This is a genomic window from Microbacterium sp. str. 'China', assembly GCF_002993305.1.
Classification (GTDB): Bacteria; Actinomycetota; Actinomycetes; order Actinomycetales; family Microbacteriaceae; genus Microbacterium; species Microbacterium paraoxydans.
In genome coordinates, this window is sequence record NZ_CP027434.1 from 1576777 (window position 1) to 1632915 (window position 56139).

52 protein-coding genes and 2 tRNA genes (2 of these 54 cut by a window edge) are annotated in these 56139 nt (G+C 70.1%); 37 read left to right on the top strand and 17 right to left on the bottom strand.

The genetic code is table 11. The features are described 5' to 3' along the window. The 4 genes from C6C15_RS07530 to C6C15_RS07545 all read left to right on the top strand — a co-directional run. A protein-coding gene (locus tag C6C15_RS07530; RefSeq protein WP_025103267.1) for an acetolactate synthase large subunit crosses the window boundary here: on the top strand, positions 1–1532 show its 3' portion. 268 nt of this gene lie to the left of the window's left edge; 1532 of the gene's 1800 nt are visible here — the last part of the coding sequence; the start codon falls outside the window, past its left edge; its stop codon occupies positions 1530–1532. A 3-nt stretch (positions 1533–1535) separates the two neighbouring features. Continuing rightward, entirely contained in the window at positions 1536–2045 is a 510-nt protein-coding gene (gene ilvN, locus C6C15_RS07535; RefSeq protein WP_105949722.1) for an acetolactate synthase small subunit, read from the top strand. 59 nt (positions 2046–2104) lie between these two features. Beyond that, a complete protein-coding gene (ilvC, locus tag C6C15_RS07540) occupies positions 2105–3133 on the top strand; it encodes a ketol-acid reductoisomerase (protein ID WP_060920979.1) in 1029 nt (342 codons plus the stop codon). A 102-nt stretch (positions 3134–3235) separates the two neighbouring features. After that, positions 3236–4501, top strand: coding sequence for an alpha-L-fucosidase (locus tag C6C15_RS07545; RefSeq protein ID WP_105949723.1), 1266 nt, complete (start codon positions 3236–3238; stop codon positions 4499–4501). Positions 4502–4520: 19 nt separating this feature from the next. Here the strand turns inward: C6C15_RS07545 and C6C15_RS07550 are convergent, their stop codons facing one another. Then, a complete protein-coding gene (locus C6C15_RS07550; protein WP_105949724.1) occupies positions 4521–5672 on the bottom strand; it encodes an ROK family transcriptional regulator in 1152 nt (383 codons plus the stop codon). Between the two features lie 199 nt (positions 5673–5871). Between C6C15_RS07550 and C6C15_RS07555 the strand changes: the two genes are divergently transcribed. From C6C15_RS07555 to C6C15_RS07580, 6 genes are all read left to right on the top strand, one after another. Next, positions 5872–7131: an ABC transporter substrate-binding protein gene (locus C6C15_RS07555; RefSeq protein ID WP_060920976.1), complete on the top strand. Its 1260-nt coding sequence runs from the start codon at positions 5872–5874 to the stop codon at positions 7129–7131. 43 nt (positions 7132–7174) lie between these two features. After that, complete coding sequence (locus C6C15_RS07560) at positions 7175–8080, top strand: carbohydrate ABC transporter permease (RefSeq protein ID WP_060920975.1); 906 nt, start codon at positions 7175–7177, stop codon at positions 8078–8080. Then, entirely contained in the window at positions 8070–8984 is a 915-nt protein-coding gene (locus C6C15_RS07565) for a carbohydrate ABC transporter permease (RefSeq protein ID WP_060920974.1), read from the top strand. The genes C6C15_RS07560 and C6C15_RS07565 overlap by 11 nt, the downstream gene beginning before the upstream one ends. After that, on the top strand, positions 8981–9955 hold the full coding sequence (locus tag C6C15_RS07570) for an ROK family protein (protein ID WP_105949725.1): 975 nt from the start codon (positions 8981–8983) through the stop codon (positions 9953–9955). The genes C6C15_RS07565 and C6C15_RS07570 overlap by 4 nt, the downstream gene beginning before the upstream one ends. Positions 9956–10020: 65 nt before the next feature. Further along, positions 10021–11568: a M81 family metallopeptidase gene (locus C6C15_RS07575; protein WP_324970203.1), complete on the top strand. Its 1548-nt coding sequence runs from the start codon at positions 10021–10023 to the stop codon at positions 11566–11568. Beyond that, positions 11565–12914 (top strand): alpha-L-fucosidase, encoded by a 1350-nt coding sequence (locus tag C6C15_RS07580; protein WP_105949727.1) that lies wholly within the window; start codon positions 11565–11567, stop codon positions 12912–12914. The genes C6C15_RS07575 and C6C15_RS07580 overlap by 4 nt, the downstream gene beginning before the upstream one ends. A 31-nt stretch (positions 12915–12945) precedes the next feature. Here C6C15_RS07580 and C6C15_RS07585 read toward each other — a convergent pair whose 3' ends face one another. Beyond that, positions 12946–13509, bottom strand: a complete 564-nt coding sequence (locus tag C6C15_RS07585) for a TetR/AcrR family transcriptional regulator (protein WP_105949728.1) — start codon at positions 13507–13509, stop codon at positions 12946–12948. Positions 13510–13626: 117 nt separating this feature from the next. Here C6C15_RS07585 and C6C15_RS07590 point away from each other — a divergent pair, with 117 nt between their 5' ends. Beyond that, a complete protein-coding gene (locus C6C15_RS07590) occupies positions 13627–14460 on the top strand; it encodes an oxidoreductase (protein WP_105949729.1) in 834 nt (277 codons plus the stop codon). Positions 14461–14517: 57 nt separating this feature from the next. Here C6C15_RS07590 and C6C15_RS07595 read toward each other — a convergent pair whose 3' ends face one another. Further along, positions 14518–17382, bottom strand: a complete 2865-nt coding sequence (locus C6C15_RS07595) for an FAD-binding and (Fe-S)-binding domain-containing protein (protein WP_105949730.1) — start codon at positions 17380–17382, stop codon at positions 14518–14520. Between the two features lie 74 nt (positions 17383–17456). Between C6C15_RS07595 and C6C15_RS07600 the strand changes: the two genes are divergently transcribed. Further along, a complete protein-coding gene (locus C6C15_RS07600; RefSeq protein WP_105949731.1) occupies positions 17457–18119 on the top strand; it encodes a GntR family transcriptional regulator in 663 nt (220 codons plus the stop codon). 2 nt (positions 18120–18121) lie between these two features. Here C6C15_RS07600 and C6C15_RS07605 read toward each other — a convergent pair whose 3' ends face one another. Continuing rightward, a complete protein-coding gene (locus C6C15_RS07605) occupies positions 18122–19072 on the bottom strand; it encodes a hypothetical protein (protein ID WP_105949732.1) in 951 nt (316 codons plus the stop codon). Between the two features lie 83 nt (positions 19073–19155). Here C6C15_RS07605 and C6C15_RS07610 point away from each other — a divergent pair, with 83 nt between their 5' ends. From C6C15_RS07610 to serA, 3 genes are all read left to right on the top strand, one after another. Next, positions 19156–19626, top strand: coding sequence for a hypothetical protein (locus C6C15_RS07610; RefSeq protein WP_105949733.1), 471 nt, complete (start codon positions 19156–19158; stop codon positions 19624–19626). Beyond that, entirely contained in the window at positions 19623–19958 is a 336-nt protein-coding gene (locus C6C15_RS07615) for a hypothetical protein (protein ID WP_105949734.1), read from the top strand. The genes C6C15_RS07610 and C6C15_RS07615 overlap by 4 nt, the downstream gene beginning before the upstream one ends. A 131-nt stretch (positions 19959–20089) precedes the next feature. Beyond that, entirely contained in the window at positions 20090–21694 is a 1605-nt protein-coding gene (gene serA, locus C6C15_RS07620) for a phosphoglycerate dehydrogenase (RefSeq protein ID WP_105949735.1), read from the top strand. A 73-nt stretch (positions 21695–21767) separates the two neighbouring features. Here the strand turns inward: serA and C6C15_RS07625 are convergent, their stop codons facing one another. Beyond that, on the bottom strand, positions 21768–22310 hold the full coding sequence (locus C6C15_RS07625) for a TetR/AcrR family transcriptional regulator (protein WP_060922663.1): 543 nt from the start codon (positions 22308–22310) through the stop codon (positions 21768–21770). 96 nt (positions 22311–22406) lie between these two features. On the opposite strand from C6C15_RS07625, the gene C6C15_RS07630 reads away from it, so the two are divergent. The 9 genes from C6C15_RS07630 to C6C15_RS07670 all read left to right on the top strand — a co-directional run bounded on the left by C6C15_RS07630 (position 22407) and on the right by C6C15_RS07670 (position 32021). Beyond that, positions 22407–23942: an MFS transporter gene (locus C6C15_RS07630; RefSeq protein ID WP_105949736.1), complete on the top strand. Its 1536-nt coding sequence runs from the start codon at positions 22407–22409 to the stop codon at positions 23940–23942. A gap of 82 nt (positions 23943–24024) precedes the next feature. Next, complete coding sequence (locus tag C6C15_RS07635; RefSeq protein ID WP_105949737.1) at positions 24025–25068, top strand: 3-isopropylmalate dehydrogenase; 1044 nt, start codon at positions 24025–24027, stop codon at positions 25066–25068. 62 nt (positions 25069–25130) lie between these two features. After that, a complete protein-coding gene (locus C6C15_RS07640) occupies positions 25131–26231 on the top strand; it encodes a branched-chain amino acid aminotransferase (protein ID WP_062634807.1) in 1101 nt (366 codons plus the stop codon). A gap of 190 nt (positions 26232–26421) precedes the next feature. After that, positions 26422–27402, top strand: coding sequence for a hypothetical protein (locus C6C15_RS07645; protein WP_060922667.1), 981 nt, complete (start codon positions 26422–26424; stop codon positions 27400–27402). A gap of 115 nt (positions 27403–27517) precedes the next feature. Then, the gene (locus C6C15_RS07650) at positions 27518–28297 is read left to right on the top strand and encodes a fumarylacetoacetate hydrolase family protein (protein WP_105949738.1); all 780 of its coding nucleotides are present in this window, start codon (positions 27518–27520) and stop codon (positions 28295–28297) included. Beyond that, positions 28294–29553, top strand: a complete 1260-nt coding sequence (locus C6C15_RS07655) for an MFS transporter (RefSeq protein WP_105949739.1) — start codon at positions 28294–28296, stop codon at positions 29551–29553. Before C6C15_RS07650 ends, C6C15_RS07655 begins: the two co-directional genes overlap by 4 nt. Beyond that, complete coding sequence (locus C6C15_RS07660; RefSeq protein WP_105949740.1) at positions 29550–30314, top strand: class I SAM-dependent methyltransferase; 765 nt, start codon at positions 29550–29552, stop codon at positions 30312–30314. Before C6C15_RS07655 ends, C6C15_RS07660 begins: the two co-directional genes overlap by 4 nt. Positions 30315–30343: 29 nt before the next feature. Then, positions 30344–31849, top strand: a complete 1506-nt coding sequence (gene gltX, locus C6C15_RS07665) for a glutamate--tRNA ligase (RefSeq protein ID WP_060923184.1) — start codon at positions 30344–30346, stop codon at positions 31847–31849. 100 nt (positions 31850–31949) lie between these two features. Then, positions 31950–32021 (top strand) — tRNA-Gln (locus C6C15_RS07670). A gap of 61 nt (positions 32022–32082) precedes the next feature. Here C6C15_RS07670 and C6C15_RS07675 read toward each other — a convergent pair. Both C6C15_RS07675 and C6C15_RS07680 read right to left on the bottom strand, forming a co-directional pair. Continuing rightward, positions 32083–32931 carry a class II glutamine amidotransferase gene (locus C6C15_RS07675; protein ID WP_105949741.1) on the bottom strand — a complete coding sequence of 283 codons (849 nt, stop codon included), beginning with the start codon at positions 32929–32931 and terminating at the stop codon, positions 32083–32085. 89 nt (positions 32932–33020) lie between these two features. Beyond that, entirely contained in the window at positions 33021–33815 is a 795-nt protein-coding gene (locus tag C6C15_RS07680; RefSeq protein WP_105949742.1) for a hypothetical protein, read from the bottom strand. On the opposite strand from C6C15_RS07680, the gene C6C15_RS07685 reads away from it, so the two are divergent. The 4 genes from C6C15_RS07685 to pepN all read left to right on the top strand — a co-directional run bounded on the left by C6C15_RS07685 (position 33774) and on the right by pepN (position 39310). Then, positions 33774–35177, top strand: a complete 1404-nt coding sequence (locus C6C15_RS07685) for an MFS transporter (RefSeq protein WP_324970202.1) — start codon at positions 33774–33776, stop codon at positions 35175–35177. The two genes, C6C15_RS07680 and C6C15_RS07685, sit on opposite strands and share 42 nt — an antisense overlap. A 9-nt stretch (positions 35178–35186) precedes the next feature. Next, complete coding sequence (locus C6C15_RS07690; RefSeq protein WP_060923369.1) at positions 35187–35693, top strand: hypothetical protein; 507 nt, start codon at positions 35187–35189, stop codon at positions 35691–35693. Positions 35694–35766: 73 nt separating this feature from the next. After that, the gene (locus tag C6C15_RS07695; protein WP_062634787.1) at positions 35767–36777 is read left to right on the top strand and encodes a DNA topoisomerase IB; all 1011 of its coding nucleotides are present in this window, start codon (positions 35767–35769) and stop codon (positions 36775–36777) included. A 49-nt stretch (positions 36778–36826) separates the two neighbouring features. Next, positions 36827–39310: an aminopeptidase N gene (pepN, locus tag C6C15_RS07700; RefSeq protein WP_105949744.1), complete on the top strand. Its 2484-nt coding sequence runs from the start codon at positions 36827–36829 to the stop codon at positions 39308–39310. Here the strand turns inward: pepN and C6C15_RS07705 are convergent. Next, on the bottom strand, positions 39307–39837 hold the full coding sequence (locus C6C15_RS07705; RefSeq protein ID WP_267893833.1) for a GNAT family N-acetyltransferase: 531 nt from the start codon (positions 39835–39837) through the stop codon (positions 39307–39309). The genes pepN and C6C15_RS07705 overlap by 4 nt on opposite strands. Next, complete coding sequence (locus C6C15_RS07710) at positions 39834–40472, bottom strand: MBL fold metallo-hydrolase (RefSeq protein WP_105949745.1); 639 nt, start codon at positions 40470–40472, stop codon at positions 39834–39836. The genes C6C15_RS07705 and C6C15_RS07710 overlap by 4 nt, the downstream gene beginning before the upstream one ends. A 151-nt stretch (positions 40473–40623) precedes the next feature. Between C6C15_RS07710 and C6C15_RS07715 the strand changes: the two genes are divergently transcribed. Continuing rightward, positions 40624–40696, top strand: a tRNA-Glu gene (locus C6C15_RS07715). 60 nt (positions 40697–40756) lie between these two features. On the opposite strand, the gene C6C15_RS17065 is transcribed toward C6C15_RS07715, so the two are convergent. Beyond that, on the bottom strand, positions 40757–40894 hold the full coding sequence (locus C6C15_RS17065; RefSeq protein WP_158698531.1) for a hypothetical protein: 138 nt from the start codon (positions 40892–40894) through the stop codon (positions 40757–40759). Continuing rightward, positions 40878–41402 carry a hypothetical protein gene (locus C6C15_RS07720; protein WP_105949746.1) on the bottom strand — a complete coding sequence of 175 codons (525 nt, stop codon included), beginning with the start codon at positions 41400–41402 and terminating at the stop codon, positions 40878–40880. The genes C6C15_RS17065 and C6C15_RS07720 overlap by 17 nt, the downstream gene beginning before the upstream one ends. A gap of 213 nt (positions 41403–41615) precedes the next feature. Between C6C15_RS07720 and C6C15_RS07725 the strand changes: the two genes are divergently transcribed. Next, positions 41616–41798, top strand: coding sequence for a hypothetical protein (locus tag C6C15_RS07725; protein WP_060923671.1), 183 nt, complete (start codon positions 41616–41618; stop codon positions 41796–41798). A 411-nt stretch (positions 41799–42209) separates the two neighbouring features. Here the strand turns inward: C6C15_RS07725 and C6C15_RS07730 are convergent, their stop codons facing one another. From C6C15_RS07730 to C6C15_RS07745, 4 genes are all read right to left on the bottom strand, one after another. Next, the gene (locus C6C15_RS07730) at positions 42210–43451 is read right to left on the bottom strand and encodes an MFS transporter (protein WP_105949747.1); all 1242 of its coding nucleotides are present in this window, start codon (positions 43449–43451) and stop codon (positions 42210–42212) included. Next, the gene (locus C6C15_RS07735) at positions 43451–43999 is read right to left on the bottom strand and encodes a helix-turn-helix domain-containing protein (protein ID WP_060922890.1); all 549 of its coding nucleotides are present in this window, start codon (positions 43997–43999) and stop codon (positions 43451–43453) included. Before C6C15_RS07735 ends, C6C15_RS07730 begins: the two co-directional genes overlap by 1 nt. A gap of 64 nt (positions 44000–44063) precedes the next feature. After that, entirely contained in the window at positions 44064–45152 is a 1089-nt protein-coding gene (locus C6C15_RS07740) for a DUF4349 domain-containing protein (protein WP_105949748.1), read from the bottom strand. Continuing rightward, positions 45149–45706 carry an RNA polymerase sigma factor gene (locus tag C6C15_RS07745; protein WP_105949749.1) on the bottom strand — a complete coding sequence of 186 codons (558 nt, stop codon included), beginning with the start codon at positions 45704–45706 and terminating at the stop codon, positions 45149–45151. Before C6C15_RS07745 ends, C6C15_RS07740 begins: the two co-directional genes overlap by 4 nt. Positions 45707–45971: 265 nt before the next feature. Between C6C15_RS07745 and C6C15_RS07750 the strand changes: the two genes are divergently transcribed. Beyond that, the gene (locus C6C15_RS07750; RefSeq protein WP_105949750.1) at positions 45972–46979 is read left to right on the top strand and encodes a TerC/Alx family metal homeostasis membrane protein; all 1008 of its coding nucleotides are present in this window, start codon (positions 45972–45974) and stop codon (positions 46977–46979) included. A 16-nt stretch (positions 46980–46995) separates the two neighbouring features. Here the strand turns inward: C6C15_RS07750 and C6C15_RS07755 are convergent, their stop codons facing one another. Beyond that, positions 46996–48309, bottom strand: a complete 1314-nt coding sequence (locus C6C15_RS07755; protein ID WP_105949751.1) for an LLM class flavin-dependent oxidoreductase — start codon at positions 48307–48309, stop codon at positions 46996–46998. Then, entirely contained in the window at positions 48306–49601 is a 1296-nt protein-coding gene (locus C6C15_RS07760; RefSeq protein ID WP_105949752.1) for an O-acetylhomoserine aminocarboxypropyltransferase/cysteine synthase family protein, read from the bottom strand. The genes C6C15_RS07755 and C6C15_RS07760 overlap by 4 nt, the downstream gene beginning before the upstream one ends. Positions 49602–49788: 187 nt before the next feature. Between C6C15_RS07760 and leuC the strand changes: the two genes are divergently transcribed. From leuC to C6C15_RS07790, 6 genes are all read left to right on the top strand, one after another. After that, positions 49789–51225 (top strand): 3-isopropylmalate dehydratase large subunit, encoded by a 1437-nt coding sequence (leuC, locus tag C6C15_RS07765; RefSeq protein ID WP_105949753.1) that lies wholly within the window; start codon positions 49789–49791, stop codon positions 51223–51225. A gap of 2 nt (positions 51226–51227) precedes the next feature. Next, positions 51228–51848 (top strand): 3-isopropylmalate dehydratase small subunit, encoded by a 621-nt coding sequence (gene leuD / locus C6C15_RS07770; RefSeq protein WP_105949754.1) that lies wholly within the window; start codon positions 51228–51230, stop codon positions 51846–51848. Between the two features lie 61 nt (positions 51849–51909). Beyond that, positions 51910–53277, top strand: coding sequence for a UDP-N-acetylglucosamine 1-carboxyvinyltransferase (murA, locus tag C6C15_RS07775; RefSeq protein WP_060922898.1), 1368 nt, complete (start codon positions 51910–51912; stop codon positions 53275–53277). Positions 53278–53282: 5 nt separating this feature from the next. Further along, the gene (locus tag C6C15_RS07780) at positions 53283–54038 is read left to right on the top strand and encodes a lysophospholipid acyltransferase family protein (protein WP_029989231.1); all 756 of its coding nucleotides are present in this window, start codon (positions 53283–53285) and stop codon (positions 54036–54038) included. Then, a complete protein-coding gene (locus C6C15_RS07785) occupies positions 54028–55167 on the top strand; it encodes an NAD(P)H-dependent glycerol-3-phosphate dehydrogenase (RefSeq protein ID WP_105949755.1) in 1140 nt (379 codons plus the stop codon). The genes C6C15_RS07780 and C6C15_RS07785 overlap by 11 nt, the downstream gene beginning before the upstream one ends. Beyond that, positions 55067–56139, top strand: the 5' portion of a protein-coding gene (locus C6C15_RS07790) for a D-alanine--D-alanine ligase family protein (RefSeq protein WP_060922900.1). 10 nt of this gene lie beyond the right edge of the window; 1073 of the gene's 1083 nt are visible here — the first part of the coding sequence; the start codon lies at positions 55067–55069; its stop codon lies off the right edge, out of view. Before C6C15_RS07785 ends, C6C15_RS07790 begins: the two co-directional genes overlap by 101 nt.

Below are 56139 nucleotides of genomic sequence, written 5' to 3' on the forward strand. Positions count from 1 at the left end.
CCACCTCCGGTCCCGGAGCGACCAACCTCGTCACGGCGATCGCCGACGCCTACATGGACTCGGTGCCGCTGCTCGCGATCACAGGCCAGGTGTTCTCGACGCTGATGGGGACGGACGCGTTCCAGGAGGCCGACATCGTGGGGATCACGATGCCGATCACCAAGCACTCGTTCCTGGTGAAGGACGCCGCCGACATCCCCGGTGCCATCGCCGCGGCCTACGAGATCGCCGGCACCGGTCGTCCCGGTCCCGTGCTCGTGGACATCACCAAGGATGCGCAGCAGGCGACGGCCCCGTTCGTGTGGCCGCCGAAGATCGACCTCCCCGGGTACCGACCGGTGACCAAGGCGCACGGCAAGCAGATCCAGGCGGCAGCCGCCCTCCTCGCCGAGGCGAAGAAGCCGGTGCTGTACGTGGGTGGAGGCGTCGTCCGCGGCCGTGCCGCGGCCGAGCTGCTCGAGCTCGCCGAGTCGACCGGCGCGCCCGTCGTCACCACGCTGATGGCGCGCGGCGCGTTCCCCGACTCGCACCCGCAGCACCTGGGCATGCCGGGCATGCACGGCACGGTTCCCGCCGTGCTCGCGCTGCAGGAGGCCGATCTCCTCGTCTCGCTCGGCGCCCGGTTCGACGATCGCGTCACGGGCAAGGCCGCGCTGTTCGCGCCGCACGCGAAGGTCGTGCACGTCGACATCGATCCGGCGGAGATCTCCAAGATCCGCACGGCCGACGTGCCGATCGTGGGCGATGTGCGCGACGTGCTCACCGATCTCGATGCCGCCTTCCGCGGAGCGACGGCCGACGCGAAGCCCGACATCGAGGAGTGGTGGTCGTACCTCGACGGACTCCGCAACGAGTTCCCCCTCGGGTACGCGCCGACGACCGACGGCCTGCTCGCCCCGCAGTACGTGATCCAGCGCATCGGAGAGCTCACCGGTCCGGAGGGCATCTTCGCCTCCGGTGTGGGGCAGCACCAGATGTGGGCTGCGCAGTTCATCAAGTACGAGCGCCCGAACGCCTGGCTGAACTCCGGCGGCGCGGGCACGATGGGCTACTCGGTGCCGGCGGCCATGGGCGCCAAGGTCGCGGAGCCGGAACGCCAGGTCTGGGCGATCGACGGCGACGGCTGCTTCCAGATGACCAATCAGGAGCTCGCCACCTGCGCGATCAACAACATCCCGATCAAGGTCGCGATCATCAACAACTCGTCTCTGGGCATGGTCCGGCAGTGGCAGACGCTCTTCTACGACGGCCGTCATTCCAACACCGACCTGAACACCGGGCACGGCACGATCCGCATCCCCGACTTCGTGAAGCTCGCGGAGGCGTACGGCTGCCTCGCGATCCGCGTGGAGAAGGAGGAGGAGGTCGACGCCGCCATCCAGCTCGCGCTGGAGACGAACGACCGCCCCGTGGTGATCGACTTCGTCGTGAGCGCCGACTCCATGGTGTGGCCGATGGTGCCGCAGGGGGTCAGCAACAGCTATGTCCAGTACGCGCGCGACCACGCGCCCGCGTTCGACGAGGAGGACTGAGCCATGTCGACCCACGTCCTGAGCCTGCTGGTGGAGAACACCCCCGGCCTTCTGACCCGCGTCGCCGGCCTGTTCGCGCGCCGGGGCTTCAACATCGACTCCCTCGCCGTCGGCGTGACCGAGGTGCCGGGGATCTCCCGCATCACGGTCGTCGTCGACGTGGAGGAGCTGCCGCTCGAGCAGGTGACCAAGCAGCTCAACAAGCTGATCAACGTCATCAAGATCGTCGAGCTCGACCCGGCGGCGTCCGTGCAGCGCGAGCACATGCTCGTGAAGGTGCGCACCGACAACGCCAGCCGTTCGAACGTGATCGAGGTCGTCAACCTCTTCCGCGCCTCGGTCGTCGACTACGCCGCCGACGCCCTCGTCATCGAGGTCACCGGAGACAAGGGCAAGGTCGAGGCGCTGCTGCGCGCTCTGGAGCCCTTCGGCATCAAGGAGATCGCCCAGTCCGGCCTCCTCGCGATCGGCCGCGGCGGCAAGAGCATCACCGAGCGCGTCCTGCGCGGCTGACCCTTCGACAGACTCAGGGACCGCGCGTCCCGCACAACCACAACCAAGGAGAGAAACCAGTGAGCACCGAGATCTTCTACGACGACGACGCCGACCTGTCCCTGATCCAGGGCAAGAAGGTCGCCATCGTCGGCTACGGCTCGCAGGGCCACGCCCACGCCCAGAACCTGCGCGACTCGGGTGTCGAGGTCGCGATCGCCCTCAAGGAGGGCTCGAAGTCCGCCGCGAAGGCCGAGGAGGCCGGCTTCCCCGTGAAGACCGTCGCCGAGGCGACCGAGTGGGCCGACGTCATCATGATCCTCGCGCCGGACCAGCACCAGCGCACGATCTACAGCGAGTCCATCGCCCCGAACCTGACGGCGGGCAAGACCCTGGCCTTCGCGCACGGCTTCAACATCCGCTTCGGCTACATCGACGCTCCCGAGGGTGTCGACGTGATCCTCGTCGCGCCGAAGGCTCCCGGTCACACCGTGCGTCGCGAGTTCGTCGCCGGCCGCGGCATTCCGGACATCATCGCCGTCGAGCGCGACGCGTCCGGTCACGCCTGGGACCTCGCGCTCTCGTACGCGAAGGCGATCGGCGGCACCCGCGCCGGCGTCATCAAGACGACCTTCACCGAGGAGACCGAGACCGACCTGTTCGGCGAGCAGGCCGTGCTCTGCGGTGGCATGAGCCACCTGGTGCAGGCGGGCTTCGAGACCCTCGTCGAGGCAGGCTACCAGCCGCAGATCGCCTACTTCGAGGTCCTGCACGAGCTCAAGCTCATCGTCGACCTCATGTGGGAGGGCGGCATCGCCAAGCAGCGCTGGTCGATCTCCGACACCGCCGAGTTCGGCGACTACGTTTCCGGTCCGCGCGTGATCGACGAGCGCGTCAAGGAGAGCATGAAGGGCGTCCTGTCCGACATCCAGTCCGGCGCGTTCGCGAAGCGCTTCATCGAGGACCAGGACAACGGGGCCGAGGAGTTCCTCGCCCTCCGCGCCAAGGAGGAGCAGCACCCGATCGAGGCGACCGGCAAGGAGCTGCGTTCGCTCTTCGCCTGGAAGCAGCAGGACGAGGACTACGTCGACGGCAGCGCCGCGCGCTGATTCGACTCGCGAACGAACGGGCGTCCCCTCGGGGGCGCCCGTTCGGCGTTCCGCACAGCATTCACGGGCGCAGACATCGGATGTCTGTGCCAGGATGGACGCATGCGACAGGAATGGTTTGATGACGCCCGCTTCGGCATGTTCGTCCACTTCGGCCTCTACAGCGGAGCCGCGCGGCACGAGTGGGTGCAGAACTACGAACGCCTCACCGACGAGGAGTACCGCCCCTATTTCGACAACTTCGATCCCGACCTCTTCGATGCCGCGGCCCTGGCGAAGACCGCCAAGGAGACGGGGATGGGCTACGTCGTGCTCACGACCAAGCACCATGACGGCTTCTGCCTCTGGGACTCGAAGCTGACCGACTTCACCTCCGTCACGGCGGTCGGACGGGACCTCGTCCGCGAGTACGTCGACGCCCTCCGTGCCGAAGGGATCCGCGTCGGCCTCTACCACTCGGTCATCGACTGGCATCACCCCGACTTCACGGTGGACTGGAACCACCCCCGACGCGACGACGAGAACGCGCACGCCCTGAACGAGGGGCGCGACATGGCCCGCTACCGGGAGTACCTGCACGGTCAGGTCCGCGAGCTGCTCACCGGGTACGGCGACATCGACTACCTGTTCTTCGACTTCACCTACCCGGAGTCCAAGGACGGCTGGGAGGGGAAGGGGCCGCAGGACTGGGACGCCGAGGCGCTGCTCGCGCTGTGCCGTGAGCTGCAGCCGGAGATGCTCGTCAACGACCGGCTCGGCATCCCCGCGGACTTCGTGACGCCAGAGCAGTACCAGCCGACGGCTCCGATCGTCCGCGACGGCGTGCCCCTCGTGTGGGAGGCGTGCCAGACGCTCAACGGCTCCTGGGGCTATCACCGGGACAACACCGACCAGAAGTCGCCGGTGCTGCTCGTGCAGATGCTCGTCGACTCGGTGTCGATGGGCGGCAACATGCTGCTCAACATCGGTCCGGACGGCCGGGGGGCGATCGCCCCCCGGGACGCGGCGACCCTCGCCGAGATCGGCGAGTGGATGCGGCTCCACGACCGCGCCGTGATCGGGGCCGGTCATGCGCCGTTCACGCCGCCCCGAGAGGGCGTGTACACGCTCCGCGGCGACCGGCTCTACCTGAGCCTGTTCAGTTGGCCGCTGGGCTTCGTGCATCTGCCGGGACTCGCGAGCAGGGTCTCGTATGCGCGCCTGCTGAACGATGGGTCCTGGCTGCGCACGAGCATCAGCGATCCGGACCAGCAGGCCGACCTGATGACGCCGGCAGGCGAGGCCGAGGGGACGCTCACGGTGCATCTCCCGGTACGGCGTCCCGACGTGCTGATGCCGGTCATCGAGCTGCGCCTGACAGGGGAGTGAGGCCGTCGGTGGCGGCGGCTCAGGCCGTCGCCACCGGGATCTCCATGCCCTCCAGCGCGAGCCGTGCGGCGCCGTGCAGGATCGCGTCCGCGCCGGTGGCCGCGGCCTCGATCCGCAGGCGCTGGGTCGCGAGCGGGTGGCAGGCCTCGTAGACCCGGCTGCGCACCGCGGCGATGAACGGCTCGGAGGCGCTCATGCTCCCGGTGAGGAAGAGGGCGTGCGGGTTGAAGAAGTTCACGACCCCGGAGAGCGCCTGACCCAGGTGGGTCCCGGCGGTGCGGACGAGCGTCGTCGCCAGCGGGTCCGCGTCCCGTGCCAGTGTCAGCACGTCGGCCGTGGTGCGGACGTCGGTGTTGCCGCGCTCGCGCATCTGGCGGACGAGGCTCGCGCCGCTGGCCACGGTCTCCAGGCAGCCGGTGTTGCCGCAGGAGCAGGGGATGTCCCCGCTGCCGTCGATGCGCGTGTGCGTGATGTCGCCGGCCGCAGCGGTGGCCCCGCGGTGGATGTGGCCGTCCACGATGATCCCGCTGCCGATCGCGGTGCCCGCCTTGACGGTGATGCTGTGCCGGGTGTGCCCGAGCTGGCGACGGTGCTCGCCGAGGGCGGCGAGATTGGCGTCGTTGTCGACGACGACGGGGACGCCGTGGCGCTCCGCGAGGTGCTCGCCGACGCGGAATCCGGGCCACCCCGGCATCCGCGAGGGCTGATCCACGGAGCCGGTCGCGACGTCGACGGGGCCGGGCAGGCTCACGCCGATCGCGTGGACCCGCGTCTCGGCGAGCAGGCGCTCGAACACCTCCGACACTCTCTCCAGCGTGGCCCCAGGGCCGTCCGCGACGTCGATCGCGATGGTCTCCGAGTGGAGCAGGCCGCCGCTGAGGTCGTGCCGCCCGATGCGGGCATGGCGCCCGCCGAGATCGGCGGACAGCACGATGCCGTCGCCGGCGATCCGGAGCACGCGCGGCCGTCGTCCCCCGCGGGAGGTGCCGGCCCCTGCCTCCTCCAGCACGCCGGCATCGAGAAGCGCCTGTACGCGCAGGCCGACGGTGGAGGCGGCCACGCCGAGGGCGGAGGCGAGCTCCGAGCGGGAGCGGGCCTGCCCGCGCGCGACGAAGTCGAGGATGCGCCGTGTGTGCGGATCGTCGACGGGGGTGTCGGCGGGGTTCGTCATGGAGGCCCTTCGTCTCGGAGCATCGTCAGCGTAGCGGGGGTGTCGCATGTTTCGGGGGAGTGACGAATTATCACCACCCTATAAACATCGGATGTTCAGCTTGCGGCACCTTGCGAACTATGACAGCGTAACTTCATACGAAATCCTAATTGGTTAGTTCGAGTCTCGAAATAACCGTTCCCTTCTCAGGAGGCATTCAATGAAGAAGTTGCGTGTGGGGGCTGTCGCCGCTGTCGCGGGCGTGGCCGTGGCGATGACCGGCTGTGCGAGCAGCGGGGGATCCGGAGGCTCGGCCGACGGCGACACCATCGTCGTGGACATGTGGGCCGGCAGCGAGTCGGACGTCGATGCGCTGGAGGCGCAGATCGAGTTCGCGCAGAAGCAGAACCCGGACATCAAGATCAAGCTGCAGACGTCGCCGTGGAGTGACTTCTTCACCAAGCTCACGACCAACATGGCCAGCGGCAACATGGCGTGCATCACCGGCATGAGCGGCGCGCAGCTCGGCGGCTACACGGCCGGCTTCCGCGAGCTCAGCGACGAGGATCTCAAGACCGCGGGCATCGACTGGTCGGAGTTCAACCCGAGCGCCGACGGCATCCTCAGCTTCGAGGGCAAGGTCTACGGCGTGCCGTTCGACGTCGCCACGATGCTCGTCTACTACAACCAGGACATGCTCAGCGCCGCCGGTGCCGCCACGCCGGAGATCGGCTGGACGTTCGACGACTTCGACACGATCGCCGCCGACGCCACGAAGGACGGCAAGTACGGCTTCGGCATGGGCATGGGCGGCTACCAGTGGATGTCGATGCCGATCGCGTACTCCGCCACGCAGCCCGCCTCCGAGGACGGCACGCTGCACATCGACGACGAGGACTTCGTCGACGCCGCGTCCTGGTACGCCGGCCTGGTCACGGAGAAGAAGGTCGCGGCTCCGGTCGCCTCCGCCTCCGACACCGGCTGGGGCGAGAACCAGTACACGGGTGGCAACGCGGCCATGGCCGTCGACGGCACCTGGAACGCCGTCAGCTACCTCAACAACGAGTCCGGCTTCGCCGCCGGCATGGTGCCGCTGCCCGCGGGTGTGGACGGCAACCCCGGTCCCATCCTCGGCTCCGGCTACGGCATCGCCGAGAACTGCAAGAACCCGGAGGCCGCGCTGAAGGTTCTCGGCTCCCTCGTCGGCGAGGACGCGCAGGACTACATCGCGTCGTCCGGCCGCTCCTACCCGGCCCGCATCTCGTCGCAGCCGCTGTACTTCGAGTCGATCGACGAGCAGTACCGCGACCAGGTCCAGTCGGTGTTCGAGGCCGCGTTCGGTGACACGGTGCCGCTGTACATGACCAAGAACTGGCAGAAGCTCGACAGCTACATCCAGCCCAACCTCGTCAGCGTCTACAACGGCCAGATGACGATGGAGGAGCTGCTGTCGAACGCCCAGGCGCAGTTCGGCGAGTGAGCCGGATCCGGCTCGCACAGCAGTAACAGAGAAAGACAACGAGATGACGATCACGACGAGACGTCGAGGATCGCTCGCCAAGGTCGAGGGCCGCCAGGCGCTGGGTTTCGCAAGCCCGGCCCTGGTGGGCCTCGCCCTGTTCACGATCGTGCCCGTGGGGCTCTCGATCGTGATGAGCGTCTTCGACTGGCCGACCTTCGGCGAACGCACCTTCAACGGGGTGGACAACTACGTCAAACTGTTCACCAGCAGCCCGGACTTCTGGCCCGCGCTGCGCAACTCGGCCGTGTACACGCTGCTGTACGTGCCGTTGAGCGTCGCTCTCTCGCTCGTGCTCGCCCTCGGCCTCGGCCCCCGCATCCGCGGCCGCGGTGCCCTGCGCGTCCTCTTCTTCATCCCCGTCGTGACCCCGATGGTCGCGAACGTCCTGGTGTGGAAGATGATGCTGCAGCCGCAGGGGCTCTTCAACGGCCTCTCGGTCACCTGGTTCGGCATCGAGCTGCCGAACTTCCTCGCCGACCCCAACTGGGCGATGATCATGGTCGTCGTGATGAGCGTCTGGCAGGGACTCGGCTACAACATGCTGATCTTCTCCGCCGCCCTCGAGCAGCTCCCGGAGAGCGTCCTGGAAGCGGCCAGTATCGATGGCGCACAGGGCATCCGGCGTGTGTGGAGCATCATCATCCCGATGATCTCGCCGTCGATCTTCTTCGCGACGATCATGACGATGATCACCTCGCTCCAGGTCTTCGTCCAGCCGCAGATGCTCACCGGAGGCGGCCCCGGCAACGCCACCAAGCCCCTCGTGATGTACATCTGGGAGCAGGGCTTCACCTTCGGCGATCTCGGACTCGCCGCCGCCGCCGCGTGGATCCTGTTCGCGATCATCATCGCGATCACGGGCATCCAGTTCGCCGCACAGAAGAAGTGGGTGCACTATGAGCACTGAGACCCTCGTCCGGCCCACCGGCACCGCCCCGCGGCGTCAGCGCGAGCGGGAGAAGGCGCGTGGTGCGGCGACCACGCCGGGCGCGCGCGCCCGACTGATCCTCGCGCACGTCACCATCTACGTCGCGGCGCTCATCTTCATCGCGCCGCTCGTCTACGCGTTCTTCTCGGCCCTCAAGCCGAACTCCGAGATGTTCTCGATGCCGCCGACGCTCGTGGGCTCCGAGCTCCGCTGGAGCAACTTCGTCGACGTCTTCGCCTACGGACCGTTCCTCACGTACATCATGAACTCGTTCATCGTGGCGATCGGCGGCACCCTGGTCGTGCTCGTGGTGTCCACGACCGCCGGATACGCGTTCGGGCGCCTGCGCTGGAAGGGCCGCGACGCGGTCTTCGTCCTCTTCCTGGCCACGCTGATGGTGCCCGCCGAGGTGCTCGTCATCCCCATGTTCCAGGTCATGCAGTGGTTCAACTGGGTCGACACCTATCAGGCGCTCATCCTTCCCTTCGCGTTCGGCGCCTTCGGCACGTTCCTGATGCGGCAGTTCTTCCGCGGCATCCCCTACGAGCTGGAGGAGGCAGCCCGTGTCGACGGCGCCGGCCCTGTCCGGTCCTTCCTGCAGATCATCCTGCCGCTGTCGAAGTCCGCGGTCGCGGTGCTCGCGGTCTTCACGTTCCTGTCCTTCTGGAACAGCTACCTCTGGCCCCTCATCGTCACGGTCGACTACAACGCGCACGGCACGCTGCCGGTCGGTCTGGCGAGCTTCGCCGGTCTCACCGGCACCCGGTGGGACCTGCAGATGGCCGCAGCGATCATCTCGATGATCCCCACCACCCTGCTCGTGATCGTGCTGCAGAAGCATCTGGTCAAAGGCATCGCGATGGCCGGACTGGGCGGACGATGAGCGCGGTCGGGCAGCAGACGGACGAACCTCGACGAACGACCACGGGCCTCGGATCCGACCTGGCGCTGGCGGGGGTGGACATCGGGGGCACGAAGATCGCGGCCCTCGTCGTGGACGCCTTCGGAGGCGTCCTCGCACGCGGAAGCGTCCCGGCGCCCGCGAGCGTCGGCGGCTCGGCGATGGCGGACGCCGCGGCCGGCCTCGTCGCGCGGCTGGCGGCCGAGGCCGGTGTCGCCGTCGCCGCGGTGGGGGTGGGCGCCGCGGGCGTCATCGACCATGAGAGCGGCACCATCCGCGCCGCGTCCGCCCTGTTCGCGGACTGGGCGGGCTTCCCGCTCGGCCCGGAGCTGGCGCAGCGCCTCGGTGTCCCGGTGCGGGTGGAGAACGACGTGAACGCCTTCCTCCTCGGTGAAGCCGCCGCGGCGGGCCCGAGCGTGCCCGATGTGCTCGGTGTGATGCTCGGCACAGGCGTCGGCGGCGCGCTGGTCATCGGCGGGGAGCTGCACCACGGCCCGCACGGCGCGGCCGGCGAGATCGGGCACACGCCCGGTTACAGCGACCTCGTCTGCACCTGCGGGCAGACCGGTCACCTGGAGACCCTGGCCTCCGGGACGTCGATCGCCCGGCGGTTCGAGGAGCGCACCGGTCGTCCGGTGAACGATGCCAGGGAGGTCGCGGAGGCCGCCCGGGCCGGCGACGCCGACGCCCGCGCGGTGTTCGACGCCGCCGGACGGGCGCTCGCTCTCGCCTGCGCCAGTGCCGCGACGCTCCTCGACCTGCCGATCGCCATCGTCGGCGGCGGGGTCACGGCCGCCTGGGACCTCCTGGAGCCGTCGATCGAGCGGACGCTCGGTACCGATGCCCCGGTGTCGGGGATCGCGCTGCGCGTCGTCCCCGCCGTCCTCGGAGCCGACGCCGTCGCGCTCGGCGCCATCGAGAGCGCCCGACGCGCCCTCGCCCCCGTTTCCTGACCACGACTGCGACCGCAGAGGAGAACACCACCGTGACCGCACGCCCGGAAGCCCACGAGATCTGGATGGGTCCGCTGCCGCCGCTCGCCGAGGGCGGGCTCGCGCGGCCCCGGATCGGCATCGGCGGCATCTCCATCGAGTCGAGCACCTTCTCCCCGCACATCTCCGGGGACGAGGCCTTCACGATCCGCACCGGCGATGCACTGCGGGCGTACTACCCGTTCCTCGACGCCGGACGCGAGCTCGCCGAGGCGGCGGAGTGGGTCCCGCTCACGCACGGGCGGTCGCTCCCCGGCGGCGCCGTGGACCCGGACACCTATCGGCGGATGAAGGACGCGCTCGTCGAGGGGATCCGCACGCAAGGCCCGTTCGACGGCTTCTTCTTCGACATCCACGGCGCGATGAGCGTCGTCGGGATGGACGATGCCGAGGGGGATCTGGCTCTCGCGGTGCGGGAGGCGCTCGGTCCGGACACCCTCGTCTCCACGTCGATGGATCTGCACGGCAACGTCTCGGAGACGCTGCGCGACGCGGTGGATCTGCTCACCTGCTACCGCATGGCCCCGCACGAGGACTGGCTGAACACGAAGGAGCGGGCGGTGTGGAACCTGCTCGACCGTCTCCGCGGACCGCACGGCGGCGATGTGCAGGCGCGGCGACCCTTCACCGCCTGGGTGCCCGTGCCCGTGCTCCTGCCGGGGGAGAAGACGAGCACGCGGCTCGAGCCCGCGCAGGGCATCTATGCCGAGCTCCCCGAGATCGAGGCTCTGCCCGGTGTCGTCGACGCCTCCGTGTGGATCGGCTACGCGTGGGCGGACGAGCCGCGCTGCCAGGCGTACGTCGTGGTCACCGGGGACGACCGTGAGGTCATCGCCCGGGAGGCGGAGCGCGTGGCCCGGATGTTCTGGGAGGCGCGGGAGGATTTCGTCTTCGTCGCGAAGACCGGAAGCCTCGACGAGGCGCTGGAGGAGGCCCTGGCGTCCGGAGCCCCGCGTCCGTACGTGATCTCCGACTCCGGGGACAACCCGACGGCCGGGGGAGCGGGCGATGTGACCTGGACCCTCGCCCAGCTGCTCCAGCGACCCGAGCTCACCGACGGGACGCACACGACGCTGGTCGCCTCGATCTTCGATCCGCGGGCCGTCGCCGAAGCCGTGGAGGCGGGCGTCGGTGCGACGGTCACGCTGTCCGCCGGCGCCGCGGTCGACTCCGGGCCCCACGGACCGGTCGAGATCACCGGCACGGTGTTCTCCGTCACCGACGGCGACCCGGACGCCGGCACCCAGGTGGTGATCGCTGTCGGCGGGCTGCACGCCATCGTGACCGCGCGCCGCAAGCCCTTCCACCACCTCTCCGACTTCCGGATGCTGGGGCTCGAGCCGACGACGGCCGACGTCGTGGTCGTGAAGATCGGCTACCTGGAGCCGGAGCTGTATGAGCTGGCGGCGGGATGGACGCTGGCGCTCACCCCGGGCGGGGTGGACCAGGACCTGCTCCGCCTCGGACACCATCGCCTGTGCTCCGGGGTGTTCCCGTTCGACACGACAGGCGACCCCGATCTGACCGCGGTGGTCGTGCGCCGCGGGGCCGACGAGGAGGACACGGCATCATGATGAACTTCGAGAAGCGCACCGGCCCCGACTTCGGTGCGGCGTCCCCGGTCTACCCCGCGAACGGCGTGCCGGACTGGTACCGCGACGCCAAGCTCGGCTTCTTCGTGCACTGGGGGCTGTACTCCGTGCCGGCGTGGGCCGTGCAGCACGGGGAGGGCGTGAACATCCCCACCGAGGACGCCTATGCGTGGCACCAGTACGCGGAGTGGTACGGCAACACGGTGCGCATCCCGGGCAGCCCGACATGGGAGCGTCACCAGCGCACCTACGGCCCAGGGACCTCGTACGAGGACCTCGCCGACCAGTGGGACGCCGACGCCTTCGATGCTGACGCCTTCGTCGGTGAGCTCGTGTCGGCGGGGGCGCGTTACGTCGTGCCCACGACCAAGCACCACGAGGGGTTCTGTCTGTGGGACACCGCCACGACGGGATTCAACGCCGTTGCGCGCGGCCCTCGTCGTGACCTCATCTCCGAGTTCCACGACGCCACGCGGCGGGCCGGAGCCAAGTTCGGCGTGTACTACTCCGGAGCGCTCGACTGGCACGTGAGCGACTTCCCGCCGATCGAGTCGGACACCGACCTGTTCCGGTTCCGTCGCAACGACGCGCACTTCTCCCGGTACGCCGCCGCGCAGCTCGAGGAGCTCGTGGACCGGTTCGCGCCCGACGTGCTCTGGAACGACATCGAGTGGCCGGACGGCGGCAAGGGCACGGAGGACTACGCCGTGGCCGCACTGCTACGGCGTTACTTCGACGCCGTCCCGGACGGCGTCGTCAACGACCGGTGGGGCGTGCCGTACCACGGCTTCCTCACCCGCGAATACACGCACATCCCGGACATCATCCCCGAGCCGTGGGAGTCGACCCGCGGGCTCGGCTACTCGTTCGGGTTCAACCAGGCGGAGGACGAGCGGCACTCGCTCTCCGGTGCGGCCCTGGTCCGGCTCCTCGTCGACGTCGTCGCGAAGAACGGCAACCTGCTCATCAACGTGGGCCCCGCGGCGGACGGATCCATTCCGGCGCTGCAGCGGAAGGCGATGCAGGAGCTCGGCGGCTGGCTGTCCGTGAACGGCGCGGCGATCTACGGCACGCGGCCCTGGACGCGGATGGGGGAGCGAACGGGGGCTCCTCGTCGCTACACCACCTCCACCGACGCGGTGCACGTGCATGCGCTCGACCCGGCGGCAGGCGAGTTCGAGCTGCCGTCCGAGCTCGCGGCCGCCGCGCTGTCGTGGGCCGACGGGACCCCGGCCCACGCGACCGTGGACGGCGGCACGACCCGCATCGTGATCCCGGCCGGACTCCGCGAGGCTCCGGTCGCCGTGCTCACCGCGTACGGCGCCTGACGCGCAGAGACGCCGGGCGCGCCTGCCGCGATCAGGCGTGCGTCGTGATGCCGGGGAGCACGAGCGCGAGCCAGCGACGGCGGACCTCGGCTGGTTGGTCGGTGGGTGAGGTTGCCATCAGCAGGTAGAAGTCGTCGACCGTGATCTCGGGACGGATGTCACCCTCCCGTTGGCCACGGGAGATGAGCTCCGCCAGCGCCGCGCCTGCGCGAGCCTCGTCGGACTGATCGCCATGGCCCACGACGCCGAGGGTCCTCGCCGCGGCTTTGACAGCGTGAGTGTGGGCGGCGGACTCCACCACGCGCTCCAGGAATCCCACGACTTCGTCGACTGCCGTCTCGCCGTCCCGGGCACGGGCCAGTGACGCCTCCGCGTCGTCCGCGACCTGCGCGACGTACTCGGAGATGACGGCGGCCAGCAGATCAGCCTTCGTGGGGAAGTGCCGGTAGAGGGTGCCGACGGCGACGCCGGCGGCCTTCGCGATCTCGTCCATCCCGACGTCCGGTCCGCTTCCGCCGATCTCCGCCTGCGCGGCCTCGAGGATGTTGCGGCGGTTGCGGGCCGCGTCGGCCCGCAACGGGCGGTCGTGTGCCATGCGTTTCTCCTGGGGGTGAGAACGTCGTAAGTGAGAGACTGACTCACGCTTGCGCGAAAGTGAATGCTCGTTCATGATGTTGTGAACCAGGGTTCACTTTACATCGGGAGATATGGGATGACCATTAAGACCGCACTCGTCACCGGCGCCTCCTCGGGCATCGGGGAGGCCACTGCCCGCGAGCTCCAGTCGCGGGGGTTCACCGTGTACGGCGCGGCGAGACGCACCGATCGGCTGCAGAAGCTCGCCTCCGACGGCATCCGTTCCCTCGGGATGGACGTGACCGACGAGCAGTCGATGAGGGATGGCGTCGCGACGATCATCGCCGAGACGGGGCGCATCGACGTGCTCGTCAACAACGCCGGCTACGGCTCGTACGGCTCGATCGAGGATGTCACGATCGACGAGGGGCGCCGCCAGTTCGAGGTCAACGTCTTCGGCGCGATGGCCCTCACGCAGTTGGTCCTCCCGCAGATGCGCACGCAGCAGTCGGGGACGATCGTGAACATCACCTCGATGGGCGGGAAGATCTACACACCGCTGGGAGGCTGGTACCACGGCACGAAGTTCGCCCTTGAAGCACTCTCCGACTGCCTGCGGCTGGAGCTCGCCCCCTTCGGGATAGATGTCGTCGTCATCGAGCCAGGCGGGATCGCGACCGAGTGGGGTGGCATCGCCGCCGACCATCTGGACGAGGCCTCGAAGACCTCGGCGTACAAGCGCCAGGCGGACGCGGTCGCCGCATCATTGCGGTCCGAGGCGAACGCGAACCGCAACAGCTCCCCGTCGGTGATCTCCGAGGCGATCGGTGCTGCCGTGACGGCGCGCCGCCCGAAGACCCGCTATGCGGTCGGGTTCGGCGCCAAGCCGCTGATCGGCGCACGGAGGATCCTCTCCGATCGCCAGTTCGATGCGCTCATCACCCGCGCCACGGGCGTCCCCCGAGACTGAGTGATAGCTCCGACCCACCGGCCGAACCGAGTTCCGATCCCGCACCGCTCGGGCACGTCATGCCGTGGCGCCCCGGTGCCGTCCGCCCGAGGGGCGCGTGCGCTCCTCGAGCACCTCGATCACATGGCGGTACGGGCGGCCGGTGGCGCGGGTCATGCCGATCTCGCACGTGCGGTTGGCCGACACGAAGGCGTCGAAGCCGCCGCGGGCCGTATCGGCTGCGGCCACCTCGGCCGATTCCTGCGCCGTCGCGCTCGCGGTGAGCTCGGGGTGCAGCATGCCGCGGTCGCCGGCGAACGCGCAGCAGCCCCAGCCGTCGGGCACGAAGACCTCGTCGGCGACGGCGGCAGCGATCGCCGTCAGTGCGCCCGTCGCGCCGAGCGCGGTCGTCGAGCAGGTCGGGTGCACGGCGATCGAGGGGAGCTTCGCATCGACGGAGAGGCGCGGCAGCACCTCCCGCGCGACGAACGTGGTGGCGTCCTCGATGCGCAGACCGGCGTACTCCGGATGGGCGGCGACGGCCTGGGTGAGCATCACGTCGAGGCCCTCGGTGCAGGAGGCCGCATCGCAGACGACCGGGAGCTCCCCGTGGCGGCTGGCGTCCCAGAGCGAGGCCAGCACCCGGTTCGACATGAGGCGATAGCCGTCGAGGTGTCCCTTGGACTTCCACGGCGTCCCGCAGCAGAGCCCGCCGTTCTCCTCCGGGACCACGACGGGGATCCCGGCGCGGTCGAGCAGGGCGCGCAGGGCGTCGCGGGAGCCGGGACCCTCGTCCTCCGGGCCGAACATCGTGCCGATGCAGGCGCCGAAGAAGACGGCTTGGGCATCGGACGGTGAGACCGGTCGGGGCGGCGCGGTGCCGCCGCGGGGGAGGCCGCCGTCGTAGAGGGGCACGGTGTCGGCACCGAGCACCGCGCGTCCGACCCGCGTCGCGCCGCGCACGAGCGGGACGGGGAGAGCGTCGGCGACCGTGAGGGCGACGCCGCCGGCGCGCGTGACGGTGCTCCAGTGCTTCGCCGCCGTTCCCCACGCGGCCCCCTCCACGGCGTTCTCCTGCTCGGCGCGGAGGCGGCGGACGAGGTCGCCGGTGTTGATGTCCACCGGACACGCGACGCCGCACATGCCGTCGACCGCGCAGGTCTGCACGCCGTCGTAGTCGTAGTCGGCGCGGAGGTCCCGCAGCAGCGCCGTGTCGCCCTGCTCCTCGGCCCAGGCCATGTCCCGGCGCAGCACGATGCGCTGCCGCGGTGTGAGGGTGATGCTCTTGCTCGGGCACGTGGGCTCGCAGTACCCGCACTCGACGCAGCGGTCCACCTCGTGCTCGACCGTGGGCACGCGCTTCAGATCCTGCAGATAGGAGTCCGGGTCGTCGGAGAGCACGACGCCGGGGTTGAGGATCCCGTCCGGATCGAACAGCCGCTTGATCTCCCACATCATGTCGGTGAGCTCGTCGCCGTACTGCCGCCGCACGAACGGCGCCATGATGCGGCCGGTGCCGTGCTCGGCCTTGAGGGATCCCTCCTGCGCGAGGACGAGCTCGACGAGGTCGTCCGTGAAGCGGCGGTACCGCGCCACGCTGTCGGGGTCGTCGAAACGCTCGTTCAGCAGGAAGTGGACGTTGCCGTCCTTCGCGTGCCCGAAGATGACGGACCCCTCGTAGCCGTGTTCCGCGAACAGCTCGATCAGGCGTTCGCAGGTGGCCAGCAGCCGGGGGACGGGGACGACGATGTCTTCGAGGAGGGCGGTCGTGCCGGACGGCCGCGCTCCGGCGACCGCCGTGTAGAGGCCTTTGCGGACGTGCCACAGTGCGGCGCGCTCTGCCGCATCGGTCGTCAGGCGTGGGGCGACGGCGAGGGGGAGGGCATCGAAGTGCGCCTGCGCTGATGCGCTCGCGACGGCGAGGGATTCGTCGTCGGCGGCGTGCACCTCGACGAGGAGCGCGGCGTGGCCCTGGACGTCGATCTCGGAGATCGCGGCCGGGACGTCGCTCAGGCCCTGGGCGACGCGCAGCGAGGCGGCGTCGAGGAGTTCGATCGTCGCGAGTCCGAGCTCCGTGAGAGCGGGGAGCGCGGTCATCGCCGCCGACAGCGTCTCGAAGACGAGCAGGCCGGTGGCGATCGCGGGGCGCACCTCGATGGTGCGGAAACGGGCCTCCGCGACGAAGCCGAGGGTCCCTTCCGATCCGATGAGGAGGTGTTCGAGGATCCGCACCGGGTCGTCGAAGTCGAGCAGGGCGTTCAGGCCGTAGCCCATGGTGTTCTTCATCGAGAACTGCTGTCGGAGGAAGGCGACGTTCTCGGGCGCGGCGAGCAGCCGCTCCCGGAGCGACGACAGCCCGGCGAACAGGGCGGGTTCCGCGGCGCGGAGCACATCCGCGGCGTCCACGCGTCCGGTGTCCAGCACGGTGCCGCTGGGCAGCACGACGACCATGGAGGTGATCGTCTGGTACGAGTTCTCCGTGATGCCGCAGGCCATGCCGCTGGAGTTGTTGGCGACGACGCCGCCGATCGTGCAGGCGATCTCGCTGGCCGGATCCGGTCCGAGCTTGCGGCGGTACCGGGACAGCCGTGTGTTCACCTGCCGGACCGTGGCTCCGGGGCCGACCCGCACCGCGGCGCCGTCCTCCTCGATGTGGATGTCGCGGAAGTGGCTGCGCGTGTCGACGAGGATGTCGCCGCTGATGCCCTGTCCGGAGAGGCTGGTGCCGCCGGAGCGGAACGTGAGCGTACGCCCGGCCGCCCGGACCGCTGTGAACGCGCGGGCGACGCCCTCCGCGTCCGCGGGGGAGAGCACCGCGTCCGGGACGAGCAGGTAATGCGAGGCGTCGTGGGCGCGGGCGAACCGGTCGATGGATCGGGCGTGGACCTGCGTCTCGTTCCCCAGCAGTGCGGGATCGAGGGGGTGGTCGAGGGTGGTGGGCACGGTGCTCCTCTGCTCCGCTCGAAGATTGTCTGACAAGTGTACTGAACGACGGGCGCCTCACTAGACTGTTCCGCATGACCTCGATCGCGGAGCGCCCCCTCGGCGTGGTCGGCGTGGTCGACGCCGTGACCGGACAGCTGCGCAGCCGGATCCTCTCCGGCGAGATCCGCTCGGGGGAGCCGCTGACCGAGGCGGCCGTCTCCCAGGCCTACGGCGTCGCCCGGCCCAGCGCCAAAGCGGCTATCGAGCAGCTCGTGGCCAGCGGGCTGCTCGTGCGGACGGCGCATCGCACGGCGCGCGTGGTCGGCATCGAGGCGGAGACCGTCCGTGACGTCTACCGCACGCGGATCCGGCTGGAGAGCGCGGCGCTGCGCGAGCTGGCGGAGAGCGCGGCCGTGCCGGCGGCCGCTGTGGCGGCGAACGCCGAGCTGCAGGCGATGGCACCGGGCCCTGACCCCGCGACGGTCGATCCCGACCTCCGTTTCCACACGGCCCTCATCGACGCGCTGGGAAGCGAGCGCACCAGCCGCATGTACCGGAGCGTGCTGGACGAGGTGCGGCTGTGCATGGCGCAGGTGCAGGGGCGGCGTCTCCTCGACGCGGAACTCATCGCCGCGCAGCACGCCGAGATGCTCGAGGCCGTCGCCGCCGGGGACGCGGAGCGCGCGGCCGCCGTGCTGCGTGCCCACCTCGCCTCGGCTGAGGACCGTCTCGTCGAGGCCCTGCACGGCTCCTGACGTCAGCCCGCGTCGGCGGGGGCGTCCTGGATCTGGATCGGCGCATCCGTCGGGTCGGCCCAGACCGGAGCAGGCAGAGGCGTGTCGACCTGACCGGCCTGGATCGCGCGGAGGGCTTCGGTGATCTCGTCGGCGTTCTCGGGCACCGCCAGGCCGCAGGTGCGCAGCTCGGACGCGAACTGCAGGGTGAGCCGTATCTTCCCCGCCTCGATGGCCTCGGAGGTGGTGCCGGTGCGGATCTCGCTGCCGGTCTGGATCGCGGGCACCTCGTCGCAGACGTGATAGACCTTGCCGCCGTCGACCCACACGACCTCATCGGCCCCGAGGAGCTGGATCACGGCGGACTGGTCCGCGGTGTACTGCTCGACGGACGGCGGGGCGAAGCTCGTCCCGACGACCGCGGCGAGGACGGCCAGGACGATGCCCACGATGCCGGCGGTCGCCTTCTGCCCCTTGTCCATGTCCTTGTTCAGGAAGATGAGGATGACCAGGGGCAGGAAGGCGACGACCGCGATGATCGCGCCGAGCTGGTTCTGGACGAAGAACCGCGTCTTGTCCGCGCGCCGCGCCGGGTCGAGGGTGTTGGCCTTCTTCCACAGGATCGAGCCGACGATCGACAGCGCGGCGATCACGACCAGCAGAACGAGCAGGGCGATGAACGCCCACTGCGGGAATTGCGCGGTCGCTCCCTGCTCTTCCAGGAGGCCGGTGTCCGGATCGCGGAGCAGCCTGCCGCCCTCGTCGACGAACTCGCGCTGGCGCAGGAGCCAGAAGATGCCGACGGCCTCGCCCGCGATGGCGAGTGCCCAGAGGACCGTGGCGATGATGCGGAAGCGCGTCGCGGAGGCCTTGGCCTCCGGGCTCGGCGTCCAGCCCGCGGGCGGCTCGCCGGTCGCGGCGCCGGTCGTGGGACGACGCGGCGCGGCGGAAGACGTCTGGTCGTTCTCGGCCATGGTTGTCCTTTCCCCCGAAAGTCCTCGGCGACCCCGCCGAGGCATCCCCGAGCCTAGTGGCCGCGGTGTCCTACGCTGGAGAGATGACATCCGATTCGGACGACGCCCTGAGCTGGGAGGGCGACGACAGCGCGGAGCGACGCCCCCGGGACGCCGCACGGCGCTCCACGCCCACTCCGGAACCGACGCCGGTCGAGGCCGTCGCGCCCGCGGCGCCCGCATCCGCGTCGGGGGACGAGACGACCGCGGCGCCCTCCGGTCTCAGCAACGCGATGCTGGTCCTCGTCGGGGTCGTCGGGGGCGTCTACCTGCTCTACACCCTGGGGTGGATCGCGGGCGGTCTCCGCCTGCAGCCACTCGCCTCGTTCCTCGTCGCGGATTTCATGTTCCTGCCCTGGTTCGTGCTGGCGATCGCCGCCCCCGCGCTGTGGTTCCTCGCGGCATGGGTGCTGACGCGGGGCCGGGCCTCCTGGATCCGCGCCGCCGTGCTCCTGGCGGGCGTCGTACTGCTCGTGCCGTGGCCGTTCGTGACTGTGGGGGTGATCGGTTCATGAGCGCTCCGAAGTCACCGTCCGCCGTGGCGACCGGCTCGCCGCGCTGGCTCGTGTGGACCGTCATCGCCCTCGCCGGGCTCTTCTACGCCTACGCGGTGTGGAACGCGGTCGCGCACCTCATCACCATGGCCCAGACCGGTCTCACCGGCACCGGATGGGCGACGCTCCTGTTCGGCGTGGTGTTCCCCGTCATCGTGTTCGGGTTCGCCTTCGCGATCGGCCGGCGGCGGCGGGTGGGCGAGCTCGCTCTGACGTTCCTCGCCGGACTCGGGATCGTCGCGGTGTTCTGGATGAGCCTGCTCGCGCTGAGTCTGACGCTGCCCAGCGCCTGACCCGCATCCGTCACGTCGTCACACGGCACGGAGCGGTCCCGGCGCTCCGGTAGAGTTGTCGCGATCGCGCCCCCGACGGTGTGCGGCGCATCGGCCCCTCCCGCCTGTCGCGCTGCCCCGAAGGATCCACTGTGCCGAAGCCTGTCGTGCTCATCGCCGAAGTACTCTCTCCCGCCACGATCGAGGCGCTCGGCCCCGACTTCGACGTCCGCCACGTCGACGGCACCGATCGCGAGGCGCTGTTCGCCGCCCTCGCGGAGTCGGACGCGGTGCTCATCCGCTCCGCGACCCGCATCGACGAGGAGGCGCTGTCGCACGCGCCGAAGCTCAAGGTCGTCGCGCGGGCCGGTGTCGGCCTCGACAACGTCGACATCAAGGCCGCGACCGCGGCCGGCGTCATGGTCGTCAACGCCCCGACGTCGAACATCGTCTCGGCCGCCGAGCTGACGGTCGGCCACATCCTCAGCCTGGCCCGCCGCATCCCGGCCGCGCACGCCTCGCTGTCCGCCGGGCAGTGGAAGCGCAGCTCCTTCACCGGTGCCGAGCTCTTCGAGAAGACCGTCGGCATCGTCGGACTGGGCCGGATCGGCGCTCTCGTCGCTGCTCGCCTCGCCGCCTTCGACATGCGCGTCGTCGCGTACGACCCCTACGTCACCTCGGCGCGCGCCCAGCAGCTCGGCGTGCAGCTCCTCTCGCTCGACGAGCTCGTCGCCGAAGCCGACTTCCTCACGATCCACATGCCCAAGACCCCGGAGACGACGGGCATGATCGGCGCGGAGCAGTTCGCCGCCATGAAGCCGACCGCGTTCGTCGTCAACGTCGCCCGCGGTGGACTCATCGACGAGGAGGCGCTGCACGAGGCGCTCGTCGCCGGCGAGATCGCCGGGGCCGGCCTGGACGTCTTCACCTCCGAGCCCCCGGCCGAGGGCGGTAGCGCCCGCGCGCTGCTCGACCTCCCGAACGTCGTCGTGACCCCGCACCTCGGTGCGAGCACGGAAGAGGCGCAGGAGAAGGCCGGCGTCTCGGTCGCGCGCTCGGTGCGGCTCGCGCTCGGCGGCGACCTCGTCCCGGATGCGGTCAACGTCGCGGGCGGCGTCATCGACCCGTACGTGCGTCCCGGCATCTCGCTCGTGGAGAAGCTCGGCCAGATCTTCGCCGCGCTGGCCACGTCGCCGCTCACGAGCCTCGACGTCGAGGTGCACGGCGAGCTCAACGACTACGACGTGAGCGTGCTCAAGCTGGCTGCCCTCAAGGGTGTCTTCACGAACATCGTGAGCGAGACCGTGTCGTACGTGAACGCGCCCCTCCTGGCGGAGCAGCGCGGCATCGCGGTGCGCCTGCTCAAGGACGACGTGAGCGAGGAGTACCGGAACGTCATCACCCTCACGGGGGCGCTGTCCGACGGATCGCAGCTCTCGGTGTCGGGCACGCTGACCGGACCGAAGCAGGCCGAGAAGCTCGTCGGCATCAACGACCACGCCCTGGAGCTGCCGATCGAGAAGCACCACGTCGTCATGCTCTACACCGACCGCCCCGGCATCGTGGCCGTCTACGGGCAGAAGTTCGGCGAGGCCGGGATCAACATCGCCGGCATGCAGATCTCGCGGCTCGCGGCCGGCGACCAGGCGCTCAGCGTGCTGACGCTCGACTCGCCCGTGTCCGAGGAGCTGCTGGACGACGTGCGGGGCGCCATCGACGCCGACCTCTTCCGTCAGATCGAGATCACCGAGGTCTGACACCGCAGAGCGGGGGAGAAGGGCGGGAGCGCGATGCTCCCGCCCTTCTCCGTATCTGCAGCCCTATCCGGCGTCAGGCGGTGGCCCGCAGCACGAGGGCGATGAGATCGGCGAGCTCGTCGCTGCGCGGGACCAGGCGCTCCGGCCCGTGCACGTCGAGAGAGTTGTTGAAGTAGAGGCCGTCGCTCACGAGCATCACGAGGTCGAGGCTGGCGGTGTCGCGGACGTGCGGGCGGATCGTCTCCGCCCAGCGACGCCGGGTATCCCGGAGCATGTCGGACGCGGCGGACGAGCCGCCCTGGGCCAGCCGGGTCGTGGCGATCAGCGCCCGATCGAGGGCGTCGTCCTCCATCACCGAGGTCCGCACGTAGTACGCGACGGGACCTTCGTCGGCGGTGCGCATGCGCTCCAGATCGAGGGTGGTCAGGTGGTCGAGGCGCTCCAGGAGCCCGGCCTCGAGGTCGTCCTTGGAGCGGAAGTGGTAGAGCAGGCCGCCCTTCGACACGCCGGCGGCCTTGGCCGTCGCCTCGAGCGTCGCGGCGCGTTCGCCGTCGTCGATGAGGATCGCCTCGAAGGCGTCGAGGACCTTCTCGCGGGCGAGGGGTGGGCGGGGCATCGTTCATCCTCTGAGCGGGATCGGGAGGGCGGCATCTGTTACTATACCAGCCGGACGGTTTAGTAACGAGCGGTCCGCAGGAAGGAAAGGTGTTCCATGACCCGTACTGCGTCGATCCCGACGACAGAGACGGAAGCTCCCCGCGTCGGGGCTCGGGGGTGGGCGGCGCTCGTCGTCCTCATGCTCCCGGTGCTGCTGGTGTCAGTGGACAACACGGTGCTGAGCTTCGCGCTGCCCGAGATCTCGATCTCGCTCGCGCCGAGCGGGGCCGAACAGCTGTGGATCATCGACGTCTATCCGCTCGTGCTCGCCGGACTCCTGGTGACCATGGGGACACTCGGCGACCGCTTCGGGCGTCGTCGTCTGCTCCTCATCGGCGCCACCGGTTTCGCCGTGGTCTCCGCGCTGGCCGCCTTCGCGCCGACCGCGGGCCTGCTCATCGCCGCCCGCGCCCTGCTCGGCTTCTTCGGCGCCATGCTGATGCCGTCGACCCTGTCGCTGCTGCGATCGATCTTCCAGAACCGCGACCAGCGCCGCATGGCCATCGCGGTCTGGGCGTCCGCGTTCTCCGCCGGATCCGCGCTCGGCCCCATCGTCGGCGGCTTCCTCCTCGAGCACTTCGCGTGGGGTTCGGTGTTCCTCATCGCCGTCCCCGTCCTCATCCCGCTGCTCATCGCCGCGCCGCTGCTCGTGCCGGAGAGCCGTGACCCGAACCCGGGCCGCATCGACCCGCTCAGCATCGCCCTCTCGATGGCCGCGATGATCCCGGTCGTCTACGCCATCAAGTCCTTCGCGGTCGACGGTCCGTCGCTCTACGCCGGGGGATGGGCGCTGCTCGGCCTCGTGATGGGGGCGCTGTTCGTGCGCCGTCAGCTCCGCGCCGACACCCCGATGCTCGACATGGCGCTGTTCCGCCGCGGGTCGTTCTCGGGGGCGATCCTGGTGAACCTGCTCAGCGTCGTGGCCCTCGTCGGGTTCCTCTACTTCGTGTCGCAGCACCTGCAGCTCGTGCTGGGACTCTCGCCGATGGTCGCGGGCCTCGCGCTCGTGCCGGGGATGGCCGCCATGATCGTCGCCGGACTCACGGTGGTACCGATCTCGCGGCGGGTTCCGCCGCACGTGCTCATCCCGGCGGCGCTGGTGTTCTCCGTCGCGGGGTACCTCATCGTCGCCTTCACGACGCACGCGCACGGCGTGGCACCGCTCATCCTCGCCTTCGTCGTCCTCGGCATCGGCATCGGTGCGGCCGAGACCATCTCGAACGAACTCATCCTCTCCAGCGCCCCCGCGGCGAAGGCCGGTGCCGCGAGCGCGGTGTCCGAGACGGCGTACGAGCTCGGCGCCGTGCTGGGGACCGCGATCCTCGGCGGCATCATCACCGCGTTCTACCGCGGCGCGCTGGTGCTGCCCGAGGGGCTTCCGGCCGAGGTGGCCCGCGCGGCGCAGGAGACGCTGGCCGGCGCGTACACCGCCGCCCACGAGCTCCCGGCCGCGCTCGGCGACGCCCTGTGGCAGGCGGCGGCCGACGCGTTCGGCTCGGGAGTCACGGTCACGTCGCTCATCGGTGCGGGCCTCGTCGTCGTCGCGGCGGTCATCGCGGCCGTCACACTGCGCAAGGCACCCACGCACTGACCACTACGCTGGGGGGACCGGCCCGTTCGACCCGCGGTCGCGCCGCGGCCGGTCCACCCCCGTGCAGTGCGCAAGGAGTCTCATGTCGCGTGTCGTGAAGCTGGCCGTCATCCCGGGTGACGGCATCGGTCCCGAGGTCATCGCCGAGGCGGAGAAGGTGCTCGACGCCGTCACCGCCGACAGCGCCGTGACGTTCGACAAGACCCGCTTCTCGCTCGGTGCCGGCCGGTACCTCGAGACCGGCGACACGCTCACCGACGACGACCTCGCCGCGATCTCCGCACACGACGCGATCCTCCTCGGCGCGGTCGGCGGCACGCCGGGCGACCCGCGCCTGAAGGACGCGAACATCGAGCGCGGACTCCTGCTGAAGCTCCGGTTCACCCTCGACCACTACGTGAACCTGCGTCCCTCGAAGCTCTTCGCCGGAGCGCCCGGTCCGCTGTCGGACCCGGGCGAGGTCGACTTCGTCGTGGTCCGTGAAGGGACGGAAGGGCCTTACGTCGGCAACGGCGGAGCGATCCGGAAGGGGACACCGCAGGAGGTCGCGAACGAGACGTCCGTGAACACGGCGTTCGGCGTCGAGCGGGTCGTCCGTTACGCCTTCGCGCTTGCCGAGCGCCGCCGTCAGAAGCTCACCCTCGTGCACAAGACCAACGTGCTCGTGCACGCCGGTGCCATCTGGCAGCGCATCGTGAACGAGGTCGCCGCCGAGCACCCTGACGTCGCCGTCGACTACCTGCACGTCGACGCCGCCACCATCTTCCTCGTCACCGATCCCTCGCGCTTCGACGTGATCGTGACGGACAATCTCTTCGGTGACATCCTCACCGACCTCGCCGGCGCCGTCACGGGCGGCATCGGCCTCGCCGCCTCGGGGAACATCAACCCCGATGGCGCCTTCCCGTCGATGTTCGAGCCCGTGCACGGCTCGGCTCCGGACATCGCGGGCCAGCAGAAGGCCGACCCGACCGCCGCGATCCTCTCCATCGCGCTGCTGCTCGACCACCTCGGCCTGACGGCCGAGTCGGCGCGTGTGAGTGCCGCGGTCGAGGCGGACATCGCCGCCCGCAGCGGTGCCCGCACCACCGCGGAGATCGGCTCCGCGATCACTGCCCGTCTCTGAGCGGCGGGCGTAGGCTGACAGGGCGCGAGGATGCGCCCACCCCACGAGGATTGGATGACGACATGACGACGATCGACGCCGAGACGAGCGTGGCTCCCCTGGAGTTCGCCGTGACGAAGAACCTGAACGCGGCCTCGCCGGCACGCGTCGCCGAAGTGCTGGAGAACCCCGGTTTCGGGGTCGTCTTCACCGACCACATGGTCGACATCTGCTGGTCGGCCAAGGGCGGCTGGCACCGTCCGCGCGTGCAGCCCTACGGCCCGATCCCGCTCGACCCCGCGGCGTCCGTGCTGCACTACGCGCAGGAGATCTTCGAGGGCATCAAGGCCTACCGGCACGCGGACGGTTCGATCCACACCTTCCGTCCCGACCGCAACGCCGCGCGCCTTCAGGCGAGCGCCCGCCGCCTGGCGCTGCCGGAGCTGCCGACGGAGTACTTCATCCAGTCGCTGCGAGAGCTCATCGCCGTCGACGGCCGCTGGGTGCCCTCCGGCGCCGACCAGAGCCTGTACCTGCGGCCGTTCATGTTCGCCAAGGAGGCCTTCCTCGGTGTGCGCGCGGCGCAGAAGGTCGCCTACTACGTGATCGCGAGCCCCGCGGGCGCCTACTTCACCGGAGGCGTGAAGCCCGTGCGTATCTGGCTCTCCGAGGACTACGCCCGCGCGGGACGCGGTGGCACCGGCAAGGCGAAGACGGGCGGCAACTACGCGTCCAGCCTTCTGCCGCAGGCCGAGGCCAGTGCGAAGGGCTGTGACCAGGTCGTGTTCCTCAACGAGAACCGCGATGTCGAGGAGCTCGGCGGCATGAACGTCGTGTTCGTGTTCAAAGACGGTCGTGTCGTGACGCCGGAGTCGGACAGCATCCTCGAGGGCATCACGCGCGACTCGCTGCTGCAGCTCGCCGAGGACCGCGGCTACACGGTCGAGAAGCGTCCGATCTCGATCGACGAGTGGCGTGAGGGCGTGGCCTCCGGTGACATCGTCGAGGTGTTCGCCTGTGGCACGGCCGCGGTCGTGACCCCGATCGGCGCGCTCGTGGGCGAGGGCTTCGACGAGCCGCAGCCGCTGGGTGAGCTCGCGCTGTCGCTCCGCGAAGAGCTCACCGACATCCAGTACGGGCGCCGCGAGGACAAGCACGGCTGGCTGCTCCGCCTCGACGCCTGATCCGATTCCCCGAGACCCCGTCTCCCCGCCGACACCCCGCCGTGTCGCCGCGTGGAAGGCGGGGTCTCGGCGTGTACCCGGGGTCTCGCGCGCGGGGACGGTTCCTGCACAATGCGGGGGCAGTGGGGGGAAGAGGGGCGGGGGGTGTGGAGAACGAGAGGTGAGGGAGCAGGCGGGGGAGAGTGAGGGGATGTCGCGGCGCCTCTCGTTCTCCGAAGCCTGGGATCTCGTGCGATCGCGGGAGGAGGTCCTCGACACGGGGGTCACGGAACGGGAACTGGGAGAGGCGGTCGCGCACGGCAGGCTGCGACGGGTGCACCGGGGGGCGTATGTCGACGCGGAGGTCTGGGACGCGCTGTGGCCGGAGGGGCGACAGCTCGTGCGGGTGTGCGCCGTACGACGGGCCAGCGCCGGCGGAGGTCCGGTGTTCTCGCACCTCTCCGCGGCGGCGCTCTGGGGGCTGCCGCTCGTGGGGCCGATCCGGGACGACGTGCACACCGCAATCCGCAGCCGTCGGCACAGCCGGACCGAGGCCGGGGTCGTCCGACACCAGATGGCGCTCGACGAGGGCGACATCGTCCGGCGGTACGGGCTCCGGTGCACGTCGTTGATCCGTACCGTGTTCGACCTCGCGAGGCTGCTGCGCCCCGAGGCCGTCGTCGCGGCCGGGGACGCGGCGCTTCGGATGGTCTCGATCGACGGACACGAGGTCGACCACGATGAGGTCGACGCTTGGCGGGCCGAGGTCGACCGGCTGTGTACGGCGGGGCTCCGGGGCGTGCGGCGCGCGCGGTGGATCGGAGCCTTCGCGGACGGACGGGCGCAGCTTCCGGGCGAGAGCGTGAGTCGCCTCCAGCTCCACCGACTCGGCTTCCGGGACATCGGTCTGCAGATCCCCGTCGTCGGCTCTGACGGCGCGCGGTACTTCGCCGACTTCGGCTTCCCGCGGTCGCGGGCCTTCGGGGAGTTCGACGGGGAGGACAAGTACCGGGATGCGGAGCTGCGGACGACGCCCACGACGACCGATGCGGTGATGGCGGAGAAGCACCGCGAGGACGAGATCCGCGGGGTCACGGGGTGGCGGGTGGTGCGGTGGGGCTCGCGGCACATCCGCACCCCCGAGGACCTCGGGCGCCGGCTCGCCGCGTTCGGCATCCATCCGCCCGGCTGAGGTCGGTTGAGCCCCCGGGGTCGCGTCGAGACCCCGCCTCACCTGCGCACGCAAGGCGGGGTCTCGACGAGAAAGCGGGGTCTCGACGGGGGAGCAGGGGATCTAGGGTGGAGGGATGAAGATCGCCCGGTTCAGCCACGACGACGCCATCATGTACGGGATCATCGACGACCGCGAGCTCGTGGTCCTGGCCGGGGACCCGATGTTCTCCGGGTACGAGACCACCGGCGCCCGCATCCCGCTGACCGAGGTCACGCTGCTCGCGCCCGTGATCCCGCGCTCCAAGGTCGTGTGCGTCGGGAAGAACTATCACGACCACGCCGCCGAGATGGGGGGAGTGGCCCCCGAGGAGCCGCTGCTGTTCCTCAAGCCGAACACCGCCGTGATCGGCCCCGACGACGCGATCGTGCGTCCCGTCGCCCTCTCCGAGCGGACGGAGTACGAGGGCGAGCTCGTGGTCGTGATCGGGCGGATCGCCAAGAACGTGAAGGCGGAGAACGCCCTCGACCACGTGCTCGGCTACACCATCGGCAACGACGTCACGGCGCGCGACCTGCAGCGCAAGGACGGGCAGTGGTCGCGGGCGAAGGGCTTCGACACGTTCTGCCCGCTCGGCCCCGTGATCGAGACGGACTTCGACCCCGCACAGGCCACGATCGAGACGCGGGTGAACGGCGAGGTCCGCCAGCACGCCCCGCTCACCGACATGATCCACTCGGTCGCCGCGATCATCGAGTACGCCTCCGCGGTGTTCACGCTCCTTCCGGGCGACGTCATCATGACGGGCACTCCCGCCGGCGTGGGCACGTTCGAGGCGGGCGACACGGTGGAGGTCGAGATCTCCGGACTCGGCATCCTCCGCAACACCGCGCGCGACGCCGCTCCCGCGTCATGACCGAGGTCGCCCTCACGGCGACGCAGCAGCAGGCGGTGCAGCGCCGCACCGTGCTCGTGCTCTCGCTGGGGCAGGTGCTCGGCGGCATCGCCTTCGGAGCCACCGTGTCGCTCGGTGCGCTGCTCGCCGCGGACATCTCCGGCAGCGACGCGCTCTCCGGACTCGCGACGGCGTCGGTGACCCTCGGGGCCGCGGTCTGCGCGATCCCGCTCGCCCGGATGGCCGCGCGGCTCGGACGGCGTCGCGCGCTCACCCTCGGCAACCTCTTCGCCCTCATCGGCATCGCCGTGGTGATCCTCGCAGCATCCGTGCGCGTCTTCCCGCTCCTGCTCGTCGGCATCCTGCTGATCGGTGCGGGGAACGCGGGCAACCTGCAGTCCCGGTTCGCGGCCACGGACCTCGCGGCCCCGCAGCATCGTGGGCGCGACCTCTCGATCGTCGTGTGGTCCACGACGATCGGCGGCGTGGCGGGGCCGCTGCTGCTCGGTCCGGGGGAGATCGTCGGCCAGGCGATCGGCATGCCGCCGCAGACCGGCTCGTACGTCTTCTCGTTCGTGGCGCAGTGCGCGGCTCTGGCGCTCTATCTCGTCGCGCTCCGACCCGATCCGCTTCTCGCCGCGCAGCGACTCGCGCAGGCGGCGGCCGCCGCGACGAGCGCCGCCGTGGCGGACCGCCCGCGCGTGGCCCGCTACGCGGTCTTCGCGATCGCGGGGTCGCACGTGGTGATGGCGTCGGTCATGGCGATGACCCCCGTGCATCTGTCCCACATGGCGCACGGCGCCCACGGTGCGGCCGCGACCCCGGCCGACGTCTCAGCGCTCGTCGGGATCACCATCGCGCTGCACGTCGGCGGCATGTACGCGCTCTCGCCGGTGTTCGGCGTGCTGGCCGACCGCTGGGGGCGGCTGCGCGTGGTGCTGCTCGGGCAGGCTCTGCTCGGCGGCGCCCTCGCCTTCGCCGTCTTCGCGGGCACCGAGGCGTGGGGTGTCATGGTGGCGCTCATCCTCCTCGGCCTCGGGTGGAGCGCCGCCACGGTCGCCGGCGCCGCCCTGCTCACCGAGGCCTCGGCCCCCGACGTCCGCACGCGGCGGCAGGGACGCAGCGACTCGCTGATGAGCCTGTCGGCCGCCGCCGGGTCCGTCCTCGCCGGCGTCGTGCTGTCGAACTTCCAGTACGCCGGGCTCGGCATCGCGGCCTCCGTGCTCGTCCTCGCGATCGTCGCGCTGTCGCCGCTCGCCCGGAGCAGCGCGCGGTGAAGGCCTGGGGTGGCGTCGGGGAGGCCTATGCCGCCTCGTACGCGGCCCTGTGCGCGGGGACCTTCGACGTCCTCGCCGCCGCCCTCGGACCGGCGGAGGGTCGCAGCCTCCTCGACGTCGGGGCGGGGGAGGGTGGCCTCGCGGTCCGCTTCGCCGGCCTGGGGTGGGACGTCACGGCCTGCGAGCCCGAGCCGACCATGCGCGCCGTCGCCCGCCGGCGGCACCCGACGCTGCGCATCATCGACGGCGGCCTGCCGACGCTGCCGTTCGCCGACCGCGCCGTCGACGCCGTCGTGGCGAACTTCGTGCTGAACCACGTCTCCTCCCCGCGGACCGCCGCCCGGGAGCTGGGGCGGGTTGCACGCGGACCGGTCGCCGCGACGACCTGGACCCGCTCGCCGTCGTGGTTCTGGGCCGAGGTCGTCGAACGCGCGGGGCTGCGGCCCTCTGCGGGGGAGAGGCTTCCGGCGGAGGAGGACTTCGATCGCACCGCGGACGGCTTCGCGGCCATGCTCGTCGACGCCGGGCTCCCGGAGGTGTCGGTCACCGAGCACACCTGGACCTGGCACGCCGACCCGGACGCCCTGTGGGTCTCGGTCGAGGGCGGTGTGGCCGGCGCCGGGGCGCAGTACGCGGGGCTCTCCTCTGCCGAGCGATCCCGGTTCCGTGCAGGGTTCGAGGAGACGGTCGCCGCGCATCGGGTGGGTGCGGTGCTCCCGCTGGAGCACCGCGCGGCCGTGGCGGTCTCGCGCCGGGGCTGACCGGCCCGCACCCGTAGAATCGAAGGGCTATGGCTACTCCGCATCCCCTCACCACGACCGCCAGCGGCGCCGACGTCCGCGTCCGCTTCTGCCCCTCTCCGACGGGGCTGCCGCACGTCGGCATGGTCCGCACGGCTCTGTACAACTGGGCGTATGCCCGTCACAACGGCGGGAAGATGGTGTTCCGCATCGAGGACACCGACGCCGCACGCGACAGCGAGGAGAGCTTCCGCCAGCTCGTGGACGCGCTCACGTGGCTGAAGATCGACTGGGATGAGGGCGTCGAGGTCGGCGGCCCGCACGCCCCGTACCGCCAGTCCGAGCGGCACGACATCTACCGCGAGGTCATCGACAAGCTGCTCGCGACGGGCGCGCTCTACGAGAGCTACTCGACGGCCGAGGAGATCGACGCCCGCAACGAGGCCAACGGCCGCGCGAAGCAGCTCGGCTACGACAACTTCGACCGTGACCTCACCGATGAGCAGAAGGCCGCCTTCCGCGCCGAGGGCCGGCAGCCCGCCCTCCGCCTGCGGGTGCCGGACGAAGACCTCACGTACGTCGACCTGATCCGCGGCGAGGTCACGTTCCCCGCGGGCTCCTTCCCGGACTTCGTCGTCGTGCGCCCCAACGGTGTGCCGCTGTACACGTTCGTGAACCCCGTCGACGACGCGCTGATGGGCATCACCCATGTGCTCCGCGGCGAAGACCTCATGCCGTCCACCGCGCGGCAGCTCTCGCTCTACGCCGCTCTCATCGACGCGGGTGTGACGACGTTCGTGCCACGGTTCGCCCACATGCCGCTCGTGCTGGGGGAGACCGGCAACAAGAAGCTCTCCAAGCGCGACCCGCAGGCCGATCTGTTCCTGCACCGGGAGCGCGGCTTCATCCACGAGGGCCTCCTGAACTACCTCGCGCTGCTGGGCTGGTCGATCGGCCCGGACCGCGACGTCTTCTCGCTCGACGAGTTCATCGCCGCGTTCGACATCGAGAACGTGAACCCCAACCCGGCCCGCTTCGACCAGAAGAAGGCCGAGTCGATCAACGGCGACCACATCCGCATGCTCGACGTGAAGGACTTCGCCGAGCGCACGGTGCCCTACCTCGCCGCGGCCGGCCTGTTCGACGAGCCGACCCACGAGCAGCTCGTCCTCGCCTTCCGCGCGGCTCCGCTGGTGCAGGAGCGCGTGCAGCTGCTGGGCGAGGTGCCGGGCATGCTCGGCTTCCTGTTCCGCGACGAGGTGTCGTACGACGCGGATGCGCTCAAGGGGCTGCCGGCCAACGCCGCCGAGGTGCTGGACGCCTGCGTCACCGCGCTGGAGCCGGTCACCGACTTCACCCCGGAGAAGATCCAGGAGGTGCTGTCGACGGCGCTCGTGGAGAACCTCGAGCTCAAGCCGCGCGTCGCCTACGGGCCGCCGCGTGTGGCCATCACCGGCCGCCGCGTCTCCCCGCCCCTGTTCGAGTCGATGGAGCTGCTGGGCAAGGACGAGTCGCTGCGCCGCTTGCGCGCGCTCTCGGCGTTCCTCGCGAACTGATCCGCGACGCGCCCGAGCGGCGACACGGCACCGGTGGTTTTGGTGATCGGTCGCCGCTCGGGTAAGCTTGACTCTCGGTGCGAGGCTCCGGTTTCGCCCTTGGGGTATGGTGTAATTGGCAACACGGCTGATTCTGGTTCAGTTGTTCTTGGTTCGAGTCCAGGTACCCCAGCACTTCGAAAACCCCCGCTTCGGCGGGGGTTTTTCGTTTCCGGCACGGTGGCCCCAGTTCTTCACGCGGCTTCGAGGAAGGGCTCGTACCGGTAGCCCGCCTCGTCGAGGATCGAGACCGTGGATTCGGGGACCTCTTCGAACGCACCGGGCAGATCGTTCAGCGGCTCGGAGACGATCACGTGCGCCCGGCGACCGAAGACGCGAAGACGTTCCGCATCGGGGTACATCCGACGAAGAGTCTCGATGTCGGTGGAGTGGAAGAGGGAGCGGGAGCGTCCGGCGGTCGAATAGCGGATCGCCCACACGGTGGCGCCGTCGGAGACCGCGAAGGTGCCCTGCACCGGGAAGCGGATGCCATGCTCGTGGCCCACTCGCTCGGCCTCCCGGATGGCCGCCCGCATCCCCGCGATCGGATCGTCCTGCAGGCCGAGTGTCAGGGCGAGGTGGAACAGCACCTCGGAGTCGGTGGTGCCCTGGATCTCCGGGTAGAGGGAGGGATCGACGGCGAGAGTGAGGTCGCGTTTCACTGTCAGGAAGTCCGTCAGGCCGCCGTTGTGCATGAAGAGCCAGTTCGCGTGCCGGAACGGGTGGCAGTTGGTCTGCTGGACCGGCGGCCCGGCGGCTCTCACATGGCTGAAGAACAGCGGGCTGCGGATCATACGGGAGATCTCGCGCAGGTTCAGATCGTTCCAGGCGGGCTCCATGCTCCGGAACAGCGCGGGCCCCGGCGGCTGCCCCGAGTCCTCACGGTTCGACACCGGATACCAGCCGAGGCCGAACCCGTCCCCGTTCACGGTCTCCGCGCCGAGTGGCGAGTCCAGGGACTGCGCCACGAGCGAATGTCGCGCGTCGAGGATCACCTCCGACGGGTGCAGCGGTTCTCCCACGTACGCCAGCCACCGACACATGTCGACACCTCGTCCCCGACCCGATCACGTCTGTGCCCGACGATACGCTCGGTCAGCCTCCCCGGCGAGACCCGCGGATGGCTGACCGGCTACTCGCACTCCCCGAGGAACCCGAGATAGCACACGGCCTCATGCGTGACGGCCGGCTCGGCATCGTCGTTCGAGACCTGGCGCATCGCCGTCTCCGGCGTCCGGGTGAGGTGCCCGAAGTCACCGAGGGAGGCTACGTACATCCCGTCCGCGTCCTCCGCGATCATCCGGTCGATCTCGGCACGGTGCTGGGCGCACAGGTCCGCGGCGGCGGGGACGAGCTCGACCCCGGCGCAGGCGCCCGCGTACTCGGCCTCCATGAGGCCGATGCAGTCCGTCCAGTCCTGGTCCACCGCGCACGGGCTCACGCCGTCGTCGGCGACGAGGTACTTGCCGGTCTCGTACTCCTCGCTGTGGAAGGTCTCGGGCTTCTCCGGCACGTCGACCTTGGTCCAGTGGCGTGCGGTCGTGAACGCGAACACCGTGACGATCGCGGCGATCAGCAGCAGCGCGCCCACGATGCCGAGCGTCACCCAGAGTCCCACCCGGCTCTTCCGGTCCGGGCTCTCCGCGGGCGCGGGGGTCCACGGGGCGGCGACCGGTGCCGGCGGGGGTGCCGCGGCGAATCCCGGCGCGGCGGCGACGGGGAGCTCGTGTCCCCCGAGCGGTGCCGCCGCCGCGGGGGCGGGCGCCGCCGTGGCCGTGGTCGCGAGGAAGTAGTCGTACCAGGCCCGGCTCGCCTGCTCGTCCGCGGCGACCTGCTGCGCCTCGGCGTCGGTGAGCACGAGGCCCCACGCGTCACGGGCCGGTGCATGGGGGAGGGCGGAGCGGAAGTCTTCGAACGACACGGGCATGCTCGCAGAATATCGGCTTCCTCCTCGAGACCCCGGCGGTCATCCGATGTCCCCGGCTCCTGGAACAATGACGAGGTGATCGGTATGAAGTCCTTCTGGAACGCGTTGCCCACCGAGGGGCGCTGGCTGCTGTCGACCGTGGCGATCCAGACCCTCGGGCGGGGGATGACGCTGCCGTTCACGATCATCTACCTCCACGAGGTCCGCGGCTTCGACCTCGGGTTCTCCGGGGCGCTCATGAGCCTCATCGCGATCACGGGGCTCGTCGTCACGGGCCCCGGCGGTACGCTCATCGACCGCTTCGGCGCCCGCCGTGTGCTGATCGTGGGACTGCTCGCGATGATCGCGGGGTGCACGCTCCTCGCCTACGCCACGCATCCCGCCGTCGCGACGGTCGCGGTCGTGCTCATCGGGATCAACTTCGGGGTCTCCTGGCCCGGCTTCAACGCCCTCATCGCCTCGGTGGTCGACGGCGAGGTCCGTCAGCAGTACTTCGGCGTGAACTTCGCCCTCGTCAACCTCGGCATCGGCGTGGGCGGGATCATCGGCGGCTTCTTCGTCGACGTGACGGAGCCGTCGACGTTCACAACGATCTTCCTCATCGACGCGGCCACGAGCCTCATCCCGCTCGCTCTGCTCCTCGGCCCGCTCCGGCACGTGCGCACCCAGGCGGACCCGGACCCGGCCGTGACCACCGAGGGCGGTTACCGGGAGATCCTGCGGCGCCCTGCGGTGCTCTGGATGACGCTGCTGACCTTCTTCTCCGTCTTCATCGGCTACGGACAGATCGAGGCGGGCTTCCCCGCCTACGCCCGTCAGATCGCCCAGGTCTCGACCGCCGTCGTCGGCATCTCGTTCGCGGTGAACACGGCCGTCATCGTGCTGCTGCAGTTCGCCGTCCTCCGGCTCATCACCGGGCGCCGACGCACCAGGGTCATGCAGGTCATGGCCCTCATCTGGGCCGTCTCCTGGGTCATGCTCGGCGCCGCGGGCCTGCTTCCCGACTCGGTCACGGCCGCGATCGCGGTGATCGCGTTCATGGGCGTGTTCGCGTTCGGCGAGACCATGATGCAGCCGACGATCCCGGCCATCTACAACGATCTCGCGACGGACCGCACCCGCGGGCGCTACAACGCCCTCAACTCGGCGGCCTTCCAGGGCGGCGCCATCCTCGGCCCGCTCGTTGCGGGGGTGCTCCTCGGCGTCGGCGTCAGCGGCTGGTTCATCGCGGTCATGGTCGCGGGCAGCATCGCCGTCGGCGTGCTGGCGGCGGTGCTGGAGCGGGTGCTCCCGGCAGCGGCCAACGGCAGCAGCGCCGAGGTCCATCGAACGGACGAGGTCGAACGGACGCCGCCGGTCTAGGCTCCGAGCATGGCCCTCGAACCGCTCTTCCTCCGTCTCGACCGGATCGCGGGTGGGCGGCAGGCCGGCGTGCTGATCAGCGACGCCGGTCGCACCCATCCGCGGACCGTCCGTGCCTTCACGTGGATCCTCTGGCTGCTCGTCGCCGAACTGGTGCTCGGGGTGGGCGCCGTGGTGGTCGCCCTGGTGCTCGCCGCCGACGGCGACAGCGTGCCCTTCGCCGTGTGGATGCGCACCCTCGTGGTGCTGGCGATGACGGCGACGCTGTTCTACTTCGCGTGGCGCGCGCGTCGCGGATGGCGCTGGGCCTACCTCCGGCTGCGACTGTTCGCACAGATCTTCCCGGTCATCACGCTCGTCATGGCGGCGATCCCCGGCCTCTACCCGGTCTGGATGGTCACCGAGCAGATCGTCTTCAGCCTGATCATGATCGGGATCGCGGACTTCCTCACCAGCGACCACATGCGGGCGGTCTTCGCGAAGGACGCCGACGCAGATAGCACGCGGGCAGGGTGAGACGCCACTCCCTTCCCGCCGAGACTGCGGTCACTCCACACTCGGAGGAGCTGCACGGCGGGAGGAGAGACGCATGGCGCGACTGGTGCGAGTGGTACCCGGCCAGGACCCGGGTTTCACACGGAAGCGGACGAGCTCGGGATTCCGGTACGTCGATCCGACGGGGGAGCCGGCGCCCGAGGCGGATCGCGAACGCATCAGCGACCTGGTGATCCCGCCGGCGTGGCAGGACGTGTGGATCGCGGCCGACCCGCTCGCGCACATCCAGGCCGTGGGGATCGACACCGCCGGGCGCAAGCAGTACCTCTACCACCCGCTCTGGCGGGTCTCCCGCGACCGTCGCAAGTTCGTCCGTGCGCTGGACCTCGCCGCGGCCCTGCCCAGCGCCCGGGCGCAGGTCACCAAGGCTCTGAAGGAGGACGGGCAGACGAAGGAGCGAGCCCTCGCGATCGCCTTCCGCCTCCTCGACGACGCCGCGCTGCGGATCGGTTCCGAGCGCTACCTGGCGCGCCACGGCAGCCGGGGCCTGACCACGCTCCGCCGCCGCGACGTCCGCATCGACGGCGGCGACGTCGCCCTCTCCTTCCCGGCGAAGAGCGGACAGACCGCCGCGATCGAGATCACCGACGAATCCCTCGCCGAAGCCCTCACCGACTTCGCGAGCGGTGCCTCGACCGCCTTCCTCCTGGCGTACCGGAAAGGCCGGCGCCGGGTGAAGATCACGCCCGCCGAGGTCAACACGTACCTCAAGGACGTGCTCGGGGCCAGCTTCTCGGCCAAGGACTTCCGCACCCTCCACGGCACGATCATCGCCGCGGACGCCCTCGCCCGCATCGGAGCCCTCGACCGCCGCGGTCAGCGGAACCAGGCCGAACGCCTCGCGGTGCAGGCGGCGGCGACCGCCCTCGGCAACACGACCGCGGTCGCCCGCAACAGCTACATCGATCCCCGCGTGTTCCGGCAGTACGGTCGGGGCCGGACGCTCGATCTCGACGTGACCCCGGAGACGGCGATCCGGCGACTGCTGGGCGGACCGGAGACGTCGCGCAAGGTCAACCGGCGAGGAACAGGGCGGCGCGGCTGAACGCGCCGACGCTCCCCGATCGCCCCCGGGAAGATGCCAGGATGGGGGGATGCACACCGCGAACCTGACCCGTGAGGAGACCGCGGCGCGATCCGCTGCGATCACCCTGCACCGCATCCGCGTCGAGCTGGACCTGACCGGAGCCCCCGAGCGGGCGCGCACGGGTTTCCCGACCACGACCGTGCTGGAGTTCGATGCGACCGTCCAGAGCACGTGGCTGGACTTCATCGGCGAAGAGGTCCTCCGCGTTGAAGTGAACGGCGAGGAGCGGGACGTCGTCTACGACGGCGCGCGCCTGACGATCGACGGCCTCGGGGCCTCGAACGTCGTCCTGGTCGAGGCGGTCGGTGCCTACAGCCGGTCGGGGGAGGGGCTGCACCGGTTCCACGACCCGGCAGACGACCGCACCTACCTGTACACCCAGTACGAGCCCGCGGACTCCCGCCGGGTGATGGCCTGCTTCGAGCAGCCGGACATGAAGGCGGAGTACACCTTCGTCGTCGACGCGCCGTCCGGGTGGGAGGTGCTCTCGAACCAGTCGCCGGCTCACGTCGACCTCGGCGTCGGCGTGCAGCGGGTGCAGTTCGCCCCCACCCTGCCGATCTCGAGCTACATCACGGCGATCGCGGCCGGCCCCTATGCCCGCGTCGACGGCGAGTGGACCAGAGACGAGCAGCAGGTCGCCCTCGGGGTGTTCGTCCGCCGCTCGCTCGTCGACCACCTCGAGGCCGACGAGATCCTCGAGGTCACCCGGCAGGGGCTCGACTTCTTCACCGACGCCTTCGCCTATCCCTATCCGTGGGGCAAGTACGACCAGATCTTCGTCCCCGAGTACAACCTCGGTGCGATGGAGAATCCCGGTCTGGTCACTTTCACGGAGGGCTACCTCTCGCGCGGCGCCGCCACCGAGGCGCAGCGGGCGAGCCGGGCCAACACGATCCTCCACGAGATGGCGCACATGTGGTTCGGCGACCTCGTCACGATGACGTGGTGGGACGACCTCTGGCTCAAGGAGTCGTTCGCCGACTACATGGGCTCGCACGCCTCGGCGGTGGCCACCCGGTTCCACGACGCCTGGGTGACGTTCGCCATGCGGCGCAAGGCCTGGGCCTACCAGCAGGACCAGCTCCCCACGACGCATCCCATCGTCGCCGACATCCCCGACCTCGAGGCCGCGAAGCTGAACTTCGACGGCATCACCTACGCCAAGGGCGCTTCGGTGCTGAAGCAGCTCGTCGCGTTCGTGGGCGATGACGCCTTCTTCGAGGGGGCTCGCCGGTACTTCGCCGCCAACGCCTTCGGCAACACCACTCTCGACGACTTCCTCGTCGAGCTCAGCGCGGTGTCCGGGCGGGACATGACCGACTGGGCAGCCGCCTGGCTGCAGACGACGGGCGTCTCGACGATCTGGACGGAGACCGACGACGACGGAGGACACCACCTCGTGCAGGACGATGTGCGTCCGCACCGCCTGCGGATCGGGCTGTACGACCGCGTGGACGGCCGCATCGTGCGGCGGGAGCAGCGGGAGCTGGACCTGATCGGGGAGCGCGTGGACATCGACCTCCCCGAGGCCGATCTCGTGCTGCTCAACGACGACGACCTCACCTATGCGAAGGCGCGCCTCGACGAGCGGTCGTTGCGCACCGTCGAGGAGTCCCTCTCCGACATCGAGGACCCGCTCGCCCGTGCGCTCGTGTGGTCGTCGCTGTGGAACGCGACCCGCGACGGCGAGCTCGACGCGGCCCGCTTCGTCGCGATCGTGCGGGCGCACGCGCCGCGGGAGTCGAACGGCGGTCTGCTGGCCGCAGCGCTCCTCGACGCCGCTTTCGCGCTGCGGCATTTCGTCCGCGACGACCGACGCGACGCGGAGCAGCGCGCTTGGACCGAAGCCACGTGGTCGGCGCTGCAGCAGGCGGACGCCGGCAGCGACGCCCAGCTCTCCTGGGCGCGCGCGCTGGCGGCGGCCTCGGCCTTCGACGACATCCATCACGCCGAGGTCCGTGCCCTGCTCGACGGCGATGTGCCCGAGGGGCTCGTCGTGGATCCCGACCTGCGCTGGCAGCTCCTCACGGCCCTCGTGACGACCGGCCGCGCCGATCTCACGGACATCGCCGCGGAGGAGGAGCGGGACGACACCGGCGACGGACGCACCGCCGCCCGCCGCGCTCGTGCCTCCGTGCCCGACGCGACGGTGCGCGCGGCCGCCTGGACGGCCGCATGGGATGACCGGTCTCTCACCAACGACCACCTCGATGCCGAGATCGCGGGCTTCCGCGCCGGCGGCCGCCGCGACCTCATCGAGTCCTTCGACGAGGAGTACTTCGAGCGGATCGGGACGGCGTGGTCGGAGCGGAGCATCGAGATCGCTCGTCGACTGGTGATCGGTCTGTTCCCCGCGCGGTCCTCGCTGGACCTGGTCGATGCCTGGCTGTCGGCCAGCCCCGAGGCCCCGGCGGCGCTGCGACGACTCCTCATCGAGCAGCGCGACCACCTCGCGCGTGACCTGCGGGTGCGGGGCGCTCAGGACTAGGTCGCGGCCTCCACGGTCATGCCCATCACGGTCCGCACGATCCACGGATGGGCATGGTCATCGGCGATGTGGGTCATGCCGAGCTTCTCCGCCACGCCTCGTGACGCCTGGTTCTCGGGGTGGATGATGGCGGTGAGGAGGGTCGGTGCGAAGGTCTGCGCGACGAGGTCGACGCAGGCGCGCGCAGCTTCGGTCGCATAGCCGCGTCGTTGGCGGTCGGTGCGGACGTGATACCCGACTTCGAGCACGGGGGAGTCGTTCACCGACTGCCAGGTGAGACCGCAGTCGCCGAGGAACTCCCCGTCGTGCGTCTCGATGACCCAGAGACCGTGGCCGTCCTCGCGGTAGCGCTGCTGCATGCGCGCGATCCACGCGGCGGCTTCCGTTCGCGACTTCGGCGCCGGGTAGTAGGCCATGACCTCCGGATCCCCGAGGAGCGCCGCCATCTCGTCGAGGTCGTCGGCGGTCATCTCCCGGAAGGCGAGCCGCGGCGTCGGGGAGGGCAGGAGGCGTCGCGGTGCGGTCACAGATCCACGGCGTCGCCGGGTTCGAGCACGAGGAACTCGCCGCCGCCCTGCTCGGTCGCCCACTGCAGTCGCTGGCGGTGCATGTTCTTGCCGATCACGGACAGGGTCATGTCGTGCGTGCCGAACGCCCGGCGGGGCTTCACGGCGAGCACGTAGTCGATGGCCTCCCCGATCTTGAGCCACGGGGCTCCGAGCGGCGCGGCGAGGGTGCCGACCTCGACGCCTTCGGGCACCGCATACGAGTCACCGGGGTAGTAGAACGTGTCGTTGACGAGCACGCCCACGTTGTCGATCGTCGGGATCGACGAGTGGATCACCGCGTGCGTGCCTCCGAAGAAGCGCAGGGTGAAGGCGCCGACCTCCACGGTGTCGCCGGGGGAGACGACGGTGATCTCATAGCCCTCCGCCGCCTTCGCCACGCCCTCCGGCCCGAAGATCGGGGTCCCGGGAGCCGCGCGCAGGATCCGGTCGAGGTGCTCCGGCGTCCAGTGGTCGGGGTGCTCGTGCGTGAGCACGATGGCGACCAGTCCGCTGAGGTCATGCAGCGGGGCGGTGAAGGATCCCGGATCGATCAGCAGGGTGTCGTCGTTCTGGTCCAGACGGAGGGTGGCATGTTCGAACTTGGTGACGCGCATGAGACGAGTCAACTCCTTCCCGGGGGCTGCGGCAAACGGAGATCGGCGCGCCACGCCCGGGATCCTGGTTGGAGCGGCCTCGATTTGGCGCCATGAGATTCGCCGTGGCATACTTGAACGGTTGTCGCGGAACGGAAAAGCTCCGCAAGACGGCCCCATCGTATAGCGGCCTAGTACGCCGCCCTCTCACGGCGGTAACGCGGGTTCGAATCCCGCTGGGGTCACACAACACGACGAAAGCCCTCCGGTTCTCCGGGGGGCTTTCGTCGTTCCGAGCGTGCGCGTCAGTCGTCCGCGCGCAGCGACAGGGTCCGGAACGCCCGGGCCTGGAGCGGCACGAGCATGAGCGCCATCATCGCGCCACCGGCCACGACGAACGGCACCCAGACGGCGCGGAACAGCTGGCTACCGCCGCTCGGCAAGCCACACGACCGGGTAGAGTACGACCGCGAACGCTGACATGACCATGTCGGCCACTCGCAACAGGAGCACTTTGAGAGCCGCCTGCACCCCGTATCTGGCGGTGAGGGTGATAACGGTGGGAATCGCGCACGCTGCCGTGCCCAGCCACGCGAGTGCCATGGTATCGGGGCTCAGGACGACGAGCGCGAGCACCAGGAGCGCCGCCCGGCGCGACGGCATCATGTTCGGGCGCACCTCTCCCTCTCTCACGACATCGACGCACCACGCAAAGGTGATGACTACAGCCACGCCCAACGGGACGAATGCGAGGTGAGGGAGCGCGTCGAGTTGGAGCGCTCGGATCGGGGTTCCAACCTCGGTCAAGGAGAGCCAGTCGAGAATCGAGCCAAGTACGTCAAGAGGGTCGGTGCCGTAGACCAGGGCTGCGCCGAATGTCAGAGTGTTGGCTGAAAGCACCATCACCAGGAGGGCGTGAGACTTGTGGATGGACTGGAAGAACGAGAACATGATGTCCCTTTCGGATGAGAAGTTTGGAGCGGTTGCTCCTCCGGCGGTGTTGTCGGTATGCCCTCTATGCGCGAGCGTCACTCAACACATGCGCGGCGGCGGCTGAACTCCGTGCACCGCCACTCATAGCGCCGACCGTGATGTGCCCGCGATTGGTTTTCTGGAGTAGATCGAGACCTGCCTGACCACGTCTTCTACCCTGCGAAGAGCGAGATGATCCCTTGGCTGCATGCCGCCGAGGAAACCGCTCTCGACCAGAAGGCCGTGTTCGCCTGGTACTGCGTGCAGGGTGGTGTCGCCGGATGGTTCGTCATGCGACCTGACAGCGACTCGACCCAGATGCTTGCGTTCGGGTGCTGTGCCATCACCGATGGCGAGCTGGTTACCTCCGTCTGATCGAACTCGAATCCCTGCGGATCGACCGCCCTGGAGCGGCGCCGGTTGTCGTCGTCCGCGACCACAACTGGACCGCGACCGTGGAGTCACGTCGAGCGACGAGCATCGCGATGTTCTTGAGGAACCGACGTATCAATGGCGACGGCGTCGCGGAAATGTGGGTCAGATGCTCGGCTCATTGGCGGCACGGAGCATGAGGTCACGATGAGCGACGCTGGCTGCTCGAGGTCACTGCCCTTAGCGCATAGACGACGTTCGGAGAGAACGGAGCGAATCTCGATCCACATGTGAGGGCGCGCATGAGCACCTCGACGACCGCATCAACACGGGTTCGAATCCCGCTGGGGTCACACAACACGACGAAAGCCCTCCGGTTCTCCGGGGGGATTTCGTCGTTCCCGACCGTGCGCGTCAGCCGTCCGCGCGCAGCGACAGGGTCCGGAACGCCCGGGCCTGGAGCGGCACGAGCATGAGCGCCATCATCGCGCCACCGGCCACGACGAACGGCACCCAGACGGTGGTGAGGGAGGCCAGCGCGCCGAAGCCCGCCATCGCGAGCGGCATCAGGCAGTCGTCGCCGAGCCGGGTGAGGGAGCCCATGCGACCGAGGAACGCGGTGTCCACCGTCGCGGCGAAGGTCGCGCTCAGCAGCACGGAGGCGTAGCCGGCGGTGGCGCCGACGACGGTGGCGGCGACGGCCACCGTCCAGGCGGGGCCGAACCCGAGCGCGACGATGCCCGCTCCCTGGACGAGGAGAGCGCCGAACCCGCTCCGCGCCTCGTGGCGCGGCCGCCATCTCGCGACCGTGGCAGCCCCCACGGCGGCGCCGAGGCCGAGCAGGCCCTCGAAGAGGCCGACCGCGGGAGCCCCCCAACCCTCGTCGTGCGCCCGCAGAGCCAGGCCGATGCCGACGGCGGGTCCCACGGCGAGATTGAGTCCGGAGAGGGCGATGACGAGCGTGCGCGTCGTGGGGTTCGCTCCGAGGTGGGCGAACGCCGCGCCGATCGCCCGCAGGGATGACGTGCGCGGGGCCCGGGCGAGCCGGAACCGCGGACGGAGGGCGATCGCCAGGAACCCGACGACCAGAGCGAAGGTCACCGCGTTCGCCGATGCGCTCCCCGCGAGACCTGCCTGGGCGACGAGCAGGCCGCCGAGAGCGGCGCCTCCCATCGTGCCGAGGCGAGACGCCGTCTGCATGACAGCCGCGTAGGAGGGGAGGTCGTCGGTGCGTACCAGCTGTCGCCCGATGGTGCCGGCCGAGGGTTCGTAGAACGCGTCGCACACTCCGAACGCCACGGCGGCGGCGAGCAGGACGGGCACGGTGGGCGCATGCGAGACCGTCCACACGGCAGCGGCGACGAGCACCCCCACGCGGACCGTGTTGCAGACCATCATCACCCGGCGGGCATCGGCGCGGTCTGCGATGACCCCGCCGAAGAGCAGCACCATCGCGCGCGGCACCGTGCCGGCGGCGACGATGAGTCCGGCGACGGCGGGGGAGGCGATCTGCACGGCTGTCCACGCCAACGCGATCGTCCACACGGCGTCGCCGGCGTCGGACAGGGCCTTCACGCCGATCCACGCGTGCACCATCCGGTCACGCCGGAACGGAGGGGGACTGGAGAGCTCGACGGGCGGGGTGAGCGCGGTCATCACGGCTCCGTGGGGAACGCGTGGGCGAAGAAGAACACCGGCGTGCGCGCCCGGCCGTCGTCTTCGTCGATCGAGGCCTGCCAGTCCCGCACCACGCCCAGCACGCGCGCGGAGAGGTCGCGCAGTTCCTCCGGGGTCGCCCACGCGGTGGTCTCCGTGTTGGAGGCGTCGTAGTCAGCCACGGCGGGCTCGCCTCGGCGGCGGTGCCAGCGCTGCAGACGGTCGATCTGCATGCGGATGCCCTGCCGTTGTGCTTCCCGGGCGAGCAGGGCATCGGCGGGGGAGTCGGCGAAGTCCTCGACCGACCAGGTCAGGCCCCGCCGTGCGACCGTCCACCAGCTCGTGCGCCGATCGCCGGTCGGGTCTGCGGCGCGCTCGACGATGCCGGCACGCTCGAGCATCCGGAGGTGATGGCTGATGCTGCCGACCTGACTCTCGAGCGCACGGGCGATCGCCGTCACCTGCGAGGTGCCGTACAGCAGGAGGTAGTCGTAGATGCGGCGACGCAGCGGATGGTGCACGGCGGTGATCACAGAGATGTCTTCCACGCTCCGAAGGCTATGCACCGGTGCGGAGACGCACAAGACTTCTTGTATACCCCGGAACGGCGGGCTATTCCTCCGCGTGGGGCGCAGCGGACGCGGCCTTCCGGCGCCGTCGGCCGCGGCGGACGAGCCAGACGACCAGCACGACGACAGCGGTCACCGCGAGCCAGGGGAGGAGGAAGCCGAACGCGATCACCAGAGCGTTCAGCGAGACCACCAGGCCGTTCCATCCGGCCCGGAGCCCGTCGCCGAAGCCCGCGGGGTCCGCCGCGGCCGGTGCGTCCGCCCTCGACAAATCCACGGTGAGGGACGACAGGGCCACCTGATCCTCCAGCGCGGCGAGCTGCTGTTCGTACGACTCGAGCTGCGCCTGGCGATCGGTGAGCGCGACCTCGGCCTCGATGAGATCGGCGACCGTGCCCGACTGGCTCATGAGCTCCGTGAGCCGCTGCACCGAGGCGCGGGTCGACTCCACGCGGGCGCGGAGGTCGATCGCGGTGGCTGTCACGTCCTGTTTCGTGACGGAGGACGAGAGCACCTCCCCGGTGTCGCCGAGGGCGGCGATCACCGTGGTCAAGTCGTCGGCGGGGACGCGGACCGTGATCCAGCCGTACCCGGAGTCCATGGGGACCCGCTCGGCGGGGGCATCCGTCGCGAGCGCCTTGCCGACCTCGGTGCTCTCGACGTAGCCGCCGTGCTCGACAGCGAGGTCGCCGATGGCGGCGGCGGCATCGGCGATGTCCTTCACCTGCACCGAGGCCTGGGCCGAGGCGACGATCTCCCTGCCGTCTTCGGCGGATGCCGCGGCGTCCGATCCGATGGCACCGGGCAGGGTCGCCCCCTCGACAGCGCGGTCCGGCACGGCCGACCCCGCCTCGTCGGTCGACCAGTCCACGACGCCGTCCGCTGTGGACACGGACGAGCCGCCCCCTCCCACGGCACCGAGGATCGGCGGCGTCACGAGGACTCCGACGACGAAGGCCGCCGCGATCCCGCCGGCCGTGAGCCACCGGCGCCGTCGTCTCCTGGCGCGCTCTGCGCGCGGCGGAACCGGCGGCCGCTCGCCCTGGATCTCGGTGAACACGGCCTCCTCGATCCGCGCGACGGTCGCGTCGGACACGGGCGGGAGGCTCTGCTGCGGGGTCTGGTCGTTCATGCGTCCCTCACTTCCTTGACGGCGCCGCGCAGCTGAGTGCGCACGCGCGAGAGACGGTTCCGGACGACGGCGTGCGTCACGCCGAGCTCGTCGGCGGCGGCCTGGTAGGCGTAGCCCTCGGAGGCGCAGAGCCGGAAGATCTCCTGGTCGAGCGCGCTCAGGGTGCCCACCTCTGCGGCGATCCGAGCGGCGAGCGCCGCCGTGATCACCTGGTCCTCGACGCTGACGACGTCGGGGAGCTGGTCGTCGGCCGCGTCCGTCGTGTGCGCCTGGTCGCGGCGGCGCTGGCGCAGCCGGTTCGCCGCCTGGAAGCGGCAGATCGTCGCGAGCCAGGGGAGGATCGACTCTCCCTGCAGCTGCAGACCCGGAAGCTTGCGCCAGGCGACCACGAAGGTCTCCTGCGTCACGTCTTCCGCGTCGGCAACGGCGCCCAGGATGCCATGCGCGATCCAGTACACGGGGCGCACATGGGCGCGATACAGGGCGCGGAAGGCGCTCTGATCGCCGGCCGCCGCCTGGGCGGCCCAGCGCTGGTCACTCGTCTGTGCGGGCATCCTGGTTCCGTTCGGGGTCTCTCCTCGAGAGTGTCGGCGGATGTCCCATCGTCTCAGCACGGATCCGGATGCGCATCGTGTGTCGACTTCCTCGTCCCGGCGACCTCCACCTCGGGTAGCATGGCCCGGGCGAGAGGGAGTATCCCGAATCCGCGCGTAACGTCATCACGAGCACCGACATCGCTGCTCCGGGCGCGCGCCGCACATCTGCGGGGGAGAGACTTTCGACTCATTCCCGACCCCTCGCGAAAGGTGCACAGCGCCCGTGGACATCCCCGTCTGGTTCGAGATCACGTCGATGGTCGTCCTCACGATCATCCTGATCGCCGACCTGCTCCTCATCCGGCTGCGCCCGCACATCCCCTCCACCAAGGAGTCGACGCTGTGGGTCGTGTTCTACGTGGGTCTCGCGCTGCTCTTCGCGGTGCTGCTGGGGAACGTGGGCGGATGGCAGAACGCCGGGGACTTCATCACCGGGTGGGCGCTGGAGTACAGCCTCTCCGTCGACAACCTGTTCGTCTTCGTGCTGATCATGGCGCAGTTCGCGGTGCCGCGACGTCTGCAGCAGCAGGTGCTCATGGTCGGGATCATCATCGCGCTGATCCTGCGCGGACTGTTCATCCTCGTCGGCGTGACGATCATCGAGAACTTCTCGCCGATCTTCTACCTGTTCGGCGCCTTCCTCGTCTACACCGCCATCCGGCAGGCGATGCCGGAAGGCGAGCACGAGGACGACGTCAAGCGCGAGAACTTCATCGTCCGGCTGCTCCGCCGTCGGATCGACATCAGCGAGACCTACGACGGCTCGAAGATCCGCACGACCGTCGACGGGAAGCGGATGTGGACGCCGATGATCATCGTGTTCATCACGATCGGCGTCACCGACCTCATCTTCGCGATCGACTCGATCCCGGCGATCTTCGAGATCACGACCAACGGCTTCCTCGTCTTCGCCGCCAACATCTTCGCGCTCATGGGGCTGCGCCAGCTCTACTTCCTCCTCGGCGACCTCCTGGACCGCCTCCGCTACCTGCACTACGGCATCGCCGTGATCCTCGGGTTCATCGGCATCAAGCTGATCCTGCATGCGCTGCACGTCAACGAGCTCCCGTTCATCAACGGCGGCGAGCACGTGGAATGGGTGCCGGACATCGACAACATGGTGTCGCTCGCCGTGATCCTCGTCTCGATGACGGTGGCGACGATCGCGAGCCTGATCGCCTCGTCCCGGGAGAAGCGCGCCGAGAAGCGCACGGCTGCGATCCGGGACTGATCCGGCGGGGCGCGGGTCAGAACGCCTGCAGGTTGGCCTGCAGGCCGCCGTCCGCGTACTCGCGGCGGAGGAGCCCGCGGCGGCGGAGGATCGGCACCAGCTCGTCGAGGGTCCGGTGCAGCGTCACGGGATGGAAGTCGCCCCAGAGGAGCACGCCGTCGTTGCCCCACTCGCCGAGCTCCTCGACGAGATCGGCGAATTCCTCCGCGGTGCCCACGAAGCCGCTGCGATCACGAAGGCGCCCGGTCCTGGCCAGCGCGGTCAGGTGTGCGCGGAGCGGTGCATCCTCCCCACGATCCCCGATCAGCCGCTGGATGCTCCCACGGGAGACGTGAGCTCCGAAGATCGAGGGGTCGAGAGGGCGGTCCAGATCGAGGGCCGTGAGGTCGGTCTCCAGGTCGCTCGACTGCTTGCGGGCGATCTGCGCGAGCGCGGCGTCGTCCGGGTGGGCGGAGGCGGCCACGATCCGGTCGGCCTCCTCGGCGGACGCCGTGAACACGGGCTGGATCGCGAAGAGGATCTTGACGTCCTCGGCCCGGCGCCCGCGGGCGAGAGCCGCGTCGTGCACCCGCTGCCGATACTCCCGAACCGCCTTCTCGTGCAGGGGAGCGAGCGCCAGCTGGACGTCGGAGTTCGCCCCCGCGAACGCCAGGCCGCGTCCGGAGCCGCCGGGGGAGACGATGGCCGGCTCGCCGTCCGTGAAGGGCAGGGCGTTGAGAGGGCCGTCGAAGTCGTAGTGGGCGCCGCGGTGCTGCACCGGACGCATGCGCGTGCCGTCCGCGTAGACGCCGGAGACGGGATCGGCGACCAGCGCGCCGTCGTCCCAGCTCCGCCAGAGCGCGCGGATGCCCGCGAGCCATTCCTCGGCACGGTCGTACGCCTCGTCGTGGCCGAGTTGCGGGGCCGCCGAGAAGTGCCGGGCGCTGCCGGTGTCGGTGACCACGTTGAGGCCGAGCCGGTGCCCGCTCAGGTGCTGCAGGGTCGCGAACTGACGGGCCGAGGTGTAGGGCAACGAGGCCGCGGGGTTCACGGTGGGCACCACGCCGAGATGACGGGTCGCCTGGAAGAGGTACGGTGCGAGCAGCAGGGGGTCGTGCTTCGGGCCGCCGAACGCATGACGCACGCGCAGGTCGATCGTGTCCGCCGAGCCGAGCGAGGGACTGTCCTCGATGATCACGAGGTCGAAACCGGCCTGCTCCAGGGTGCGGGCGGCCTCCTGGTAGACCTCCGGCCGCGTCCAGTCGTAGTCCCAGTCCAGGGACGGATATCCCCAGCCCTGGGGACCGAAGCCCCGGGCGAGGAACCACCCGAAGTGCTGCAGGCGGCTCATGCCACCGTCTCCCTGACGCTCTCGAGCACCCGCGCGAGGTCGCCGATCAGGTCGTCGACATCCTCGATGCCGATCGACAGCCGCAGCGTGCCGGGGCCGACGCCGAGGACCCGGCGCTCCTCCTCGGTGCGCTGCGCGTGGCTCGTCGTGCCGGGGTGCAGCACGAGCGACCGCACGTCGCCGATGTGCGTCATGTGGGTGAAGACGGACACCTCCTCCACGAAGCGACGGGCCGCGGGGAGACCGGCGCGCAGCGTGAAGGTGAAGATGGAGCCGAATCCGCCGTCGAGGTAGCGCAGCGCAGTCTCGTGATGAGGATGCGAGGGCAGGCCGACGTAGTCCACGCTCTCCACGGCGTCGTGCGCGGCGAGCCAGCGTGCGACGGCGAGGGCGTTCTGCGACTGGCGCTCCACACGCAGGCCGAGCGTCTCGGTGCCCTGGCCGATGAGGAACGCGTTGAGGGGCGAGGGGGACGCGCCGAATCGCGGGGCCACCGACTCCCTGGCGTACCCGATGCGGGCGCGGCCGCCGTGCCGGGCGAAGACGCTGGGTGCGCCGCCCCGCCCCGGCAGCACGAGGTGCGGGGCGTTGTGCCCGGCGCGCTCCGCATCGAACCGGCCGTCGTCGATCACCACGCCGCCGAGCACCGCACCCTGGCCAGCGAGGAACTTCGACGCGGAGTGCACGACGATGGCCGCGCCGTGCTCCAGCGGTCGGAGGAGGGCGGGCGTGGCCAGGGTGTTGTCGACGATCAGGGGGACGGCGATCTCGTCGGCCACGGCGCTCACCGCCGCCACGTCGAGCACGTCGTTGCGGGCGTTGGCGAGCGACTCCGCGAACAGCGCCCTCGTCGTCGGGCGTACGGCCTCCCGCCAGGCATCCGGGTCCGCGATGTCGTCCACGAACGTCGTCTCGATGCCGAGGCGGGCGAGGTTGTCCAGGAACAGCCCGCGGGTGCCCTCGTAGATGTGGGTCGAGGAGACGATGTGGTCGCCCGCCCCCACGACCGAGAGCAGAGCAGTGGTCACTGCAGCCTGTCCGCTGGCCACGAGCACGGCGTCGGCACCGGACTCCAGACTCGCGAGCTGTCGCTCCACCGCGTGCACCGTGGGGTTGCCGGTGCGGGTGTACCCGAATCCGGTGCCCGTGCCGAAGTGGTCGGCGGCGTGATCGAAGTCGTCGAACTCGAAGCCCGCCGTCAGGTAGATCGGCGTCACACGGGAGGCGGCAGCGGCTCGGCCTCTCGCGGCGTGGACGGCGCGGGTGGCGAAGCGGGCGGTCTCGACGGTCATGCGGAGCCTCTCGGTCGATCGGGTGAGCAACAGAGTGTCACGGCGTGTCTCGGCGTGTCCGAGCGGTGGTAACCTGACGTCATGCGGACCGTGCTCCTTCTTAGCGGCCGCGGCGAGACCTCGATCTGAGCCCCTCCTCGTCGCGGAGTCCATCGTGGGCCGAACCGCCATCCACAGGAGACACGCCATGAACACCACCGCCGGTGCGGATTCCGCACGCCCCAGGACGCTCGCCGAGAAGGTTTGGGACGACCACCTCGTCGTCAAGGGTGAGGACGGCCAGCCCGACCTCATCTACATCGACCTGCACCTCGTGCACGAGGTCACCAGCCCGCAGGCTTTCGACGGCCTCCGCAGCGAGGGGCGCCCGCTCCGCCGGCTCGACCTGACCATCGCCACGGAGGATCACAACACGCCGACGTGGGAGATCGACAAGCCCATCGCCGATCTGACCAGCCGGACGCAGATCGAGACGCTGCGCCGCAACGCCGCCGAGTTCGGCGTGCGTCTGCACTCGCTGGGGGACGCGGAGCAGGGCATCGTGCACGTCGTCGGCCCGCAGCTCGGCCTGACCATGCCCGGCATCACCGTGGTCTGCGGCGACTCGCACACATCCACGCACGGCGCGTTCGGCGCGATGGCGTTCGGCATCGGGACCAGCGAGGTTGAGCATGTCATGGCGACCCAGACCCTGCCGTTGAAGCCGTTCAAGACGATGGCCATCAACGTCGAGGGCACGCTGCGCCCCGGCGTCACCGCGAAGGACATCATCCTTGCCGTGATCGCCAAGATCGGCACGGGCGGCGGTCAGGGCTATGTGCTCGAGTACCGCGGCAGCGCGATCCGCGCGCTCTCCATGGAGGGCCGCATGACGATCTGCAACATGTCCATCGAGGCAGGTGCGCGCGCCGGCATGGTGGCTCCGGACGAGACGACGTTCGCCTACCTCGAGGGCCGTCCGCACGCGCCGAAGGGTCAGGACTGGGACGACGCCGTCGCCTACTGGCGCACGCTGCCGACCGACGAGGGCGCCACGTTCGACGCCGAGGTCTTCATCGACGCCGACGAGCTGGAGCCGTTCGTGACCTGGGGGACGAACCCCGGCCAGGGCAGCTCGCTCTCCGCCACGGTGCCGAACCCGGCGGAGATCGCCGACCCGAACGAGCGGGCCGCTGCCGAGCGTGCGCTGGAGTACATGGACCTGACGCCAGGCACGCCGCTCAAGGAAGTGCCGGTCGACGCGGTGTTCATGGGCTCGTGCACGAACAGCCGCATCGAGGACCTCCGGGCCTTCGCCTCCATCATCCAGGGCATGAAGAAGGCCGACGGCGTCCGGGTGATGGTCGTCCCCGGCTCCGCCCGCGTGCGACTGGAGGCCGAGGCCGAGGGCCTGGATCAGGTCATCAAGGACTTCGGGGCGGAGTGGCGCTTCGCAGGGTGCTCGATGTGTCTGGGCATGAATCCCGATCAGCTCGCCCCGGGGGAGCGCTGCGCCTCCACCTCGAACCGCAACTTCGAAGGGCGCCAGGGCAAGGGCGGCCGTACGCACCTCGTGTCGCCGCTCGTCGCGGCGGCGACCGCCATCCGCGGCACCCTGTCCAGCCCGAGCGATCTGGAGGCCTGACCATGAAGAAGTTCACCACCCACACGGGCATCGCCGCGCCGCTGAAGCGGTCGAACGTCGACACCGACCAGATCATCCCCGCGGTGTTCCTCAAGCGCGTCACCAAGACCGGCTTCGAGGACGCGCTGTTCCACGGCTGGCGGCAGGACCCTGCCTTCGTGCTCAACCAGGCGCCGTACCAGGGGGCGTCCGTGCTCGTCGCCGGGCCTGATTTCGGCACCGGCTCCAGCCGTGAGCACGCGGTCTGGGCCCTTCGCGACTTCGGCTTCAAGGTCGTGCTGAGCCCCCGGTTCGCCGACATCTTCCGCGGGAACGCGGGCAAGCAGGGGCTCCTCGCGGCGACCATCTCCGAAGCGGACCTGGAGCGGTTCTGGGCCTTCATGGACGCTGTTCCCGGCGCGCGGATGACGGTCGACCTCGAGGCGCGCACCGCCGCCATCGGCGACCCCACCGGGGGCGCGGAGGCCGGCTTCCAGGCCGACATCGGGATCGACGATTACACTAGATGGCGGCTCCTCGAAGGGCTCGATGACATCGGGCTCACGCTGCGCAACGAAGATAAGATCGCGCAGTTCGAGGCCCGTCGCGAGTCGTGGCGGCCGCGGACCCTCCCCGTCCAGTGAGACGGAGGGGGCGGGGGAGCCAGGGGTAACCCCGCCCCCGATGAACGAAGTGAGGCCCCGAATGACGACACCCGTGCGCGACGCTCTCTCCGACGACGTCCCCGCGCTGACCGGAGACGTCCTCGCCATCCGTGGAGGTCGTCCGCTGCGCGGACGCGTCGACGTGAAGGGCGCGAAGAACCTCGCCACCAAGGCGATGGTCGCGTCCCTGCTCGGGGAGACCACGAGCGTCCTGCGCGACGTGCCGGCCATCAGCGACGTCGCCGTGGTGCGCTCGCTGCTCGAGGTGCACGGCGTCCGGGTGTCGGAGGGAGACGAGCCCGGCTCGCTGGTGTTCGACCCCAGCGACGTCGAGTCGGCCCATTTCGAGGAGATCGACGCCCACGCGGGCGCCTCGCGGATCCCGATCCTGTTCTGTGGCCCGCTGCTGCACCGCCTGGGTCAGGCGTTCATCCCCGACCTCGGCGGTTGCCGCATCGGCGACCGTCCGATCGACTTCCACCTGGACGCTCTCCGCAAGTTCGGCGCGATCGTCGAGAAGCTGCCCAGCGGCATCCGCCTCTCGACGGGAGGGACCCGCCTGCACGGCGCGAACATCCATCTGCCCTACCCGAGCGTCGGCGCCACGGAGCAGGTGCTCCTCACCGCGGTGCGCGCCGAGGGCATCACCGAACTCCGCAACGCGGCGATCGAGCCGGAGATCATGGACCTGATCGCCGTCCTGCAGAAGATGGGCGCGATCATCTCCTACGAGCCGAACCGCGTCATCCTCATCGAGGGCGTCGAGAAGCTCCGCGGTTACGACCACCGGTCGATCTTCGACCGCAACGAGGCGGCCTCGTGGGCGTCGGCCGCTCTGGCCACGGACGGCGAGATCTTCGTCGGCGGTGCCAAGCAGCAGGAGATGCTCACCTTCCTCAACGTCTTCCGCAAGGCAGGCGGCTGGTTCGACATCCAGGAGGACGGCATCCTCTTCCGTCGCGACGGCGACATCAAGCCGGTCGTGATCGAGACCGACGTGCACCCGGGCTTCATGACCGACTGGCAGCAGCCGCTCGTCGTCGCGCTCACCCAGGCGCATGGCCGCTCGGTCGTGCACGAGACCGTGTACGAGAACCGGATGGGCTTCACCGAGGCGCTGGTCAAGATGGGCGCCGACATCGTCGTGCACCCGCGCGGTCTGCAGGACGGGCCCCGGCGCGTGCCGCGTCGCGATCTGGAGCAGGCAGCCGTCATCACCGGTCCCACCCCTCTGCACGGCGCCGACATCGTGGTGCCCGACCTGCGCGGCGGCTACAGCCATGTGATCGCGGCCCTGACGGCCACGGGCGAGTCGAAGGTGTCGGGCGTCGACATCCTGAGCCGCGGATACGAGAAGTTCCTCGCCAAGCTCGACGCGCTCGGCGCCGACTTCGACGTCCTCCGGTGAGCCCCATGGCTTCCCGGTCTCCGGAGAAGACGCGGCCGAGCGTGTTCTGGCCGCTCGCGGCGATCGTCGTCCCGCTGGTGTCGCTGATCGCGAAGGTCCGCATCATCGGTGCGGAGAAGCTCCCGCGAGAGGGCGCGTTCGTCCTGGCCCCGAACCACTACTCGGAGTTCGACCCGCTGATCGTCGCCTTGGCGGTCTGGCGGATCGGGCGCGCTCCGCGGTTCATGGCCAAGGAGAGCCTCTTCCGCGTGCCGGTGCTCGGGTGGTTCCTGCGCAAGACGGGGATGATCCCGGTCGCGCGCACCTCGTCGGCGTCGTCCGCGAAGCAGACGATGGCCCAGTCGGCAGCTCTCGTGGAGCACGGCCGCGGCGTGATCGTGTACCCGGAGGGCACGCTCACCCGTGACCCCGACATGTGGCCGATGCGCGGCAAGTCGGGGGCAGTGCGGCTCGCCCTCGCCGACGGCATCCCGCTGATCCCGATGGCTCAGTGGGGGACCCAGGCGATCATGGGGCGCTACCAGAAGGGGCTGAGCCTCTGGCCGCTCCGGAAGCCCGTCACCGTCATCGTCGGCGACCCCGTCGACGTCTCCGATCTCCGCGGCCGTGCGGGTGAGCCGGCGGCGCTGACGGAGGCCACCAACCGACTCATGAACGCGATCACTGCGCTGCTGGAGCAGGTGCGCGGCGAGAAGGCCCCCGCGGAGCGCTGGAACCCGGCGAGCCACGGACAGAAGGAGACCGGACGCCTTGACCCCTAAGAGAACCGTGCCGGCCGGACCCCGCGTCGCCGTGATCGGCGCCGGCAGCTGGGGCACCACGTTCGGCAAGATCCTCGCCGACGGCGGCGCCCACGTGACGATGTGGGCGCGTCGGGCCGAGCTCGCGCATGAGATCGACGAGGCGAAGCGCAACTCGCGTTACCTGCCGGGCATCAACCTGCCCCGCACGATGGCGGCCACGCACGAGCTGGCGACCGCGCTCGAGGGCGTCGACCAGGTGTACCTGTCCGTGCCGAGCCAGTCGCTGCGGGAGAACCTCAAGGCACTGCGCCCGCTGATCGCCTCGGGCGACGCCAAGATCGTCAGCCTCATGAAGGGCGTCGAGCGGGGCACCGGTCTGCGCATGAGCCAGGTCATCCAGCAGGAGCTGCAGTGCGACCCCGACCGGATCGCCGTGGCCTCCGGACCGAATCTCGCCCTGGAGATCGCGCGGGAGCAGCCGACCGCGGCCGTGATCTCGTCGCGCAGCCAGGAGACCGCGGACGTCGTGGCTCGGGCCGCGCGCAACTCCTACTTCCGGACGTTCGTGAACACGGACGTCATCGGCACGGAGTTCGGCGGAGTGCTCAAGAACCTCATCGCCGTCGCCATCGGCATCGTCGACGGCGTCGGCTACGGCGAGAACACCAAGGCGTCGATCATCACCCGCGGCCTCGTCGAGATGACCGACTTCGCGGTCGCGAACGGCGCCCAGCCGGAGACCCTGCAGGGGCTGGCCGGTCTCGGCGACCTCATCGCGACCTGCCAGTCGCCGCTGAGCCGCAACAACACCGCCGGGCGGCTGCTCGGGCAGGGCTACAGCTTCCAGGACGTCGTGAAGCAGATGCAGCAGACAGCCGAGGGGCTCGCCTCGGTCGCGCCGGTGCTGCAGCTCGCCCGCGAAGCCGATGTGCACATGCCGATCGTCGAGCAGGTGAAGATGGTGCTCGACGGCAAGATGGATCCCCGGGACATCGCCCCGCATCTCACGACGGACGACGACACCCCGCAGGGGGAGAGGACCAACCATGGACAAGCAGACGGTGGTGGTGCTCTTCGGAGGGCGCTCCAGCGAGCATTCGATCAGTTCCGCAACGGCGGGGGGAGTGCTGGGCGCGATCGATCGTGAGCGGTATGCCGTGATCCCGGTGGGGATCACCCGCGAGGGTGCCTTCGTCCTCGAGGACGACGACCCGGCGAAGTTCCCGCTCGACGCCGCGCATCTCCCGGAGGTCGTCGACAACGGCACCCGGGTGCTCTGGCCGGAACCCGGGGGTGACCGCACCCTGCGGGTCGTGCATCCGGGCGGTGAGACCGAGGGACTCGGCGAGATCGACGTCGTGCTGCCGATCCTGCACGGACCGCACGGCGAGGACGGCACGATCCAGGGCTACTTCGACACACTCGAGGTCCCCTACGCCGGGGGCGGCGTGCTCGACTCGGCGCTGTGCATGGACAAGCACTTCATGAAGATCGCCCTGCAGGCCGCCGGGATCGCGGTGGCGCCGGGTGTGACCGTGCGCCGTCGGGAGTGGGACGCCGATCCCGATGCCCTCCGCGCCCGTGCCGCCGACCTCGGCCTGCCCGTCTTCGTCAAGCCCGCCCGCGCCGGGTCGAGCGTCGGGGTCTCGAAGGTGTCGGCGCCGCAGGAACTCGACGCCGCCCTCGCGATCGCGTTCGCCGAGGACGACAAGGTGCTCATCGAGGCCGGTGTCACGGGCCGGGAGATCGAGGTCGCCGTCCTCGAGACGGCCGAGGGCGTCCGCGCCTCGCTCCCCGGCGAGATCGTGCTGACCGATCGCGGCTTCTACGACTTCGAGGGGAAGTACCTCGGCGGCGACGGCGTCGATGTGGTGTGCCCGGCGGAGCTGACCGACGCGGAGGTGGCCGCCGTTCAGGAGGCCGGCGTCCGGGCCTTCCAGGCGGTCGACGGTCGCGGCCTCGCCCGAGTGGACATGTTCCTCACCCCGACCGGCGAGCTCGTCGTGAACGAGCTCAACACCATGCCCGGATTCACGCCCATCTCGATGTTCCCGAAGTGCTGGGTGGCATCGGGGCTGAGCTACGGCGACCTCATCACCGAGCTCGTCGAGGCGGGCCT

Coding starts and splice junctions, on each gene's coding strand:
- C6C15_RS07600 (WP_105949731.1), top strand. CDS start 17,457: ATGACCTCGATCGCGGAGCGCCCCCTCGGCGTGGTCGGCGTGGTCGAC.
- C6C15_RS07575 (WP_324970203.1), top strand. CDS start 10,021: ATGGGTCCGCTGCCGCCGCTCGCCGAGGGCGGGCTCGCGCGGCCCCGG.
- C6C15_RS07580 (WP_105949727.1), top strand. CDS start 11,565: ATGATGAACTTCGAGAAGCGCACCGGCCCCGACTTCGGTGCGGCGTCC.
- C6C15_RS07635 (WP_105949737.1), top strand. CDS start 24,025: ATGTCGCGTGTCGTGAAGCTGGCCGTCATCCCGGGTGACGGCATCGGT.
- ilvN (WP_105949722.1), top strand. CDS start 1,536: ATGTCGACCCACGTCCTGAGCCTGCTGGTGGAGAACACCCCCGGCCTT.
- C6C15_RS07630 (WP_105949736.1), top strand. CDS start 22,407: ATGACCCGTACTGCGTCGATCCCGACGACAGAGACGGAAGCTCCCCGC.
- leuC (WP_105949753.1), top strand. CDS start 49,789: ATGAACACCACCGCCGGTGCGGATTCCGCACGCCCCAGGACGCTCGCC.
- C6C15_RS07720 (WP_105949746.1), bottom strand. CDS start 41,402: ATGTTCTCGTTCTTCCAGTCCATCCACAAGTCTCACGCCCTCCTGGTG.
- C6C15_RS07655 (WP_105949739.1), top strand. CDS start 28,294: ATGACCGAGGTCGCCCTCACGGCGACGCAGCAGCAGGCGGTGCAGCGC.
- C6C15_RS07650 (WP_105949738.1), top strand. CDS start 27,518: ATGAAGATCGCCCGGTTCAGCCACGACGACGCCATCATGTACGGGATC.
- C6C15_RS07725 (WP_060923671.1), top strand. CDS start 41,616: ATGATCCCTTGGCTGCATGCCGCCGAGGAAACCGCTCTCGACCAGAAG.
- C6C15_RS07695 (WP_062634787.1), top strand. CDS start 35,767: ATGGCGCGACTGGTGCGAGTGGTACCCGGCCAGGACCCGGGTTTCACA.
- C6C15_RS07645 (WP_060922667.1), top strand. CDS start 26,422: ATGTCGCGGCGCCTCTCGTTCTCCGAAGCCTGGGATCTCGTGCGATCG.
- C6C15_RS07780 (WP_029989231.1), top strand. CDS start 53,283: ATGGCTTCCCGGTCTCCGGAGAAGACGCGGCCGAGCGTGTTCTGGCCG.
- C6C15_RS07550 (WP_105949724.1), bottom strand. CDS start 5,672: ATGACGAACCCCGCCGACACCCCCGTCGACGATCCGCACACACGGCGC.
- C6C15_RS07605 (WP_105949732.1), bottom strand. CDS start 19,072: ATGGCCGAGAACGACCAGACGTCTTCCGCCGCGCCGCGTCGTCCCACG.
- C6C15_RS07690 (WP_060923369.1), top strand. CDS start 35,187: ATGGCCCTCGAACCGCTCTTCCTCCGTCTCGACCGGATCGCGGGTGGG.
- C6C15_RS07675 (WP_105949741.1), bottom strand. CDS start 32,931: ATGTGTCGGTGGCTGGCGTACGTGGGAGAACCGCTGCACCCGTCGGAG.
- C6C15_RS07680 (WP_105949742.1), bottom strand. CDS start 33,815: ATGCCCGTGTCGTTCGAAGACTTCCGCTCCGCCCTCCCCCATGCACCG.
- C6C15_RS07555 (WP_060920976.1), top strand. CDS start 5,872: ATGAAGAAGTTGCGTGTGGGGGCTGTCGCCGCTGTCGCGGGCGTGGCC.
- gltX (WP_060923184.1), top strand. CDS start 30,344: ATGGCTACTCCGCATCCCCTCACCACGACCGCCAGCGGCGCCGACGTC.
- C6C15_RS07625 (WP_060922663.1), bottom strand. CDS start 22,310: ATGCCCCGCCCACCCCTCGCCCGCGAGAAGGTCCTCGACGCCTTCGAG.
- C6C15_RS07745 (WP_105949749.1), bottom strand. CDS start 45,706: ATGCCCGCACAGACGAGTGACCAGCGCTGGGCCGCCCAGGCGGCGGCC.
- C6C15_RS07760 (WP_105949752.1), bottom strand. CDS start 49,601: ATGACCGTCGAGACCGCCCGCTTCGCCACCCGCGCCGTCCACGCCGCG.
- pepN (WP_105949744.1), top strand. CDS start 36,827: ATGCACACCGCGAACCTGACCCGTGAGGAGACCGCGGCGCGATCCGCT.
- C6C15_RS07560 (WP_060920975.1), top strand. CDS start 7,175: ATGACGATCACGACGAGACGTCGAGGATCGCTCGCCAAGGTCGAGGGC.
- C6C15_RS07710 (WP_105949745.1), bottom strand. CDS start 40,472: ATGCGCGTCACCAAGTTCGAACATGCCACCCTCCGTCTGGACCAGAAC.
- C6C15_RS07755 (WP_105949751.1), bottom strand. CDS start 48,309: ATGAGCCGCCTGCAGCACTTCGGGTGGTTCCTCGCCCGGGGCTTCGGT.
- C6C15_RS07640 (WP_062634807.1), top strand. CDS start 25,131: ATGACGACGATCGACGCCGAGACGAGCGTGGCTCCCCTGGAGTTCGCC.
- C6C15_RS07730 (WP_105949747.1), bottom strand. CDS start 43,451: ATGACCGCGCTCACCCCGCCCGTCGAGCTCTCCAGTCCCCCTCCGTTC.
- C6C15_RS07545 (WP_105949723.1), top strand. CDS start 3,236: ATGCGACAGGAATGGTTTGATGACGCCCGCTTCGGCATGTTCGTCCAC.
- C6C15_RS07590 (WP_105949729.1), top strand. CDS start 13,627: ATGACCATTAAGACCGCACTCGTCACCGGCGCCTCCTCGGGCATCGGG.
- C6C15_RS07615 (WP_105949734.1), top strand. CDS start 19,623: ATGAGCGCTCCGAAGTCACCGTCCGCCGTGGCGACCGGCTCGCCGCGC.
- C6C15_RS07570 (WP_105949725.1), top strand. CDS start 8,981: ATGAGCGCGGTCGGGCAGCAGACGGACGAACCTCGACGAACGACCACG.
- C6C15_RS07740 (WP_105949748.1), bottom strand. CDS start 45,152: ATGAACGACCAGACCCCGCAGCAGAGCCTCCCGCCCGTGTCCGACGCG.
- C6C15_RS07685 (WP_324970202.1), top strand. CDS start 33,774: ATGGGGGAGGGCGGAGCGGAAGTCTTCGAACGACACGGGCATGCTCGC.
- murA (WP_060922898.1), top strand. CDS start 51,910: ATGACGACACCCGTGCGCGACGCTCTCTCCGACGACGTCCCCGCGCTG.
- C6C15_RS07565 (WP_060920974.1), top strand. CDS start 8,070: ATGAGCACTGAGACCCTCGTCCGGCCCACCGGCACCGCCCCGCGGCGT.
- C6C15_RS07610 (WP_105949733.1), top strand. CDS start 19,156: ATGACATCCGATTCGGACGACGCCCTGAGCTGGGAGGGCGACGACAGC.
- C6C15_RS07585 (WP_105949728.1), bottom strand. CDS start 13,509: ATGGCACACGACCGCCCGTTGCGGGCCGACGCGGCCCGCAACCGCCGC.
- leuD (WP_105949754.1), top strand. CDS start 51,228: ATGAAGAAGTTCACCACCCACACGGGCATCGCCGCGCCGCTGAAGCGG.